The sequence below is a fragment of the Neobacillus paridis genome, assembly GCF_016765675.1.
GTDB lineage: Bacteria > Bacillota > Bacilli > Bacillales > Cytobacillaceae > Neobacillus > Neobacillus paridis.
This window is the reverse complement of the sequence record NZ_JAESWB010000211.1, coordinates 1-57,671: the sequence shown is the minus strand read 5'-3', so window position 1 is coordinate 57,671 and position 57,671 is coordinate 1. Positions and strand designations below refer to the sequence as shown.

The window sequence follows — 57,671 nt, the reverse complement described above, 5'->3', positions numbered from 1 at the left end:
GCACGGGTTAAATCCTTGGTGCCGTGAATAAGCGCACGGCCGTCTTTGAAAATAACAATCCGCTCCCGACCCTCTAGCTCTACTGATAGTAAATAAGGATTTCCTTTTGTTTTATACCCAAGACTTGAAAGCTGCCGTGCAAGTTGTTCAAGTGAGATCTCACCTGAAGCGGACGGGCGGATTTGCACTGTATCACGACCGCAAAGCACCGCTGTTTTAGTTCTATTTTCATGTTCCAGATATGGATAGGTGGGATTACTACCGCATGACAAGCAGTCTTTATTAATGGCTTTTGACATTTTCAAACTTGTATATTGGTTACGCCATAAATCAAAACTAACGAATGTCTTCCTTAAGGTATCCCAGTCCTCGGCAAGAATTTTTAAGGCCTCCGCTGTTTGGTGGGCAATCACCATCTGAACGGCCGGAGAAATAATCCCGCCCGTGTCACAAGTCAGTCCCTGCAACGGGATTGTTCGTAATAAGCAGTTAAGGCATGGAGTTTTTCCCGGAACAATGGTAAAGCTCATGCCAAAACTTCCGACACAAGCCCCATAAATCCAAGGAATCTGGAGTTTTTGGGAAACATCGTTGATGACCATCCTTGTTTCAAAATTATCAGTAGCATCCATGATGAGGTCAACGCCACGGGTTAAGTCTTCGAGCACCTCAGGTGTGGCATCACCAATATGCGCCTGAACCTTAACTGCAGAATTAATCATCGCAAGGTGCTTCTTCGCTGCCACAGCCTTTGGCAGCTTTTCGGCCACATCCTCTTCCGTATAAAGCTGCTGACGCTGCAGGTTGCTCTCCTCTACATAATCCCGATCAATGATCGTCACTTTTCCTATACCTGAGCGGACGAGAACTTCAGCATTTCCTGCACCAAGCGCCCCTGCACCTATAATAAGAACGTGTTTGCCGCTTATTTTTTCCTGACCTTCTTTTCCGATTCCCGGAAAAAGAATCTGCCGTGAATATCGTTCATTCATCTGAAAGATCCCTTCTATATACGTCATCAACCGCCACTAACTGGTGGAATGAAGGCAATTGTGTCACCTTCCTGGATCATTTCGTCATTTTGTGCAAATTCCTCATTGATCGCAGTCATGACCACGTCCATTTTTGGCAGTTTATAGACTTTTGTTAATTTGGCTTTTAGCTCCGCAACCGTATTCCCAGCGGCATCAATCATCACCGACTCTTTGCCAACAGCATCACGCAAATGGGCAAAAAACAACACTTTATTCATACATTTCACCTTTCTCTGGCTTACCAGCTGGGTAACTGACTGTCTCGAGCTGGTTGCCAATCCACGCTTCACCATTTTCCCAATGCTCTTTTTTCCAGATTGGAACAATTTCTTTAATCCTTTCAATCGCATAACGATTGGCTTCATAAGCATCGGCGCGGTGCGGAGTAGAAACAGCAATTATCACGGCAATATCAGTGATTTCCAATCTACCGATGCGATGGGTGATAGCAACCTTTGCACCATGCCAGCGTTCTTCAATTTCGCGCCCGATTTGTTCAAGCTTTTTCACGGCCATTTCTTCATAGGCTTCATAGATTAAAAACAATGTCTTTTTCCCATTTGTAAATTCGCGGACCGTCCCGATAAATGTCGTAATCGCACCGGCCTCCCGTTGAATAACTTTATTAATAACCGTTTGGATATCAATTGGCTCTTTTAAAATTTCAAAGTTCATAAGTTTCCACTTTCCTTTATATTTTTCCACTTTTTCATATTCATAGAGGAAATTCAAGTAAAAAAGTCTGTTTAAGAAGTTATATACTTTTTTTATTATATCCAAAAGGTACTCAAACTTTCGTTAAACTTTTGTGACTTTTTCTCAAGTTGATAAACTTTCAGAAAACATAATTAATAGCCATAATTTCTTCAAATTTTGGTTTCGGAACTGTCACTATTAATGTGTTGAATATAGTAATTTTCAGGTTAGAATAAGTGGGGAATGTTATTGTTACTGACTTGGATGTACATTGTAGTTTTCTCTATGTAAGGTTGTTTTTTAAATGATGGAGTTGATGGTATTGAAAACGATGATTACTGATAAGTGGAATCGACCATTGCACGATTTACGGATTTCCGTTACAGACCGCTGCAATTTTCGCTGCCAATACTGTATGCCAACAGACCAATTTGGGCCTAATTTTGTGTTCCTTCCGAGAGAGGCCTTGCTAACTTTTGAAGAAATAGAACGATTAGCTACTATTTTTGTTGGACTTGGGGTTACCAAAATCAGGTTGACCGGGGGAGAACCTTTACTGCGCAAGGATTTGCCTGGTCTCGTTGAAAAGCTTTCTAGCATTGAGGGGTTGGAGGATATTGGCCTGACTACCAATGGGGTTCTTCTGGCAAAACTGGCAGCTGATTTGAAAAAAGCGGGATTAAAACGCGTCAATATTAGCCTTGATAGCTTAAATGATGAATTGTTCGGAAAAATAAACGGACGAAATATTGGGACGAAACCAGTTCTCGATGGGATTGCCGCGGCAAAAGCAGTGGATTTGGGAATAAAAATCAATATGGTAGTAAAAAAAGGCGTCAACGATTCGGAAATTATACCGATGGCTGAGTTTTGCAAAAAAGAAGGCATCCAACTTCGGTTTATTGAATTTATGGATGTCGGATCAACAAACGGCTGGAAAATGGATGATGTTGTCACCAAAAAAGAAATCTATGAAATTTTAAAAAGGCATTTTAAACTCCAAGCTCTCGAACCGACATATTTCGGAGAAGTTGCAAAACTCTATCAATATACAGATTCAAACATGTCTGTTGGTTTTATCACTTCCGTCTCCGAAGCCTTCTGCGGCAGCTGCACACGTGCCCGATTATCTGCAAGCGGGCAGATCTACACCTGCTTGTTTAACGGAAACGGTCACAATCTTCGAGATTTTATGCGAAACGGAGCAACCGATGAGCAGCTACGGCATAGAATTATGGATATTTGGTCACAAAGGACAGATAGATATTCTGAAGAAAGAAAAACCGTAACAACTCATAGCCTTCCAAAAATTGAAATGTCTTTTATCGGTGGTTAAACTAGTCTTTCAACTTTATGAAAATATTTACAGATAGAGGGATTGAAATTGGTAGAAAAAGAATTGAATCTAGTTGAACATATGGAGGAATTACGTTTAAGAATCATCATTACCGGAGTCGCTTTTGTGATCTTTTTCGCAATTGGGCTGATGTATACGAAAGATATCTATTTATTCCTAATGAAGGATTATCATGGCAAACTTCTAGTATTAGGGCCAAGTGATGTGGTCAAAGTATATTTTCAGCTGGCTTCAATTATTGCATTTGCCGGTACAGTCCCTATTGCCGCCTGGCAAATCTGGTTATTTGTTAAACCGGCGTTGCACCCGAATGAAAGGAAACTGGCATTAAGTTATATTCCTGCCTTATTCCTGCTCTTTATTGCCGGAATTGCATTTGGATACTTTTTTATTTTCCCAAACATTTTACGTTTTCTCACCAACTTGGGCAAAGAAATGATGATCACCAATTTTACTGCCGATAGATACTTTAGCTTTTTAATAAACATTACGCTGCCATTCGGGATTGCTTTTGAACTGCCGCTGGTCATGATGTTCCTGACATCCTTAGGGATTGTCAATCCCTATACGGTGGCAAAGTTACGGAAATATGCTTATTTTATTTTGGTAATCATTGCAACGCTTATCTCACCGCCAGAATTTATCTCCCATCTTTCCGTTGCCGTACCGCTGATTCTTATTTATGAAATAAGCGTTTCTCTCTCAAAAATCGTATTTAAACAAAAACAAAAATTGGTTATGACTGAACAAGCTACCTGAAAGCCCGCCAAATGGCGGGCTTTTTTCACTGTCTGTCCAATTTTTAGAGGATTTCTCTTTCCCAGCTAAAGTATCACTTCGTGTATAGTATTCCAGTAAAATTTTCCTATTATATAGATTTTGTTTCTTTTTCTGATTGCTCCGATACGGAATGATCTTCTTCTTTTCCTTCTTCAATCAGTCCTGCAGTAGAATTTTTAAATTCACGTAATGTTTGCCCGGCGGCACGGCCCAATTCCGGCAATTTTTTCGGCCCAAAGATAATGAGAGCCAAAATGATAATCATGATTAAACCTGGTACTCCGATATTTGATAACATACGTAATCACTCCTCTAAAATTTTAAATGTAAACAGGGGAAAGGAAGCCTTCCTGTTTTGTACAAGCAACACATTTTTGATCATCTTCACGCAATGTTGCATATGGCTGCCCGCAAACAGGACATATTTTTTGATATATAGGATAATGAACATCAAAAACCTGAGAAACTTTTTCTTCTATTATAATTGCCTGTTCCGGACAACTATCCACACAGAGCTGACATGCCGAACAAGATTGAGCATTGATTGTGAACCCTGTTTCCGAAATCGTCAGGCAGTTCTTTTCGCACAAAAACTCGCAGGTTTTGCACAGTGTGCACTTCTTTGTATCAACTGATAAAGTTGCAAACTGAAAATCAGGATAATATTTTGCCAAATCCAACTGGGTATGGTTAAACCGCCATTTTGCCGGGACTGCTTGTTTCATAAGTGATTGGCTCTCCTGATGCCAAACGGAAAACAGCTCTCTTCGCGAATAAACCTTTTCAGCTTTCTCGAACGGATCAGTCGATACGGTAAAAGGCTCTTCTCCAAGTTGCTCCAGCATCGAATTCGCGAGATCAATCACTTCTTTACCGTCCTCAAGCCTCTCTGGATTTTCACTAATAATTCCTCTAACCCCATTTTTATAAAGCAGCAGTAGCTCCTTTACGGTAGGAAAATCAGCACTCGTCATCACGAGAGTGTTATTAACTACCGTTCTTTTAGGAAAAATTCCCGCAATCGCCTGAACAGGACAAGCAGCCATGCACTTCCCGCATTCGATACACTTTTTGGGTGAAATAATAGGTATATTATGATCGATTGAAATGGCTGCTTCCTTACAAACATCAAAACATCGTTGACAAGTAGAACGGGGACTCTTATGGCGAGTACAGGTTGGCAATATTTCAAATTGATAATCAAGACTCTCAATCCATTTTCCTAATAGTCCCATTGGTTCCACCTCATTTTATTATTTATGTTTAAAGTCATCCTTTTTCCAAACAGAAAGCAAGTATTTCACTTTCTGTTTGAAAATAGATTTAACTTATGCCCCCAAAACATAGAAAACATAACGACTCATAGCTTCACCAATAAGTAAAACTACTAATGCCAGATAAACAATCGTAAATGCACTTTTTTTCGAAGACATTGACACAAAGCCGAGGACAGCAAGCCCGATTATTTCCAATATCCAACGGCTGGTGATCATACTGCTATAGCCTGTCAGATGCTCCGTTGCTGTAGTTCCATTGATTAATTGAACGTCAGTTGGCGAGACAGAGAAAATGACTGTGCCAATGATTTGAATGGAAATCCCAAAAACAGCTAAGGCAAAAGCCCATTTTAGGATTTTTGTAACAGGTTCACTTTCAACAGTAGCGCCTAGGAGACTGGCAGCCAGTACCGGTCCGAGTGTAAATACCGTTCCATAGAACACAAGATAAGTGTTGATGTTTCCCCAGCCATTCACACGGGTCACCGCATAAATGCTCGCCATGCAATAAACATCAATTAAGCCAACTACCGCAGTTAACAATATCAGTGTTGGATTTATTCGCTTTTGAACCATTGCTAAGCCAGCAGTGATACAAGCCAGTGCAATAAATGCCCCTGTAAAGACAATTTCATTACTCATCCAAGAGCGGCCAAATCCTAAAATTGTATAGAAAGCATGGCTTGGTGTCCCTAGGTGGAAGAAAGCGGCAAATAAACCGACAATCGATACAGCTGCAAGTACAATTAAAGATAATTTCATTACTTTAAATCCATCATTACCAGCCAGCTGCTTATGGAATAATCCTAAAAACAGGAAGCCCCCGACTGCTGCTGGCACACAAACAGTCATGATTAATAACGCCCATTCATTCATCAGGTTTCCCCTCCTTAATTGATATTGCTTCTTGCATGAATAACTAAATTAGGTTTCGTAATCGAGGCGCTTGGTAAGCCTTTAATGTCAGCATTGGCTCCATATTTTTTCCGCAATTCATCGATAGGTCCAAACTCAATGGCCCTCATAATACAAGAAGACACACAAGCCGGCTCTTCTCCCTTCTCGCGTAAATCAAGGCAGGTATCGCATTTGCTCATCTTGCCAATTTTGGCATTATATTGAGGCGCTCCATACGGACAGTTCCACTGGCAATAGCGGCAGCCAGCACACTTATCTTGGTCAACGACCACGACACCATCTTCTGTGCGCTTGTGCATAGCTCCTGTTGGACAACCTTTTACACATGCCGGATGGTCGCAGTGGTTACAAGAAATGGAAACATGCCAGATCGATGGCTTTGGAAAGCTTCCTTCTTCAAAATCATAAACTCTACGAAAATTTCTTCCTACTTCTAAATCGTTTTTATCTTTACAGGCAATTGTACATGTTTTACAGCCTACACATTCGGCGACATTTATATAAAAACCCATTTGTACCATGGTTTACGCCCTCCTTCGTTTACAATTTAATAATCCTTTGCTCCCACTTGACATCCTCTTGGAGAGGCTCACCAGTCCATTTTTCCACATTGCAGTGGGCGGTATTATAACCGGATGTTCCCAGACCCGTTGGAGTGAAACTAACTAGCATATTGTCAGCACCGGCCCGGTCAACGCCAGTCGCTTCATCAATATCAACCCATGCTCCATGCGGAAGAGCAACTGTTCCCGGCATAATCGTTTCAACCACTTTAGCAGGACGCAGTGTTTTTCCATGCTCATTGGAAAGCATTACAGTGTCCCCATCTTTAATTCCTAAATCCTTTGCATCCTTCTTGCTAATATAAACTGGATTCGGCCATGCTTCACGCAACTGAGGCACATTATCCAAAGTACTGTGTGAACGTCTTAAATAATGTGGATTAAAAACTTGGAAAGGATATTTTCCCTTTTTCTTCGTTTTAAAATCTGCAAAAGTAGATTCATAGCCATCTACTTTCGGCACATATTTCGGAATTGGTGAAATTTCCGAAAAGGCCTTTTTCGATGCTTCATGCAGTGCTTTGCAATAAATTTCAAATTTTCCACTTTCACTGGATACCGGATGTCCAACCGGATCATCAATAAAGTCTTTATAAGCAATAAAACCAAAGTTATCGCCAGGTTTTCTCGGCACTTGATAGATTCCTTGATTAACAAACTCCTGAAGTGGAATCCTTCCTTTCTGCGGTGTTCCTACTACACCCCAATCTTTGATATCTTTTTCAGTAATTGTACATAAAGGTTCAAAATCAACCCCGTTATCCTTTACTACCTTACTGCCAGCTAATTGGTTGAAATATTGTTGTTTTTCGGAAATCGGATAAACAGCATTTGGATCTTGACCCAACTTCTTCAATAATGCTTTAGCAATTTCTTGGTCTGTTTTCGATTCGTATAATGGTTCGATGATCTTGGACCAGTTAATCAGAATTTCCCGGTTGCCGCCGCGAACAGCGCCTTCGGTTTCCCATTGCGTTGCCACAGGAAGCACGATATCCGCATACTTGGCAACCGTCGTTAACGCATAACCATTGGCAACAACAAACTCAACTTTGCGGTGTGCTTCAATGCCTTTCGGGATATTACTTCTTGTTTGCAAATGATTATTGTAGTTATGGTAAATCATTTGAATATTAACTTTCTTTTCCCCTTCACCTTTTTGCAAAAATTTCCCGTTGAGGACCGCATCCCAAATTTGATTTTCATTGATGACATTTGTCACAGGGTTCGGAACTGGTACTAAGCCGCTATCTCCACCAGTAATCAACATTGGACCATTATTTCCGGCATACTCCCAACAGCTGACACCCGTCATGTTGCCGGTACTGCCCATATGTCCAGTCATCATTCCTAAAGTTGAGAAAGTCTGTACCCATCCTTCTCCATTATTGATCCGTGCTGGTGCCCAGCCTGTTAATAACGCAACCCGTTCGGTGCCGCCGATATCACGGGCAAGAGAACGAATTCTATTTGGATCGACACCACAGATGTCAGCTGCCCATTCAGGCGTTTTTGGCACACCATCATACGTACCTAACAAATAATCTTTATAATTATCTTTTGGATCAGCCCCTGCAGGCATATGGTCCTTATCAAAACCAATCGTATATTTGTTTAAGAAATCCCATTTTACCAATGGGTTAGTATGTGGATTATCTTCTTTTAGCAATGTATACATAATACCCATTGCCAGAGCATCGTCTGTACCAGGACGGATTGGAACCCACTCTGCATCAAAGACGTTAGCCGAATCAGTATACAGCGGGTTAATCGAAATAAACCGGGCTCCTGCCTTTTTAGCTTGCAAATAATTATAAGTCACGCTCCCCATCGTGCTCCATGCAGGATTGACTCCCCATAGCACAATTAATTGTGAGTTGCGTAAATCTAGGCGGTCATTAATGGCATTTACGTAAAGACCTTCACCGACACCCAACATTTCATAAGTGTACAGCCATGCACCCCAAGAAATCGTACCGGTGCTTGCCGTGTAGCCGCCGACTGTTGACAACACGTTTCCAATATCAGCACCACCAGATACATAAATGGATTCATTGCCATATTTGTTTTTAATCCGCTTGATTTCTGATGCGATATGATCAAGGGCTTCATCCCAGGAGATCCGAACCCATTCATCTTTTCCGCGAAGTTCTTTTTTGCCTCCGCCGGGTGCCCAGTTCTTACGCTTCATTGGATATTTCAAGCGGTCTGCGTTAAATACTTGGCGGCGTTGCGAACGTCCGCGCAAACATCCGCGCTGCTGTGGATAATCAGGACTGTCCGTATGAGTATCGTCCGTTTTTTGGCGAATGACGACACCGTCTTTTACCAACACCTTATTTAAGCAGCGGCTGCCGCAGTTATGCCAACAAGCAGCCGTCTTCCAAACGCCTTCGCCGCCGCTTTCCTTTGTTCCAATCGTGGTTTGGGCATTGGCAACTAATCCGCGGCCGAGCGGAATCGCAGCTGTTGCTGCAAGCGCTGAACTCCAGCCGATGAATGATCTTCTTGTCATTTTGAAATCTTTAATTTTGCTAACTAAATCAATCATTTTTCGTCTAGCCTCCCTTTAGTGAATTTCAGTATTTAAAAGTTCATGAAGAACCTCTAAATCAAATTTTAAATAGTTCGGTAAAATCTTGGCCATCCCTACGAAAAAGCTCGTATTAGCCGCGGAAATCATTTTTTCACAAAGCTGCGGAACAAAAAGTAAAAGATGGTTTCGTAAAAATTTGCTTTGTTCCTCTATTAATTCTTTTATTTTTTCAAAGTCACTTTCCTGGCAAAGGGATAAACATAGCTCATTTAAGTGATACATAAAATCAAGCTCAAGACCAACATGATCATCCGCCTCAATGTTAAAATCGCGAACTGCAACTCCGTATTTATCATAAAGCTTGCGGACTTCCATCGTTGTTCCTTGAAATAACAGGCCATCCTTTCTCACATAAGAAGACTCCCATGGCGATGCTGGCAGTGCAAACGGGCCAATGAACATTCTCGTATAATCCCAATGCAATTGTTGATAATGGCTCTCAATATTCACCACGTCATGAGTGGCAAGATAATCCTTGACAGCCGCTACCCCCTCCCGGATCTCCGGTGAATCTTCTTTAAACGGAAATAAATCAATCATATTTTTTTGAACAAATTGCCTTATATACTCCCTCGATGGTTCTTCGACAAAAAAACGTCTCAAAATATCATAAGCAAATTGCCTTGCATACAAAACATTTTCAATCTCTTCAAGTGGCAGGGATTTTGTTATCAGTTCCATATGATCACTCCTCTTTTGCAAAAATGAATTAAATCTCCGTAATGTTAAACTTCTTAGGCGTTGTCCACTCAAGCTTCACCTCGCGAATTAGCTGCTGATGTTTCTCCATTAATTTCCTAACAGTGTTACGCTCCTTGCCAAATACCTTAGCCGTAAAGGAATGATGTTATCTGAACAGTATATCTTTTTAAAAAGATCTATTCTGGATGAACAAAGTTTTTTGTGAAATACTTCACATTTTCTGCTATGCATTCTTATTATAATTTTTTTGATTGGATTAGGGTACGGCCCGACCACACGAATAATCGTCATCATTTTTGTGCTTCTGTCCAAAAATATTGGCAGATTTGTGACGCATAAACCTGAGGAAATTACAATTCTGTGACATTCACTGTTCTGGCTTGAAAACCGATATATGATTAGTGGATAAAGTAGTTTTTAGGGTAGCGAAAGGAGAAAATATCATGATCAAGCTACTTGAAAGGGTGCAGTTCATTTCTTATCTTTTAAAAAAACAAACTCATAAACTTCACTTTGTTTATGAGTTTGTTTTCCCTTTTTCCTATTATATAGATTTTGTTTCTTTTTCTGATTGCTCCGATACGGAATGATCTTCTTCTTTTCCTTCTTCAATCAGTCCTGCAGTAGAATTTTTAAATTCACGTAATGTTTGCCCGGCGGCACGGCCCAATTCCGGCAATTTTTTCGGCCCAAAGATAATGAGAGCCAAAATGATAATCATGATTAAACCTGGTACTCCGATATTTGATAACATACGTAATCACTCCTAATTATTTTACGAACAATCCAAAATATTATTTAGGAATAGTCCATTGTACTTTCACTTCACGTAAAATCTCTTCTTTTCCCTGCACTTCAGATACAAATGAACAAATCGCGATATCCACTGGTGTTCCTTTCAAGTATTTAATAGCAGATAAAGGAAATTGTAAGCAATCATACATTTCGTTTTGTTCAAAATAGGATATTCCATGCTTTTGCAGCCGTTTTCGCACAATTTCTTTGTCTTTTCCAAATACTTTTGCAGATTTAATAAAGTAATCAGTGTTTGAAAAAGAATAAAGCTTAGATAAACGGACATTTTTATTTTGTTGATATAATTGGCCAGTATGCTTATTTTCCAACGAACAATAATGAACCCCCAGATTGAATGACTGTTCGGATGCATACTGCAGTAATTGCAGGCATTCCTCTTCACTCTTATGAACACCTAAACCTCCAGCATACCAATAATTATAATAAGTTTCGTATGGCGGAAATTTGAGTTCAAAGCCGCGCTTGTTAAATTCCTCAGCATTATGCATCGGAAAGCAAAATTCCAGTAGGTTAATGCCGTTCACACCAATTTCGTCTAAGCGGTGCAAAATAGATTTCATTTGTTCCAATGTCCCTGGGATCACTGGCATTTCGACCACGACCGTTGGAATATATTCTTTTGCCATCTTCATGATCCGATACAAGTTTTCGATTTGATCCTCTGTTTCTTCTTGTTTGATGCTAAAGCGAATCTCGTTTAGATGGGCTTCTTTTAAGGAACGTAAGATGTCAGGAGTCAGCAAATTTCCTGCAGTATAAAGACGCGTATAGGAGCCTTTTGATTTTTCATGAACGAATTGAAAAAATTCTACTGTTTTTGTCGGATGAAGAAGCGGCTCTCCTCCTGTTAAAGCAATATGATCAAATCTTTCACCGTGCTCAAGATGTTGATTCAGTTCAAAAACTGGATCATGTTCCTTCACACGAAAAGCTGTAAAATTTTCTTGGTTTGGATTAAAGCAAAAATAACAATTTTTCGGACATTTAAAGGAAATAAATGTTGTCAGGCTTTTTTCAGCTTTTTTACATGCCCGGCATGCTGGTGAAACCCAATTTAAATAAAGACTCTTTTTTTCATTTCTGGATTTTACTTTATCCTTAATAATTTCTTCTTTCGTAATCGAGCTCAATGCTTTCGTAAATGGGAGACCAAAGCTTTCAATGAGTCGATTGGTCTGATCCTCAATATCTAAATATCTTGAAGCATAGTTGCGAAAACTTGGATTACGGATTTCATTAATATTTTCTCTGGTAATGGTTGTATACATGAGGACACCTTCTTTTGATGTTAAATAGACAGAATCTCTAAAGGCCAGATTCTGTACACATCAAACATTATCATATCTTTTTATGAAATGAACTTATCATTTTTATCAGATTTAGTAACTTTTATAGTATTTTTAACCTCATCATCTACTAAACTTTTTGTAGATTTTTTAAACTCATGCAATGTTTGACCAGCGGCTTTACCGATCTCCGGAAGTTTATTAGGTCCAAAAATGATCAATGCTAAAACTAAAATTAGAATGAGTCCGGGAACTCCAATATTAGATAGCATGTTCATCCCAACTTTCTATTTTTTACATACATTTCACGCTTTACACAAGCTACACACTTTTCATCATCTTCCCGTAATGTGGTAAAAGGCTGATGGCAAGCGGTGCAAACGTTTTGAAAGACTGGCAGCCTCGTCTCTTGTTTTTTGGAAATCCTATCTTCTACAAGAATCGCTTGTTCGGGGCATGCATCCGCACAAAGTTGACAACCTGAGCAGCCCTGTGGAGAAATCATAAAGCTGTCATCCTGAATTTCCAAACATTTTTTCTGACAAAGACTTTGACAGGCCCCACATAGTATACATTTTTCTTGATCGATAGTAACTCTTGTAAACTGATAATCTTGATAATATTTTTGCCAATCCAAAGCATTTTGGTTAAAACGCATCCTTGCCGGGACAACCTGTTTCAAGACAGATTTTGCTTCTGTTTTCCAAAGTGTAAAAATTTCTCTCCTTGAATAATACACTTCATCTTCAACTGATTTTAGCGAAATAGAAATTGGCCTTTCACCCAATTGATTTAAGATGGAATTGGCTTCTTCCACAGGCTGCCTCCATAACTTTACCTGGGACGGTGATTCACCAATAACCTCTTTAATTCCTTGTTTATATAGAATAAGCAATTCTATTACTGTAGGAATGTTTTGTCCTTTCATTACCAACTGGTTTTGAATAATCGTTCTCTCGGGATAAATACCTGCCACGGCCTGAACAGGACACGCGGACATGCACTTTCCGCATTCCACACATTTTCGATGATTAATAGCGGGTTTTCCGTTTATGATTGAAACCGCCTGATGATGGCAACTCTCCACACATTTTTCACAGTGTGAACGAGGGCTTACCAATCGTGTGCAGGAAGGTAATATTTCATATTCATATGCTAGACTTTCCACCCATTTACTGAATAAGCCCATCACATTCACCCCATTGTTTTGTAGATTAAGCGGCAACCCAAGGGGGATGAAAATCCCCCCTCAAATTTATTTAAGAACCAATACCAATCGATATTCCAGTTCCATAGAAAATGTATCTGCCTAAAAATTCACCGACTAACACAAGAGTTAAGGCAGCATACCAGATGGTCGATTGTGTTTTCGGGCTAACTTTCCGATAAAACGCGGATCCAATAATTGCTAATCCGGCAATCGATAAAATCCATCTAAAAAGAATCGTAACAGCATAGTTTCCAGTTAATAAGCTTGCAGATTCAACACCTGCTGTTCCTCCATGAACGGATAATCCGGCAACATATACAGGCAGATAAATTAACTGAAGGACGATGGCTGCCAGTCCAACCAAGCCAATCCTCTTGGCTATGCTCATGAGCCCTTCTGTCTTTTCGACTTTGCTTAACAGGATGGCTGCCATGGAAGCTGCAGCTCCAAAGACAATGGTTGTCCCATAAAAGGCGATATAAGTATTTACATCTGTCCAAGCCGGCCGAATAGAGTTGGCATAAATACTTGCCATACTATATATATCCCCGATCCCGACAAGAGAAGTGATCCAACCAATCGTTTGATTCCAGGCACCTTTACGATCCAAATAATAAGAGAAAATCCAAAGAATCAGAAATGCTCCCGAAAAAAGAATTTCCCTGCTCAACCAGGACGAACCCAGATGTAAAAGCGAACGAGGTGCTCCCAGTGGCGTACCTAAGTGAAAAACGGCACAGATGAAAGCTAACACCATCACCGGACCAACAAAAAAGATTCCACGTTTCGTAACATTAATACCCAGGTTCATTCCCAGCTTCTTGTTTAAAGAACGAATAATGACAAAAAAGATATATGAGCCAACAGCCAACTGTGCCAAGAGTGTAAATGTCAGCAACGGCCATTCTTCAGAGAACATATAGGAAACCTCCTTTTTAATATGATTTTGTTCCTACTACGTTTTTATTTTTAGCCTCTTCCTTGGCATTAATGGTAATGGAAGGATGCGTGATACTGGAATCCGGCAATACATTCAAGTCACAAAGATTACCATGTTTTTTCCTAAGTTCATCGATGTCTCCAAATTCAATTGCTCTCATTGGACAAGCATCGACACATGCAGGATTTTGCCCTTTATCCACAAGATCGGCACAGCCGTTGCATTTCCCTACTTTACCTTCTTTTTCAATGTATTGCGGCCGTTCGTACGGACAAGACCATACACACATTTTACAGCCGATGCACTTTTCATGATCTTGAACGACTAAACCATCTTTTTCACGTTTGTAAATAGCCCCGGTAGGACAGTTTTTTACACATTTAGGATCTTTACAGTGATTGCATCCTAAGGAAAGGTAATACCCCCATACATCCGGGAACGTTCCACCTTCAAAAGCATATACCTTTCTAAACAGAACTCCTACGTCCAGATCATTTTTATCTTTACAAGCAATTTGGCATGCTTTACATCCCGTACAAACCTGCGAATTGTAATAAAAACCTTTTTGTCCCATAAGATGTCACCTCCTAAAATATGATTCTCTGTTTCCACTGATCATCTGGCAATAATGCTTCGCCTTTATATTTCTCAACATGGACAATCGTTGTATTCCAAGGTTCTTCCCCTTGTCCACTTAAGCGCGCTCCGCAAAGAACGTTCACGGCACCAGCTTTATCAATGCCGGTCTTCTCGTCAATCTCTACCCATGCACCTTCCCCAAGAGCTACTACCCCTGGCATAATCGCTTCTGAAAGAGTCAGCGGGCGGATTACTTTTCCATAAGCACTTTCGATCAGTACCGTATCTCCCGTCTTCAGGCCCAGCTTTTCTCCGTCTTTTGGATTCATCCAGAAATCTTGAGGATACGCTTCCCGAAGCTGCGGGATGTTGTCAAATACGGAGTGAGACCGTCTTCCGTATTTCATCGTAATCAGCTGGAATGGGTATTTTCCTTTTACTTTATTTTTCCAATCTTTAAAAGTAGCCTCGTAACCGTCCAACGGCGGTTGATACTTAGCAATTGGCGGTATCGTTGTTAAACCGTAGGCCGCAATTTTATCAGACAGAGCTTGACAGTGAATTTCCAACTTGCCGCTCTTCGTCGTAATCGGATTTGCTTTCGGATCTTTTACAAAATCTTCTCCTTGGATCACCGTGAGATTGTCATGAGGCGATCTCGGCACTTGGTAAACACCTTTTTCCACTATTTCCTTCAGGGAAATTTTCCCTATTTGCGGTTTACCCTTCACGCCCCACTCGTCAATATCTTTTTGCGTGATCGTTACCAGCGGCTCGTAATTAACCCCATCTGCTTTAATAACTTGAGCACCGACAATGCTGTTGAAGAATTGCTGTTTCTCCGAAATTGGATAAACTTTCTTCGGATCTAACCCAATCCGTTTGGCAAGCTGCTCATCCATCCATTGTTCAGTTTTCGCTTCAAAAAGCGGTTCCACTACTTTTTTGAAAACGAAGATCGCTTCCGGGTTACCTTGTAAAATGGTTCCTTCTTTTTCCCATGGGGTTGTTGTCGGCAAGACAATATCCGCATATTTCGAAATCGTTGACAGAACAATGTCATTGGTAAAGACCGCATCGACTTTACGGAAAGCTTTAATTCCTTTGTTAATATCGGAGGATTGGTTTAAGAAATTATAGCCGCTTCCGTCACGAACCAGCCAAATCATCCGAATATCACACTTCACTTTGCCTCCGCCGACGCCTTTTGTTCCTGTGTACTCACCATTTAAAATGGCATCATAGGTTTCACAATAAGCCATTCCGTGGGCTTTAGGATTGGTCGGATTCGCCCAACGATATCCGTCATAAGCACCGTAAGTGGCATCCGGGAATAACGGATTTACTGCAGGAGGAAGTCCCGTATCTCCGCCCATAACGAGCGTTTTTCCACCGTAACTTTGGTTTGACGCATAATTCATCGTCCATACGCCGGCACCCGGTTTTCCGACATTTCCTGTCATCCAGCCGACGGTCAGGAAGGCCTGGCAGTATTGCTGTCCTCTGTACGTACGGGCAGGCGCAAAGGATGAAGTGAAAATCATTGGTTTCGTTGTTGCAATTTCCTGGGCAAAACTTCTGATCACCTTAGGATCTGTACCGCAGATTTCCGATGCCCATTCTGGAGTCTTCGGAACACCATCATACGTTCCTAAAACATAATCTTTGAAGTTTTCCTTAGGATCGGCACCTTTAGGCATATGATCCTTATCAAAGCCAACCGTGCAGCGATCAAGGAAATCCTGATCCTGAAGATTGTTTTCAATCATATGGTACGCCATTGCCAGCAAGAGTGCCGTATCGGTACCCGGGCGGCAAGGAATAAATTCGTCTGCCAATGTTTTGACAGATGGTGTGACGTTAGAATCAACAAAAATAAATTTTGCGCCGGCTTTTTTTGCCTGTAACAGATTGTAGGTTGGATTTCCCAAATTCGACCGGGCCGGATTGGATCCCCACATAACGATCAATTTTGCATTTCGCCAATCTAATCTGTCGTTACCTGCCCATGAGAAGAATCCCGTCATAGTCTCCTGAGGAATTCCCCATGCACCTGATGAAGAGGACCCCCATCTTACAAGGGCACCACCGTAAAAGTTAAGCAGCCTGCTTGTTCCAAGAATTGATTCATTTCCATACTTTTCTTTGATGCGCTTTAATTCAGTTGCGACATGATCTAACGCTTCATCCCAGGAAATACGAACCCATTCGTCTCTTCCGCGCAATTCTTTGTTGCCGCCGCCAGGGGCCCAGTGTTTCCGCTTCATTGGATACTTCAGACGGTCTGGCCCAAATACTTGGTGTCTTTGAGAGCGTCCGCGATGGCAGCCCCTTTGCTGTGGATAATCCGGGCTGTCTGAATGGGTGTCATCTGTTTTCTGTCTGACCACAACTCCGTCAACAACTAACGCCTTATTCAAGCAGCGTCCTCCACAGTTATGCCAACAAGCTACTGGTACCCATTCGCCTTCATCCTTCAACTTCTCAGCTGCGGCCTCTGGAGTAATCTTTTTTAGTCCATAACTCGGGACAAACGCTGCAGCAGTTAATGCTGCAGACCAACCTAAAAAGGCTTTACGGCTGAATTTATAATCCATGGCCTTTTTTAGAAGATTTGACATAAAAACACCTCCATTTATTGTTTATAACTGGTAAAAAGCTCCTCCAAACAAATTTTATCTATTGTTAAAAATCCATTGAGGATTTTCACCATGCCTTTGTAAAAATCAGTTTCAGCATGCTTGATTACCTTTTTACCAAAAGCTGGGATCCATTTTAAAAGATGTTCCTTTAAAAATTCATATTGATCAGCCAATACCTTTTGTAATAGCTGACTATTCTCATCTTGAGCATGGTTGTTTGCCAATGTACTTAACTGATACATAAAATCAAGCTCTAATCCTAAATGGTCATCCGCTTCTTTGCCATACTGTAAAGACAGCAGGTTGTATTGCAGATATAGTCTTCTAACCGCTAATGTCTCCTCTGCAAAAAGAAGGCCTTCCCGATTTAGATAGGCAGATTCCCAGATTGGAGCAGGGAGCTTGTATGGGCCAATAAACATTCTTGTATAATCCCAATGCAAACCATCAAAATTCTTATCCATATCAAAGGTTTGAAAAAAATGGCTGACTTGGCCAATCCCTTCTTTGATTTGTGGATCTTCTTCATTAAATGGAAAAAAATTAATAATTCCATTTTGAAATTGAACAACCAATTCTTTTGTGGGCTCAGCCAGAAAAACTTTTCGTAAAATATCGTACGCAAAAATACGTAATTCTAATAGATTTTCAATTTCGTATAATTCCTCAGTTTTTTGTAGATTCATTTTTATTTCACCTCTTTCTACTTTGAAACAAGAGCGAACTATCTTTGTGAAAACATTCACATCTTATTATGCTCTTTATTATAATTTTTTTGATTGGATTAGGGTACGGCCCGAGCACACGAATAATCGTCATCATTTTTGTGCTTCTGTCCAAAAATATTGGCAGATTTGTGACGCACAACCTGAGGAAATTACAATTCTGTGACATTCATTGTTCTGGCTTGAAAACCGATATATGATTAGTGTATAAAGTAGTTTTAGGGTAGTGAAAGGAGAAAATATCATGATCAAGCAGCAGGTTATCCCAGATTTTGTTCAGGAATTACTAACAGAGTCAAGCAAGGGTGTTGAACCATTGATTCAGAAACTCTCCACGCTTTTGTCCTGCCCTATACTCGTTACCGATCCTTTTTATCAACTCTATTGTTCTACTGCTCACTTAGATATGAACGAAATCGTAATCATTCCGAACAAAGAATTTGAACGAGATTCCCTATCTTCGTGCGAGATTTCAACACGTGACACCATTTCTGCTGGATTTGTCGCCCCCATTTCGCTTCATCAGAAACACCTGGGTTTTCTAGTCATGATTTGTGAAGACAACATGCCTGATGCCGCTTTATATGAACAAGCCATTTTGTTTACTGCTTCCCTCTGCGCTCTGCAAATGCAAAAAAAGCTGGAAATCAAGCAGGAAAAAGGAAAATTTAAAGATGCCTTTTTGTTTGATTTGCTTTACGGAAATATCAAGAAAAAGCAGGATATCATTGAATACGGTGCTCTTTGGGGCTGGAATTTTACCGTACCGCATCAGATCATCGTATTTTCTTTTGTTCAATACGATCAATTTTTTACCGACCAGGAGAAGATCAACATCTTACTGCAGCTGGTGGAAAAAGAACTGATTTGCCAGCAGCTGAACCCGATTATAATGATAAAACAAGCACAGGTTATTGCTGTAGTTCCACAGCACAACCCTGACATGGAGCAGTTTACATTGCAAATCCAAGCTTTTGCGAACAACGTTCTTTCGCAAGCAGAAAAAATCAAACTCCAGCCGCAAATTGCCTGCGGCCTGGGAAAAGTCTACGCGAATCCGGCTGAGTTGTTTCGCAGCTATCAGGAAGCAAAAGTAGCCTTTGAACTGGGAGTCCTTCTGAAAACGCGAACGCCGTTTTTTGTAGAACTGGGTTTGGAACGAATTTTATTCAACCATGACCTTCAAGACTTAAAAGAGTACTATGACCATTGCTTAGGTGCGTTGATCCGTTATGACCGTGACCATGAAGGAAATTTGCTTGAAACACTGGAAACATTGGCCGCCCATCAATTTGATATGGGAAAAACAGCAGCCGCAATTTTTCTCCATCGAAATACATTGCGTTACCGTATCAAAAAAATTGAAGAAATCCTCAATGTAAAGTTGGACGATCTCAATGTCCGCTTAAATATTATTGCTGCTTTCAAAATTAAACTTTTGCGGAAATTATCATGACGGATGTGGTTTCTATGAAAGATGGCATTTATCGGAATACGTGTCCCCGCAATTGCTTCGGCAGCTGCGGGATTTTATCCTATGTCAAAAATGGACGCCTGATGAAAGTGACCGGTGACCCGAAGCATGGTTTTACACAAGGCAAGCTGTGTGCAAAAGGCTATGCCTATACCCAATTTGTCTACAATCCCAAGCGGCTGAAATATCCAATGCTGCAAACGCCTAGAGGTTCAGGCAATTGGAAACGGATTTCCTGGGATGAAGCCTACTCGATCATTGCAGATAAAATCATCGAACTCAATCACCGGTATGGCTCGAATCTCGCCTGCGGCTATAACAAATTTTCAGGGAATCTTGGCATTCTTCATTATGCGGTGGAAGGAATGTTCAACAGTATCGGCCCGCATACCAAACCAGTTGGCAATCCGTGTGCGTTAACCGGAAAGCTAGCGGTTAATCAGTCCTTTGGTCATAGCTTTAGCTCCCCCCCGGAAGAGATGGCACATGCAAAATTGATCGTCATTTGGGGTGCCAATCCGGCGGTTACCAACGTCCATCAAATGAAATATCTGTATGAAGCAAAAAGAAATGGGGCCAAACTGATTGTCATTGACCCTATTTTTACAAGAACAGCAGAAAAGGCGGATCTTTATATTCAAATTAAACCAGGGACAGACTTATGGCTTGCCTATGGTGTTGCCAAGCTGCTGATCAAGAGGGGGAACTACGCAGAATCGTTTATTCGGAAGCAAACCTTTGGCTGGGAGGAGTACAAGCATTTTATTGAAACAAAAATAGAGTTAGAGGATGTCAGCAAACGCACAGGAGCACCGCTTGAGGCAATTGAGCTGCTTGCGGATGCTTATGAAACTACTAAGCCTGCCGTAACTTGGAGTGGATTGGGCATTCAGCGCAATAAACATGGCAGCGGCAGCATAGGTGCGATCACTAGCATTGCTATAATTACCGGTAACCTCGGTATTCCCAGCGGCGGACTGTACTTTATGCATTTTGACGTCGAGCATTTTCCGCTTCATCTGTACAATCACAAGGGACCAGCCCATCCCTCGATTCACACTTCAAGGGAAATTGATATGAGCAATTATCCAAAAAGCGCCCTGGCCTTAAAAGATCCACCATTGAAGTTTCTTTGGATCGCTTCGAGAAATATTATTACCCAGGACCAGGATCTAAAAGGGTGGAAGCAGCTTTTTGACAGATTGGAACTAATCGTAACCGTCGATCTGTATTTAACCAAAACAGCCGAAGAATCCGATCTTGTGCTCCCGGCAGCAACCCATTTTGAGGAAGATGATTTGCATGTCAGCTACTGGCATTATTGGCTGTCCATCAACCAAAAAGCGATTCCTCCCTATTGGGAAGCGAAAAGTGATTTGCAAATCGCCAGGGAGTTGACAAGGAAACTAAATGAGCTGTCGCCGGGATTTTCAAATTTTCCTTATGAAAAAGAACCGCTGGATTGGATTAAAGCCGAGTTGACACCTGACATTATGCGGCAATATTCATTAACGTCCTATGAAGATTTATTGGCAGGTCCACACGTAAAGGAAATTGATTCTGCTCAGCAGTTTCAAACGAAATTTTGGCTGAATCCCTTTGAAGAAAGCGGCGGGCTAACAGAATTAGAGGAGTATGCCCCGGAAAAGCAGCAGCCAGGTGTGTACACATTATTAACACCGCAATCCTTGTTAAAAATTCATTCACAATACGAAATGCTCCCATGGCTCAATCAAGAGGAAAGTGATAATATGATAGAGATTTCAACAAAGGCCGCCGAGGAGTTGGAAATTGCCAACTACACGAAGATGGAGGTATTTAACGAGACTGGCTCGATCGTAGGCACCGCAAAAATCAATCCATCATTACCAAATAATGTTGTTGTGGCTGCTCAGGCCGGGAGTAATCCCATTAACAAACTTATTACCCATTGCCATTCACAAGAATCCAGCACTTTCTTTTATGACAGTACCGTAAAAATCAGGAAATGGAGGGATGGCCGTGTTTAAGCGAGTTGGCTTTCGTTTCAATGCGGATGAATGCATCGGCTGTAGGGCATGTGAAATTGCCTGTAAAAATGAAAATCAAACGCCAACCGGAATTCAGTGGCGAAAGGTAACCAAACTAGCACCTGAAATATACCTCTCCCATTCCTGTTTTCACTGTGACAGTCCTGAATGCTTCCGAGTTTGTCCCGAACGGGCTTTCTCAAAGCGTCAGGATGGGATTGTTCAAATTGACGAAAATATATGCACCGGATGCCAGTTATGCGTCACAGCCTGCCCGTATGGCGCCCCCCAATTTAATCCAGAAACAAAAAAGGTCAGCAAGTGCCAAATGTGTTACCAGCGGCAAGACATGGATTTGGTTCCCGCTTGTGTTGAAGCCTGTACTACCGGGGCATTGAAGCAAGTGGACTTAAATACATTTTCTGACGAAAACGCTGTTCGCTCGCTGCAAGGTTTTGCCGATGTGACGATCACCTGCCCCTCAGTGGTTTTTTATCCGGTAAAACCAAAAAAACGTTATTTTTTAGCAACTTAATACGATGAAACAGCCATTAAATTAACTTTCTTGATAAAATCACGGAGAATGTTAATCTGCTCGTAACGGAGGAAGTAAAAAAGAAGCTCCTCACAAGTTTGATTACTTATGAGGAGCTTCTATCACTATTTTTGCCTTTTCAGATTTACACCCTTTAGGAAGCCAGCCTATTATGAGGTAAAAGCGCTGGGATGATCAAAAATCTATATACCTATTCCATTTTCCCAACCACTTTCACTCTTAATCTAGTTGCATTTTCTGGATGATAAGCAAGTGGTGTTTCTTCTACCTCTACCAATTCAATCGTATCTGGGACTGCCCCGGCTAAGACAGCTTGTTTTACTGCTTTTTCTTCCGCATCTTTCAGAGACTTTTCTCGCGGCTCTTTGGCATAAATATAAATCTGTTCATATTGCCCGCTAATTTGCGAAATGGATGCACCAATCGCATTTGCAACGCCACCATTTTCCGTTTTCACTATATTGGATATCCCGCTGATTGCATTTGGAACAATAATACTGCCTCCCCCTACTAGAACAAGTGAAACATCTTCCGAGGAAGTTTTCATTTTTTCAATCGCCTGCTCGATAATGGAGCAAATTTCCACTTGAACCTTTTGGGCGAATTCTTCATCAATATGTGCTACTAAGCTCTTATCACCAATGTCAGCCATGCCTAAACGAACGGCGATGTCTGTTGCTGTAAGGGTATTTCCGCCAAAGACCAATGCCTCCTGGCCGATTTTGTAGCCAACACTATCTGGTCCTACTGTAATCTTGCCATGATCCGTGCGAACAATACTTCCTCCCCCCAGCCCAATAGAGATAATATCTGGCATTCTGAAATTTGTCCGAATTCCCCCTACTTCGACTGCGACTGAAGACTCTCTTGGAAATCCATCTTGAAGAACCCCAATATCAGAAGTCGTACCACCAACATCTAGAACAATCGTATTTTTGATCTGGGCTAAATATGAAGCGCCACGTATACTATTCGTTGGCCCACAGGCAATCGTTAAGATGGGAAATTGCTTCGCATAATCGATCGACATCAATGTTCCGTCATTCTGGCATAGAAACACTTCCGCATTGGTAATCCCTTCTTCCTCCAATGCACGAATAAACCCTTCTGTTGTCGTTTCAATTACTTTACACAATGCCGCGTTTAAAATGGTGGCATTTTCACGTTCAATTAAGCCAACAGAACCAATCAGAAAAGAGCATGAAACAGGGAATTCTTCTCCATATACTTCATGGATGAGATCGCGAACTCTTAGCTCTTGATCATTTTTGATGGAGGAAAATACACCCACAATCGCAATCGATTCTACTTTATCCTGCCATTCCGTCAAAAGAGTTTTAAGTTCTGCTTCATCCAGTTCTCCCAATAATTGACCGTCGTATTCATACCCCCCATGAACAAGTGCATAATTACCCGAGAGTTTTTCAACCATATCTTCCGGCCATGCAGTATAAGGCAGGACGGAGGCAGTGGCCGGATAGCCCAAGCGAATAACACCAACTCGTGCTAATTTTTTTCGTTCGACAATTGCATTTGTACACTGGGTTGTCCCTAACATCGCATGAGTAATTTTCGTCCGATCAATGTTACTCTCATTTAATACTGCCTTTAAAGACGTTTCAATACCTGTTTTAATATCTAAACTGGTTGGAGATTTTACACTATGAACCAGGTTTCGATTTTCATCCAAAATAATGGCATCGGTATTTGTACCACCCACGTCAATTCCGATTTTATACATGTTCGACTACCACCTTTTTAACCAATTCCTCAATCGGGACATAATCATAATCATAGCCAAAATATTTAGGACCTACTGTCTCGATTCCTTTTTCATTCCTCCATTTCTCATTTGCAGGCAGCCCGACCACCCGTACTCGTTTTCCATATTTTAGAGCTTCTGTTGTCACAGGCAGCAGCGTTTCATAATCCACTAAACAAATTAAATCCGGAGTCATGGCCACAACGCTATCATTCTTCTCTGCGACAAGATTTTCATTTTGAAAATAAACCTTCATATGTTCGGTTTTATTGGCTTCAATTCCTTCAAGATTCATTTTCCCAAAGTTAAATCCGCCCTTCGTTTCGCGAATCACATCGACAATCTTCCCTTGGAACAATTCATAGCCGGAAACTATTTTTAACAATTCTTGCAGTTTATCTTTTGCGTCTTTGGCTTTTGAAGAAATAATTTCACCAATTTTTTCAGAAAGTGTAATGATGTGATGGACACCACTTTGTTTAAGCTGCGCCCCCGTTGTTGGATATAAACTAACCAAAGCACTTGCCCCCATCTCCACAGTGGCCGTGCGGGCTAAACGTTCTGTCCATTTATTATCAATGGTTTCAAATATTCCGATATTCCCTTTTTCATCGGTAATAGCCATCGGTGTTGCCGAAATTCCATCGAGGTGAAATGTCACCATTTGCAATTCCGGAAAGGCTCGACCCATACCATCACAATCGATGAGAGGTAAATTCAGTTGGGCCGCAACAACAATTGGGATCATGGAATTTACGCCGCCTGCTTCCATCGGATACGTTCCGGCGATTGTTTCCTTTCCTAAATACTTTGCTAGCTTTTGGAAAACCTTAACAAACTCGTCCCCCTTCGGAAATTTCTCTACTAACACAGAAGGTGCTCCCATCATGGCAGCTGGAATGAAGAAGTCTTCATCTTCAATTTCGTCTACTGAATATAATCTGACTGGCCCATTTTGCTTAATGGAGGAAAGTGCCATTAGTTTTCCAATATAAGGATCCCCGCCGCCGCCTGTTCCCAAAAATGCCGCTCCTATTGCAATATTTTCAATCGCCTTTTCATCTAAATATCTCATCTATTTCCCTCCAAGATGACCGTTTTTTGAGCAGTAAAATGATATCCAATAAAATAAACAACAAATGAAATGATAATTCCAATTAATGGCTGATTAGCTACTTGAGGCAAACTTGGGAAAAAAGATAATACAACCGGTAGACAGGCAATAACAGCTCCAACCAGCCAGGAAAGGACACCTAAACGATTGATCCCTTCAACTTCTTTCCAAGAATTTTTATTCCCCTTGTTCATGATCCAATAAGAAGCAATCATCACACCTGCTACTGGCGGAATCATCGCGGAAAGGATCGACATAATCGGTGTAAAGTAATTTAATATACCCACTACCGCCAACACAGTTCCAATCGTTCCAGCAACACCGACTGCCAATTTTTCTTTTTCTTTGGTAATGTTAAACACGTTAACCAAGGCAAAGCCACCTGAAATAGCATTTACCAGATTTGTTTTCCATGTAGCTAAAATTAAAGCGACACCACCAATAAATGGAGTGGCAATTTTTAAGAATACGGCTGTAATATCACTTGTTTGATAGGCAATCGTTAAAACAGCTCCGACACCAATCATCAGAACTCCTGCTGGAATAATGCCAAAGACTGCTGCTTTTATTACATCTGAACGTTTTTTGGAGAATTGAGAATAATCACCTGCAATAACGGCACCTAAGGCAAAGGAACCAATCGTTACCGATAGTCCATCCATAAAACTCATATTCCCTTTAGGCTTGTAATTCTGAATGAACTGTAGTTGATCTCCTGTTAATGTTTGGAATAAACCATAAACACAAATAACAACTAATAAAGGAACAGCTATATAGCTTAATACTCTTAGTACTTTTACCCCATAAATGGCTGAGACCACCATTACCATCCCGCTAAGGAAAGACGCAAATGGTACTGGTATAGTTATATGAAAGGTAGCTAGTAAACTAGCTAACGCAGCTCCACAAACATTGGCTTGAATTCCAAACCAGCCTAAGCAGGCGATTGCCAAAATAATAGATATGATCGTTCGTGACCCTTTCTTACCAAACACTTGTCCTGCGACTTGAACGGTTGATCTGCCTAAATCAGTGCTTTGAATCCCTTGCAAAATCATGATTATCACAATAATTGAATATCCTACAAAAGTTACTAATAATGCTTTTGGTAAGCTCATACCGCTTATCAGTGCATTTCCTACTAAAAGACTTGGTATGCAAACCAACGCCCCTGCCCAGATGATCCCTAGACTAAACCAAGATTGATATCTTCGATTATTTCCCATATAGTCCTCCTGTTTTCCGAATAAATTGATTTTTCTTAGTATAGAGGAAAAATTGAAGATGAGTCTTTTTCAAAAATAAAAAAAAAATCCAAATTTTTGTCGTTTCCAACAAACATTTGGATTTTCTTAGTTATTTAGTAAACGATAAATCATGCAGGCTATATAAGCATCATAAGACTCCGAGTTAACTGTCACATCATAGCCAATCAGCTCACTAATCTTTCTAATTCGATATTTTACTGTATTTTTGTGAACAAATAGAAGTTTGGCGCAGTCATCAAAATTCCCCTTTGCATCCAGAAGAAAAGTCAGCAATGTTTTTAAAGAATCCTGGTCTTTTAGAACAGGGGAAATGATGGACAACCATTCCTCAATCTTTTCTTCTCCTTGTTTACTGAAATCAATAGCCCGCTCCATCGAGCGTATTTCCGCTGCCGTAAACAGTTTGCGCACGGGAAAAATGGTATGGACTTTGTCGCCTACATTATTGACCAATTGATACATACGGCGAACATCTAAGGTATTTCGCATCTTTGGACAATAAACGATTTTTGATATTTGCGAGAAGTAGTTAGTCGTTTCGATAAATTCGGATGCAATTTCTAACTCAGGATATTTATATAAGTAATTCCCTAAAAGGACGATCATACAATGATCAATTGTTTGAATGACGGCTGTTTTATAATATTTTGTCACTTGCTCTGCTAATTCTTCTCCAATTTTCTTTTCTTCCGACAAATCCTTAATATAAACTAGCCACATCATTTCGATTGCGGAAACATCAATATGAAGCAGATTGGCTAATCTCCGCATTTTATCACTTTCATCATTCACAATCGCTTTTACTAAAGCATATTCACTCACTTCAGCATGCTTATCGCCCCATAAATTCATAGCCACTTGTACCACTTCGCTAATTTTTTCTATGGTCTTAACCGGCAATTTCGTATTTTCTTTAATGACAAATAAATAAAGACGCTCTCCATTTTTCTGATGTATAATCTTATATTCAACAAAACAGGATAGAGCATTCTTATTTATCTCTTGTTGTACCGTTTTTCCATTCAAACTATTTTGTGAGTGTGCTTGGATTATTTTTAATACGTCTAAAGATGAGTTTCGCGGCCACATCACCTGGTTCATAATATCAAAATTTGCATTTGTTATCAGGATATTAGCTTTCAATCGATCTGACAAAAATTTAAGTGTAATTTCCACGCTTCGTAAATGTTCTGGTAGCAAGGATACCTTTTCCAATGCCTCATTCACAAAATTATCATTAATCGTCTGATTACTCACAATGGCTTCCATCACTTCATAGATGACTTCATTGTAGCGGAGAGAATAATCATTTTTGGGCATACAAATGATAATAAAATCTAGAGAGTCTGCTAGGTTCAGTACCTCCTCGGGAATTTCTGGCACGATAATGCCAACATAATATAAAATTAAACCCAGTTCGCCCAAATCATGTAAATGCTGAATGGCTTTGCATTGTTTTTCCACACTATCTTTGATGGAATAAAATGAGCTGATGACAAGTTCTTCAGAATACCACTCTTCTTGAACAGTTTGGATCCTCCGTGAGAAAAACTCGACATCAGAAACTTCTAACACAGATAAAGACGAGACAGTTCGTTCTAGATTCTTTTTCCCCGTTAACACCTCTGCGCCCCTTAATGATGGCATTTGCAATATATCTTGTACAGTTATCCCCATTTCACCACTTCTTCTTCCTTTTCATACAGATATCTCTCATTATAGTATATCTCCCCATAATAGACACCAGAGAAATCTACACGCCAGGTACCGATAAAATGAAAAAGTTTGTCTAGAGGAATCTAGGTGGGGGATGAAGAACCCCCCACTGATGGAAGTTTTACTTTTTAGTGGGAAGTTTACTTTTCCTTAGAAAAGGCATTGTACTCTTTGAATAGTGAAGAACGCTTTTTCTTTTTTAAGTACTTTTCGTTAAGTATAAGAACTTTCCCGTTTTCAACAGTATTGTATTTTCGATAAACTGATTTATATTTTTCAAATGCCAGGTTCCCAAAATAATAAATCGGTAAAATCATCGCCATCAGAATGACTAATTGAGGAATCAGTTTGAATTCATTCCTGATGATATATATGGTCATAACAGCATTTGCTGCAAAGGAAACCATTAAAGTAATCACTACATTACATATGTGAAAAGGGGCAACGGCATTTTTATCACGAAACAGCCGCTCCAGCTCAGACTTTACCAAAAGGGTCACAAATACTGAGATCACAATCACAAAAAGGGAAACTATATATGGAACAATGTACATTTTCCGATCCCCCGCTCTATTAATAAAAATTGTACACCCATTATAATCCATTATAGAGAATAGGGAAGTATTAGCCCACTTCCCTTGCAAAGGTCATTTTTTCGCTAATTCCTCGCGCAACTTTTTTATTTCCTCTGTTTGATCCAAGATATTATTATTTATTTTTCTTAAGGCATCATATATTCCAAAAATTCCTGCAAATAATAAGAAACCGATAAGTAAATCCAATTTCGCCCCTCCTCATTAAAATGTATCTCTAAAATTTATTGTATCAAGAGAAGGCAATAAATCCCAATAAAGTTTATTTTACTTAACACGAGAAAAATTAATCATACTCAAGGTATGGATTACTGCCCTGCCGCAGCTTAGATTTCAATACGGCCTGACACAAAAAAGAGACTTCTCAAAAGTTTGGGAAACTAATGAAAAGTCTCTTTAAATTTTTTATTATGTTAGGTTACCCTTTTTTGGCTTCATTAACGTATCGTTTGCAGAAGCTTTTCAACGCAGCCCTTACTACTCCCTAGTCATGTGTAAGATTACCTTGACAACATTATCTCAATTCTTTCCATACCCAGTTTTCAACTTCTGGTAAATCCACACCTTCCTCACGGATGTGTTGATTATGTTTCGTAATTATACTTTCCATTTCTTTAACAATGTGTGTGTGCTTGTCAGCATCAGGTAAGCTTAAAACAGCCTCTTTCACCAGATCAAAGCGGTCCATTTGGTTCAACACACGCATATCGAATGGTGTTGTAATATCACCGTTTTCACGGTACCCATGTACAGATAAGTTATGATTATGGCGGTCAAAGAATAAATCCTTGATTAGACCTTCATAACCATGAAAAGCAAAGACAACCGGTTTGTTTTTTGTGAAGTATCGATCAAACTCCTCATCAGATAAACCACGAGGATCAAGCTTTTGACTTCTAAGTTTCAGTAGGTCAACCACGTTGATATAGCGAATCTTTAATTCCGGCAATTTTTCATGCAGGATAGAGATAGCAGCCAAACTTTCGATGGTTGGTTCTGTTCCTGCAGATGCAAAGACAATGTCAGGTTCACCATCTTGTTCTGTACTTGCCCAGTCAATGACCTTCAATCCTTTATCAACTAATTCTTTTGCTTCATCTGCCGTAAACCATTGAGGACGCGGGTGCTTAGATGAAACAATTAAATTAATCTTTTGACGGTCGTTTAAGACTTTATCAAAGACAGCCAATAGAGTGTTTGCATCAGCTGGTAAATATTCACGAATAAACTCTGGTTTTTTGTCCGCTAAATGACCTAATAAACCAGGATCCTGGTGTGTATAACCATTATGATCTTGCTGGAAGACCGTGGAAGTCGCGATTACATTCAGTGATGGAATTTCTGTGCGCCACTCTTGCTCAGTTGCTTTACGTAACCATTTGAAATGTTGCGTGAGCATCGAATCAACAACACGTAAGAAGGCTTCGTAGCTGGCAAAAATGCCGTGACGTCCTGTTAAAACATAGCCCTCAAGCATTCCTTCTGCTTGATGTTCGGATAATTGGGAATCAATCACACGGCCATAAGATGCTAAGAATTCATCATTCGGCTCTACAATTTTTTCCAACCACTGACGTTTTGTTACTTCAAAAACAGGAGCTAAGCGGTTAGACATGGTTTCATCCGGTCCAAAGATTCTAAAATTGCTGTTTTCCTCATTTTCAACAATAACATCTCTAAAATAGTTGCCTAAAACGGACATATCCTGTGCGACAACTTTCCCATGTTCAGAGTTATCAAGTGCATATTTACGGAAATCTGGCAGGCGCAAATCTTTAATAAGATTTCCGGGGTTTGTTGCAGGATTCATCGCCATCCGTTTATTGCCTTTAGGGGCGACTTCAGCAATTTCAGGTTTTAAGCGGCCGGTTTCATCAAATAACTCTTCCGGCTTGTAACTTTTTAGCCAATCTACTAATGCATCAATATGCTCCATATGGTTTTGGTCAACAGGAACGGGAACTTGATGGGCACGGAATGAATTTTCAATCGGTACACCAGCCCATTCTTTAGGACCTGTCCAGCCTTTAGGGGCACGAAAAATAATCATTGGCCATTTTGGACGCATCGGATCGTTATATTTTCGAGCATAGTTTTGAATCGCTTGAATTTCCTCAATAACAATGTCCAAGACTCTAGCCATTTCTACATGCATGAATTCTGGATCATCACCCTCCACGATAAATGGTTTCCAGCCTAAGCTTTCAAAATAGGAAGTGATATCATCATTCGTAAATCGAGCAAAAATAGTTGGATTGCTAATCTTGAATCCATTTACATTCAGGATTGGCAATACGGCTCCATCTGTAATAGGGTTAATGAAACGATTGGAAAACCATGCGGTAGCTAATGGACCTGTTTCAGCTTCCCCATCACCAATAACAGTCGCGGCAATCAAATCTGGATTATCAAGAATGGCACCAACAGCATGCGAAAGAGAGTATCCTAATTCTCCGCCCTCATGGATGGATCCGGGTGTTTCAGGTGCAGCATGGGATGCAATACCACCCGGGAATGAAAATTGTTTGTACAATTTCTTTAGGCCCTCAATATCCTGACTAATTTCTGGATAAATCTCACTGTAGCTTCCATCAAGATAGGAGTTCGATACCATAACCTGACCGCCGTGACCAGGACCTTCTATATAGAACATATTCAAATCATATTTATTAATTACACGATTTAAATGAGTATATATAAAGTTTTGGCCAGAAATCGTACCCCAGTGTCCAATTGGCTTTACTTTAACATCTGATGCCTTGATCGGTTCTTTTAAAAGAGGATTATCCTTCAAATATAATTGCCCAACTGAGATAAAATTGGCTGCGCGCCAATAAGCATCAAGCTTCTCTAAATATGTTTTAGATGAGTAATCAACTTGCTCCAACGCTAATTTCATTTTAAATCAACTCCCTAGGTCACTTAAATTCTTTTATAGTTATATCCACAAATTAATCATACCAATTTATTTTAAAATATCAACCATTAATTTAATTGGTACGCACCATTTTTGAAAAAAATTCACATTTATATGAATGACACAGAGAGATATTTAATAACAGCTTATAAGATGGATTTAAGCGATAATGAAACCAATTATCTAAAAAACAGGACCGGGAAATATCCCAGTCCTGTTTTACGGAACCGATACAATTGTGTTGAATTTCATATATTTGTAGTGAAAACGCATTTGAGAAAACTCAAATGGTGTGCCGTTATCTAGAAAGAATATGCCTTCCATAATACTTATTGGCTCATTTTCCTTTAAGTTCAGCAGTTCTTGGTCAACCGAATTGGAGGGTTCTGCATAAATCGATAAAAAGGATTTTGTAACAGCCAAATTATGGGCATCCTCTAAATAGTGAAAAATAGATCCCTCAATAATAGTTTGATTTAAATTTTGCACAATCTTAATGGGAATATAGCCGGTTTCAATCATGAAGGGTTCATCCTCAAACAAACGTAAGCGAATAATTTTATATACAAAATCATGAGGCTGCAAGAACAAATCCCTTTGTAATTCATCTGTTGGCGGAATGACCTCAAACTCCAATACTTTAATTTTTGGCTTTTTTCCGTTCATTTGGAAATTATCAGACACTCCCAAATTTGAACCTTCATAATTAAAAATTGATTCATTTTTTATATATAATGGGTTGATAAATGTCCCTGAACCACGCTTCTTGAAAATAATGCCGTCATTGGCCATCTTCGTTAGCGCGCGTTTAATTGAGCTACGGCTTACCTGATACGTTTCACTAAGACTGCGTTCATCTGGTAATTTCAGATCAGCAAACTGACCAGAAAAAATTTTCTCTTTAAGGTCATCAATAATCTGCTTATAGACTAACTCTGCCATGTTGTACTTCCTTTCAACTCTTCTATAACTACCATAGTACCACAAATTTTTTGCAACCGTTTTAGTAATTTGGAAATTAGTCTCTCCTTCTTACATTTTCGTTATAGATGAGTCAAAATCAACAAATGAGCAAAATCAGAATTAAGATGTGTAAAGAAAATTGTACTGTTTAACAACGTAAAAAAGTGAAATTTTCCTAATGGTAATACGGTGTTTTATTATTCTTTTAATTTTCCTCCATTGCTATACAGCTAAAAATATATTTTGTATTTGGTTTGGGAAGTGTAATTTTCCCCTGAACGAAGAATAATATCTCCAAAACCGTCAAACTCGATAGCCCCTGGGGCAGCTTGGGTTTCAAATGTTATCCCACCGTGTTGAGTTAACTTTTCTCCATGCATAAGTGGCACACCTTCCACAAAATTTGCTGTATAAACAACTATCACAGGTTCCTCGGTGTATACCTCAACCTTTATTTTCCCATCAGGGCTAATTAATTTTGCCGCCATATGATTAATTCCTGTGCTTGTAAGGAAGAAAGGATGATCGATCCCTTGAACCTTTTTCACTTCGATATCATCAGATTCAAAGGTCGATTTAAGCTTCTTCGCGGTTCGAAAATCATAAGCTGTTCCAAAGACACCTCGCTTTTCGCCAGTTACCGTGGTATCTGCTGCATTTACGGGGGCAAATTCTTCTGAACCTATTTGTAAACAATGTTCATCGATTGGATTACTTGGATGTCCTGTTAAGTTAAAATAGACATGATTTGTCGGGTTGAAAATTGTATCTTTATCACTTTTTGCTTGATAACGCACTGACCAATTATTTAAATTGTCTAATGTATAAGTTACACTTACTTCCAAATTTCCTGGAAAGCCATTCTCACCATCAGGTGAATTTGTTGAAAAGATGATCGACACACTTTGATCAGTCTCATTTATGTCAAAATCCCATATTTTCTCATCAAACCCAGGTTTTCCACCGTGTAAAGTATTCCCGGATTGATTTACAGACGTTTTGTAGAGTACTTCATCAAGTGAAAATTCACCTTTTTTTATTCTCCCCGCGACTCTTCCTATTGTTGCTCCAAAGTATGTTTCCTTTTTGTAATCCTCAACAGAGTCAAATCCCAATACTATATTCTTACGGCCCAAATCCTTTGGGATAAAAAGATTAACGATTCTTGCACCATAATTTGTTGCTTCTAATGTCACCCCATTATCATTTTCCATAGAAAACAGTAAGGCTTCATCCCCAAAAGGTCTTTGTGTTAATTTCATTCTTCCGGCCCCTTTCTAAATCAACTTGCACAATTATTATTATAAAATAAAGGCTGAAACAAAATGACCTGATCATATCAAATGCCTATGTTGGACACTAAGAATCTAATAGTTGAAAAAATGGCCGAAGTACAGCTCCGGCCTTAAGAAATCTATTAAGAAAATAACGGTTGTTACAACGAAAATCACACTGCGGTCGATTTACGCATTTTTCTATTAGCCCGTCTACTTTCCCCAACTTTTTCAATTTCCTCTAAAGTATGACCTCGGGTTTCCGGAACGCGTGTCCGGATAAATAAAACTCCAAGTAAACAAATAGCGCCGAAGATTGCAAAAACAGCTTGTTGAGACATCGAAGCGGTCATGATTGGAAAAAGCAATCCAACCAAGAAAGAACCAATCCAGTTAAATGATGAAGCTAATCCTGATGCACGCCCACGAATTGCCAACGGGAAAATTTCCCCAACTATGACCCAGGTAAGAGGAGCCCAAGTGAATGAATAAAGTGCAACATAGATACTTAAAAATACAACGATCATCATCGGACTTGCATTAGGAATTAATATATTCAATATTGCTGGTAAAATAAAGGATAGTCCCATAATCGTCCCGCCAACTGTTAATAAAGTACGTCGATTAAATTTATCAGCAATCATTAGGAATACCAATGAACCTAGTACGAGAATAACCCCTTGAATAATTGGCCACATCAAAGCTGAGCTGGCTGCGTGCCCTGTTGCTTTTTCTACAATCAAAGGAATGTAATAGAAAATGGCGTTTGCGCCCTGGAATTGTTGAAAAGCAGCAACACCCACACCAGCAATTACTAAATAACGGTATTTATTACTTAAGAGTGTACCCCATGATGCTTTTTGAATTGCCTTTGCTTCCTCTTTGGCAGTATCTTGAATTTGTGTTACTTCAGCATCAATTTCTTCTTTGTTAGTGCGAATATAGCCCAACACCTTACGAGCTTCATCAATTTTATTATTCTTAATTAAAAAACGTGGTGATTCGGGTAATCTTAACATTCCTAGGAATAAGATCAGAGCAGGTACGGCAGCCAAACTAAGCATCAATCGCCATGCCATTGTTTCCGGTAAATCTTTCAATAAATAATCGACAATGTACGAAAGCAACATTCCGGAAACAATCATTGTTTGATTAATTCCTGACAGACGTCCGCGTAAACGTGCAGGCGCCATTTCCGACATATAGGCTGGGACCAACGCAGAGGCAGCACCAACAGCCAATCCTAATAATATCCGAGCAACAATTAAAAAAAGTATCCCATTATGAGGGGCCATTCCTGACAAAATTGACCCCACAACAAAAATTAAAGCAGATACTATAATCATTTTGCGCCGTCCTAAACGATCGGAAAGTTGTCCGGCCAAAGCACCTCCAAAAATAGCTCCAAACATCACTGAAGAGGTAATCCAGCCGATAGCCCCAGCACTGTTTTGAAGGCTCCAATCATGTTGCAGAAAAGGCAAAGCACCCGTCATAACGCCGATATCATAACCAAAAAGAATACCAGCAAAAGACCCAAAAAAATAAATGAAGCCACTTGAGATTTTCTTTTCATTACCCATTAAAGTTTCCTCCTCAAGTTTTTAAATTTATATTGTTTAAAAATCCCACGACAAAAAATATTATTGCGTTCATTTAAACGTTTTCATCTTTTCCTAAAAACTACGACCACACCACATTCACAAATAAAGGGATCATGATTTGATTATTTTACTAATGGCTTCCATTTCTATTCTTCAACTTCTGGAATAACTATTTTTTACCTCCAAGGAAGCAAAGCTCCTCGGAGGATAAAATCATTACCTAATTACCTAATATCTACGTATTCCAAGTCAACAAGTTTTGCATAGGTTATAATTTGATCTGTTGTTAAATTCAACGAAACAACTGTATGGTGACCGCCGCCATTCTCAATCCAAGCTTTCACCCCGTCTTGGAAGTTTGGCTTAATGTTCCAAAGTACCCGTGCCACTGGGAGTTTCGGAGCTGGAACAGTTGGCTCAAATGCTGATACTTCGTTGATTAATAGTTTGTAATGAGTACCAAAGTCAGCCATTGAAACAACCACACCATCTCCTGCTTTACCATCAAATACTAAACGTGCTGGATCTTCACGATCACCAATACCTAATGGCGATACGATTATTTTTGGCTTATTACTTGCTAAAGTCGGATCTACTTCAAGCATATGTGATTGAAGGGCAGATTCTTGACCAACGGCTAATTCATATGTGTAATCTTCCATAAAGCCAGTTGATTGGTTATGACTCATCACTTTGAGTAAGCGATCGAGTGCTGCCGTCTTCCAATCTCCTTCACCTGCAAAACCATACCCTTGTCCCATCAAACGCTGGACGGCAAGACCAGGAAGCTGTTTCATACCATATAAATCCTCGAAGTTCGTGGTGAAGGCATTGTACCCGCCATCATCAAGGAAACGTTTAAGGGCAATTTCATATCTTGCTTGTACTTTTACGCTCTTCTCCCAATCTTCCTTACTGTAAGTACCGTAATCAAATTCATAAAGGTTGGCATATTCTGCAAATAAATCATCCACTTCTTCGTCCTTAACAGCATTCACGTATTGAACAAGGTCTCCAATACCAAAATAGTCAACTGTCCAGCCAAATTGAATTTGTGCTTCAATCTTATCCCCATCGGTAACGGCAACGTTACGCATGTTGTCACCAAAGCGGGCGACTTTAATGTTGAAAGACTCGTTATAAGCAACCGCTACGTCCATCCATTTTGCAATTTCCTGTTGGACTTCAGGGCGCTCCCAATAACCTACAACCACTTTATTTTGTTTTTTTAAGCGGGCATTGATAAAACCATATTCACGGTCGCCATGAGCTGATTGATTTAGGTTCATGAAGTCCATATCAATCGTTGCCCAAGGGATACTTTCATTGAATTGGGTTGCTAAATGAAGCAATGGCTTTTGTAATAATTTTGTTCCGCGAATCCACATTTTCGCAGGCGAGAAAGTGTGCATCCAAGTGATGACACCGGCAACTTCGTCACGATAGTTGACCTCTTTCATGATGCTTGTGATTTTATCTGCGCTAACAGCTAAATCCTGCAATACAAGCGGATAAGGCAAAACACCGCTTTCATTTAAGGCATCGGTCATCGTTTGTGCGTGTGCTTTGACTTCTGCTAATGCTTCTTCACCATAAAGATGCTGCGAGCCTACGACAAACCAGAATTCTTTTTTACCTATTGTTGACATAATAATCCTCTTTTCTTAGTTTGATAGTTTATATTACTTTTGCCCGTAATAGGCATTTTTCCCATGCTTTCGTAAATAGTGCTTATCTAAAATACGTTGTGGCAAGTCTACAGCAAAGTGATTTAATTCTCGGGCAAACAAATTCATTTTTGAAACTTCTTCTAACACCACACTATTCATGACTGCTGATTTTACATCTTTACCCCAAGTAAATGGACCATGGCCATGAAGCAGGATACCGGGCACCGCTAAAATATCTAACCCGCGCTCTTTAAATGTTTCGATGATGACATGGCCAGTTTCCGCTTCATAACCACGATCAATCTCCTCTTGTGTCAAGAAGCGGGCACATGGTATGGAACCATAAAATGTGTCGGCATGAGTGGTCCCCATCGCTGGAACGTCAAGGCCTGCTTGCGCCCAAATGGTCGCCCAAGTTGAATGAGTGTGCACGATGCCGCCGATTTCTGGATAATGCTTATAAAGGACGGCGTGTGTCGGTGTATCTGATGAAGGCTTCAACTCTCCTTCCACAACATTGCCATTTAAATCAACAACCACCATATCACTAGCTTTCATCGTTTCATAATCAACACCACTTGGTTTGATCACGAATAAACCACTTTCCCGATCAATGCCACTCGCATTTCCCCATGTATATTTCACAAGTCCATGTTTTGGCAAGTCCAAATTGGCTTGAAATACTTCTTCTTTCAACTGTTCTAACACGTCAATTCCTCCCGTTTTTCACTCATAACATCAAAATTATCTACGGCGGCCTGCTCAATCACTAGACCTTTCTTGTATCGCTCAATGAATATTTCAAAGCCTTTAACGTCAAATCCATCGGGATACATTTCTTGCCCCTCAACCCCCTCAAATACTTTTTTGTCAAGAAAGTCTTCCAAGCTTTCCTCTTGGCCTTTGTTCATCATGTAAGAGGCAAGAATGGCCATTCCCCACGCCCCGCCTTCCCCAGCAGTTGCCATAACTGAAACTGGAGTATTCATGGCAGCGGCAACAATTTTTTGTCCGACAACAGGAGTTTTAAATAAACCACCATGAGCTAATATGCTATCAATTGCAACATTTTCTTTCTTCGTCAAAATGTCCATTCCGATTTTCAAAGCACCGAATGCTGCAAAAAGATGGGTTCGCATGAAATTTGCCAAATTAAAGCGACTTTCAGGCGAGCGTACAAACAATGGTCGTCCTTGTTCTAAGCCTGTAATATTTTCACCTGAAAAATAACCGTAACTAAGCAAACCGCCGCTGTCCGGATCGGCTTCCAGAGCTTTATTCAACATCACATCAAATAATTTATTTGTTTCAACCTTTAGTCCCATTGCCTCAGAAAATTCACGGAACAAACCGAGCCAAGCATTAAGATCACTAGAACAGTTGTTCGCGTGAACCATGGCAACCTGGCTGCCGTTAGGTGTCGTTACGATATCAATTTCCGGATATACTTTTGAAAGTTCCCTCTCCAATACAATCATGGCAAAAACGGAGGTTCCAACTGAGATGTTTCCTGTACGCTTTCTTACACTATTTGTCGCCACCATCCCGGTTCCAGCATCACCTTCCGGTGGGCAAACTGGAATTCCTGGTTGTAAATTTAGTGACTTGTCAAGAATTTTTGCTCCAATTTCAGTTAACTCTCCTGCTTGCTCGCCAGCAAGATAGACTTTAGGGAGAAGATCCCTTAATCTCCATGGATAACCTTTGAGCGCGATTAGCTCATCAAACTGCCTGATCATCGTCTCATTATAATCCTGTGTTGATTCATCAATTGGGAACATGCCCGAAGCATCCCCTATACCAATTGCCTTATTACCAGTCAGCAACCAGTGAATGTAACCAGCCAAAGTGGTGATAAATTCAACACGCGGCAAATGTTTCTCATCGTTTAACATTGCTTGGTAAAGGTGAGCAATACTCCAGCGTTCAGGGATATTGAATTGAAATTTCTCTGTTAATTCTTTCGCTGCAGCGCCGGTTGTTGCATTACGCCATGTCCGAAATGGAACAAGCAGCTCTCCCGTGTTGTCAAATGCCATATACCCATGCATCATGGCGGAAATTCCAATAGAACCAATTGTTCGAATGGTGATTCCATAATTCCGTTCAACTTCTTGCTTCATTTCACTATAAGCAGCTTGCAGGCCGGTAATTATATCCACTAAGTTGTACGTCCAAAAGCCATCTTCCAAACGGTTTTCCCACTCATAACTTCCAGATGCAATTGTTCCATAACTTTGATCAATCAACACTGCTTTAATACGAGTGGAGCCAAATTCGATTCCAAGAGAAGTTTCTCCCTTGGTGATCGCTTCCTTTATGTGCAATCGATTATCTTTCATACATATTCTCCTCTCAGACAGCGGTTTCAATGTAGCGTATAATTAAAAGGAGGCGCTTTCCTTTTCACTTAACTTTAACACCCTTAGTATATTTTCTGTACGTACATATGTCAATAATATTATTATATGTACATACAAATGTCACAGATATAATTTAACCCTTTACTCTCATAAGGTTGATTTTAAAAGGAATCATGTGACAAAAGAAAAAAGTGGGGTAAAAAAAGGAAATGGTCCCTGGGGTTGGAAATTTGTATGGAAATAAGGGTTATTATTTTAATTTATTTAAAGTCATGGTACAATATATCCATACAAATATTTTATGTGATGAAATTAGAACGCGAACAACTATGAAAGGAGTGAATTGCATGAAACCTAAGTATCAGATCATAATTGATGATATAAAAAGTAAAATTCTCTCAGGAGATTATAGCATAGGAGGACAAATACCTACCGAGTCTGCTCTTCAAGAAAAGTACAAGGTTAGCCGTCACACTGTTCGTAAGGCCATTTTGGAACTATCAAAAGAGGGATTCTTAAGAAGTGAAAAGGGATCCGGCACATATGTCAGCAACCAATATCAATTAAAAGCAGGAGGAAGTTCTAATAAAAAAACAATTGGTGTCATCACGACCTACATTTCTGATTACATTTTCCCTTCCATTATTAGGGGAATTGAAGGGAGATTGAATGAAGATAATTATTCGTTACTATTAGCCAGTACAAATAATAATGTTGAACAAGAAAAAAAAGCTTTGGAGATGATGCTGGCATTTGGTGTGGATGGTTTGATTGTGGAACCCACGAAAAGCAATTTATACAATCCCAATATTGCTTACTATCTATCGTTCAAAGAACAGGATGTGCCATTCATTATGATCAACGCTTATTATGAGGAATTAGATGTTCCTTTTCTTTGTCTCGATGACGTACAGTCCAGCTATATTGCAACAAAAGAATTAATTTCGAAAGGGCATTCTCAAATTGGACTCATTTCAAAAAAAGATGATTTGCAAGGAAAATATCGAATGAAGGGGTATATAAAAGCGCTTGGGGAAGCCAAATTACGATTTCAACCAGAGTATATACTTTCTTATGATACAGAGACGAAGCGAGACCTATCCACTAACTTGAAGGAGTTCCTAAATCAAAATAGAGCCGTGTTGACTGCCATTGTTTGCTACAACGACGAGGTTGCGTTGGAAGTGGCAAATGTATGCAGACAACTTAATATTTCCATTCCGGAACAATTGTCAATTATTGGTCAAGACAATTCCTATATTGCCAAAAATGCTCATATCAAACTTACGACATTGACGCATCCGCAAGAACAAATGGGACGTGATGCAGCTGATTGGATTATCAAGAAATTACAGGGGAGAAAGGATTTACCAAACGAATACTATTATCAACCAGCTTTAATTGAAGGCGAAACCGTAATAGAGTTAGAGGTACAACCATCTGGTGTGATCGATGAATAAAGAAAAAGGCTGGACCCTAAAAAATCGTTTTTAACGACCTTTTGGGTCAGCCTCTTTTAATCAAACTAATTTATTTAAAGAATCCTTCATAAGTGAGTATGATTCACTACTAATAGCTTCAGGGAAACGATGGACTAATTTTTCCAAATAATTTAAGACTTCTTTAACAAAAGCATGTTTAAATTCCATTAACCCTATTGATTCTTTCCAAGCTTGCTTTTCATCATATTCATCAAAGTTCGTAATAATCAATTCATCTTTCTCTCTCTCAAACCAATATGATTCGGCATTATCATATGCCTCTATATGACGTTTCGCATCTAACCTTGCTCAATGTGACTTAAAACGTGCTGCCAGACTTTTTAGCTCAGATATAGTTGTGTTTACCTATTCTTTTCTTTGATAAATGACTTGACCAACACTTTCAATATGTTCGCGTAATTTCGGATTCGAAATCTCGTCATAAATTAGAATATCAAAGAAATAAGGAAGCGGATATTCTTCATTTAAAAGATCATAGAGACCGTATAATGTTTTCCTAGTTACATCTTCACCAATAATGGCGATATCCACATCAGATCCCTTTTTATAATTTCCCATTGCCCTACTTCCAAAAAGCACTGCTTTCTCCACTTCTTTAAAACTAGAAAAAGCTTTAAGTAAAAATTCCAAATCCCGCTCTAATAAACCAAACATTTGCATCATCCCTCTAACAGTTTTTGATATATAGCTTTCAGAGCTGGGTAATAAAGCTTCCTGATATCTCCTATCAGCTTTTCCGCCACAGCTTCATCATATGTGTGAGAGGTTAAATTCCTGCTTGAAAGAGCATCAATCCAAACATGACCATCCTCTAATAATCCTATCTGAAAAGCCAGCTTAATCGTGTCTCTTGGGCTTTTCACTTCATATCCTTGTGCCTCTAAATAATCTTTAAGTACCTTCCAAGCTAATTCAAACGTCATTTCAAAAAATTGAATGATTCCTGCCCGTTCTAATTCCGTTTGAATCTCTTGCTGTGAATATTTTTCTAATAGCTTAAATGACTTTTCAAAGTTTTCAAATCGCTGTTTCCAGCGTATTTCCTTCAATGGGTCCATCGTTCACTACCTCCATTTCATTAACATCAAACTGTGTTTTAAAGACCATAAATTGTGAAAGATATTCTGCAATATTAACTTCATGTATAATATCCTTTTGTCCGTCCCACTAAGAAAATATTGACTTTTGGAACAAAACATCTTTGATTTTGCCTACATTTTTTTGGTCTGCCTCTTCTCAACTTTCCAAAAGCAAAAACTTTTAGCATTTTTTACGTCTAGATTTTCAATTCCCACAACATTTCTTAAATTTTTTCCCGCTCCCACATGGACAAGGGTCATTTCTGCCAACCTTTTGACCAGTTTGGAAACTAATGACCTCTCTTTTTTTATTGGGCAAGAGCCGTAATGCGTTCTTCTCCTGCTTGAATAGCTCTTCTGAAGTATATCCCTTTAAATACCATTGCCTCGTATTATTCATAAGAAGAACAAGAGCATCCATTAGTCTCTGGACAGCTTCTAAACTTTCGAATGTCAGTTGCGTCTGCAAATATTGAAGAAGCTGACTAGGCTGATGACCTAATTTCACGTGGATAACAAAATCCTCAACAAGCTCCGTCGCCTCTTGTTTTGGCATCCGATACTCCTGCGTAAATAGCGACACAAGTTGAGAATAACCCTTTGGATGCTCCACAAAGTCCGTTTCACCTGCTTCAAGCAGCTGTTTCTTCGTGAATGGATAGTAGTCCAGGTTCTTTCTAGATGCCTGCTCCTCTAAAACAACTAAAGGGTCTAGCACTTCCCAGTAAGAATAGCCGTACCTGTCAATGTAAATTTCCTGGTAGTATTCCATCGCATCAAAAATAGCATAATTGAAGGCAAGGTAATCTGGGCGAATGGGCATATATTTCTCAACCAAATCCACTAGCTTGTCATGCGGCACTGTTCCATAATAATAGAGTAATCCGCGGGTGATCTTAATCCATTCCGTATTCCGCAAAACATTCGCAAGTATCGTTTCGTCTTGAACGATCTCTCCTAGAGAAGGCAATAATTCCAAAGGAATCATAACGATCGGATCACCATTCCGAAACCCAGTAAACATAAAACCAGTTTTATGGAAATACTCCATCTCCTCGATTTCTACATTTTTTGCACTAATCACTCCATTATTAGCTATGATATTTTTTATTAAAAACAATCGTCGCTCATCGAATCCGCTGATAATAATTCTTAGAAGAAACGGGATTGCCTCCGCCAAATATTCAATTAACTCCGCCTTTTTCAAGGAGCTTATATTTTTAATTTGCTGTTTTTTTCGGATGTCTTGAAGATCTGCCATTTTTAATGTGGATAGTCCTTCCTTTAATGAAGCTATTCCTATGATTTTATTCGTTTGATTTTTGTTTTTATTTACTACCATTTTATACTCCCTTCACACAGAGTCCACCCCTGACAACATCAAAAGCCACAGTAACTCCTTACTGGTCATCTTTTTCATTTCATATTTATTTTTTCCATTGTATCACGCATACGCTTAAATTAAACACATGAAACTGGGTCAACTACTTTTTAAGGGGCTTTCTAATTAGTCCAATTAACTTAAAATAAGGGGTCAGTCCCCCTTTAATCTTTAACAATATGGCGCCTATGAAGGGCGTTCTTTTGAATTGGACATTTTGGTTGAGTAAGATTGCGGAATATATTGTCTAGAATATTGTACAATATTGGTAATGAATATTGAAAGGACTGATAAAATTAATGGATATTCGAAAACCTACCGATTCGGAACTTAAAAAGATTTTGACACTTTCTCCAGAAGCAATTTTTGATGGTACATTAGGTGAAGTAAGACCTACTAATGAAAAAGTCGAACAACTAGTTAAACCATTACTGAATAAGGGAAGCTATTACTTAATAGCAGCAGAAGGAGATAAATTAATGGGCTGGATTCTTTTAGGGGAAAGTAAAGACCAGTTCACCGATAAATTGAATGGGTTTATTTATGAACTATTTGTTATAGAAGAATTCAGAGGACATGGAATTTCTAGACGTTTAATGAAATCAGCGATTGACCATTTAAAGCAAGATGGATACTCTGAAGTACGTCTAAGTGCTTTTGCAGGAAACAAAGCTATTAAATTATACGAGAAACTGGGCTTTACTGTTAGAACAGTTTCTATGAGTTTGCCTTTATGATTAAAACTATTAACTTTTAGACAGGAGTTGGAAATATGAAAGAGAAGTTGGAGTTTGCATTGAAGCTCAGGTCTGAAGGAGAATTGGAGAAATCAAAATTGCTTTTCCTTGAACTAGTCCACGATCATCCAATGAACGCTGAAATTAATTTTCAATGCGGTCAAACTCATGATGCTATGGGGTTAGAAGAGAAGGCACTTGTTTTTTACGAAAGGGCTATACAGATAGGGTTACCAGATGAGCTTTTAAAAGATGCGTATGTATGTTTAGGCAGTACGTATAAAGTATTAGGTTATAATCAAAAATCCCTAGATGTACTTACTAAAGGACAGTATTTATTCCCAGATTATCATCCCTTAAAGATTTTTAAGTCTCTTACTTTATATAGTTTAAATATTAAAGACACTAATGAAATTTGTGCGAAATAGAATGGCTAGGTTATTAAAGCTTAGTGAGTTAAATCCAACACTTACTCCACACTCCTTTCGCCATACTCACACTTTTCTTCTTGCACAGGCAGGAATAGCTATAGATGAGATTATGGATCGGTTAGGCCAGGACGATTTAATAACTAGAAGAATTTATCTTCAGGGAACAGAGTATAGAAGAAAAAATGCCTCTGACCAATTTAGCGCTTTAATTCGCAGCTACAGAAAGTAATAAACTTGAAAGCAATAATTGTTTTCAAGTACATAGACCCACAAAATGTTACTGTTGTGTAAACGAAATCCTTAAATGGAATAAGGACAAAATAAAATGTCTCCTAACAAGAGGACCTACTTTATAGATATGGTAAGTCTTTGCAAGTCAATAATAAGGCCGACTTCCTTCATGAAATTGTATCCGATAATACCATCAATCTCAAGACCGTAATCCATTGAACCCAATTCAACATTGAAGTTTTGGATTGCTATTTCATCATGAATAGAGATTTGATCTATATTTTTTATATAAACAAACTCAAGTCCAACGACTCCTTGAATGGTTTGTGTTACATCATTCGCTTCTGGTTTTACCCCTATTTCTTCAAGTTTATTCACATTAAAGATGGTTCCAGCAGAGCCAGTATCAAGTAAAACATTTTCTAATTTCAAGCTTTGACCACGAAATGTTACAGTAGCCTCTATAAATGGTAACTCTGATAGTTCTTTTATCTTAATCATATTTTTCTAAGTCCTGTCCATTTTTTCTCGCGTATCTCGAGATCTTCTCTAGAAGTATGGAAAAAATAAAGTTCACGGTTGGGCTTTTGCTTGTGTAATTCATGATGCCGACGGAATGCGTCCATTGAGTCATCAAAAGAATCTATTACAGCTATATCATCTACTATCCGAAACTTACTCTCCGAGTGCGCTGCAATGGCTTCAATGACAACCCATTTATCCGGATATGCTTTTCGAACTTGTTCCCATAACATTTAATACTCCCCCTTTGCGAATAATAACTTCTTATTTCCATTTTATCAGAAATTCTACTCATATACCTCAGGCAGGTGTCTCTCTCGAACAAATCATGGATCGGCTGGGTCATACCGACGACCAAGTTACAAAGAATGTTTATCTCCACGTAACCCAAGAAATGAAAAAAGAAGCCTCTCAAAAGTTCGGTGAACTCATGAGAAGCCTCCGTTAATTTCCTCTATGTTAGCAAACCACTCTTATCTTACCAACAAATCCTTATTTTTCAAGGGTTCGAGGGGCAGATTACATCATGCCGCCCATGCCGCCCATGTCAGGCATTGCAGGGCCTGCAGCTGGTGGTTCTGGCTTGTCAGCAACTACTGCTTCAGTGGTTAAGAACATAGCAGCAACTGATGCAGCGTTTTGCAGTGCAGAACGGGTAACCTTAGTTGGGTCAACGATACCAGCATCGATCATGTTTACCCATTCGCCAGTAGCTGCGTTGAAGCCTACGCCAACTTCTTCATGCTTTAAGCGCTCAACGATGACGGAACCTTCAAGGCCAGCGTTTTGTGCAATTGTGCGGATTGGTTCTTCCATTGCACGAAGAACGATCTTGATACCAGTAGCTTCGTCACCATCTGCTTCGAGTTCAGCCACTTTGCTGTATACATTTAGAAGAGCAACGCCACCACCGGATACGATACCTTCTTCAACAGCAGCGCGAGTAGCGTTTAGAGCGTCTTCGATGCGAAGTTTGCGTTCTTTTAATTCTGTTTCAGTGGCAGCACCAACTTTGATAACGGCTACACCGCCAGCTAATTTAGCTAAGCGCTCTTGTAATTTTTCCTTGTCAAATTCAGAAGTAGTTTCTTCTAATTGAACGCGGATTTGGTTGACACGAGCTTGGATGTCTTCAGTAGAACCTGCACCTTCAACGATCGTTGTGTTTTCTTTTGTAACCACAACTTTAGAAGCACGACCTAGAGCATCAATTGTTGTTGATTTAAGGTCACGGCCAAGCTCTTCGGTAATCACTTGACCACCAGTTAATGCAGCAATATCTTCAAGCATTGCTTTACGACGATCGCCAAAGCCAGGAGCCTTAACAGCAACAGCATTGAATGTTCCACGAAGTTTGTTTACGACTAGCGTAGCAAGTGCTTCACCTTCTACATCCTCAGCAATCAACAATAATGGCTTGCCTTGTTGGACCACTTGCTCAAGTACAGGCAGGATTTCTTGAATGCTGGAAATCTTCTTATCTGTAATTAAGATGTATGGATTTTCTAATTCAGCTTCCATTTTGTCAGTATTTGTTACCATGTATGGGGAAGCGTAGCCACGGTCAAATTGCATACCTTCTACAACATCCAATTCAGTTGTGAAGCCTTTAGATTCTTCAATCGTGATAACACCGTCGTTACCAACGCGCTCCATGGCTTCCGCGATTAATTCACCAACTTCTTTGTCATCAGAAGAAATTGCAGCAACTTGGGCAATGGATTCTTTGCCTTCGATTTGTTTTGAAATAGCTTTTAATTCTGTAACCGCAGTGGCAACTGCTTTTTCGATCCCTTTACGGATGCCCATTGGGTTTGCACCGGCAGTTACGTTCTTTAAGCCTTCGCGAATCATTGCTTGTGCAAGAACGGTTGCAGTAGTTGTACCGTCACCGGCAACATCATTTGTTTTGCTGGCTACTTCGGCAACAAGCTTTGCACCCATGTTTTCGAATGCATCTTCAAGTTCAATTTCTTTCGCGATTGTTACACCGTCGTTAGTGATAAGCGGTGAACCGAATTTTTTCTCAAGAACCACGTTGCGTCCTTTAGGTCCAAGAGTTACTTTTACTGCATCTGCAAGTGTATCAACACCGCGTAGCATCGCGCGGCGAGCGTCTTCACTAAATTTAATCTCTTTAGCCATTGTTCAAAAACCTCCTCATATGTTTAAAAAGTTTACTGATTTTTTCTTATTAGTCGATGATAGCCAAGATGTCACTTTCACGTAAAATTAAGTATTCAGTACCTTCGTACTTGACTTCAGTACCGGCGTATTTTGAGAAGATAATCCGATCGCCCTCAGAAACTTCAAGTGCTACGCGTTCTCCATTGTCAAGAACACGGCCAGTACCTACAGCTACCACTTTTCCTTCCTGCGGCTTTTCTTTTGCTGAATCCGGTAATACGATACCGCTGGCAGTTTTTTCTTCAGTTTCGACTTGTTGGATGATAATGCGATCACCTAATGGTTTTAACACTTAAAACAACCTCCTCAAATATGTGTTTTCAGTCAATTATTAGCACTCGACATCAATGAGTGCTAACACAATTATTATAATAATGAATCTAAAAGTCTTTTGCAAGTCTGATGCACAAAATTTTAAAGAAAAATATGAGTGTTTTTTCGTGAACCGTATTTTAATTGATGAACTATACAGCCCCAAAAATCTAACCAATCAAATCCTTTTTTCCACCTTATAAAGTATGGTAAATTCCTCCTTTTCTATACATAAAAATTATCCAAGAGTTCTCAAAATTGAATGGGATGATTTTTAAAGGTAAAATAGTACAGAGTGATGCAAAAAACGTGATTTAGGAATAATAAAGGAGACTATATTTTTGAAGAAGGAATATTGGATTATCTTAATTGTATATATCGCGATGCAGTTTTCGGGCATCATTGGAATGCCTTTGCTTGTCAGGGGATTGAAGATCGACCGGGTTATGGCGCTGCCTATTTGGCTCATCATCAGCTTTACCCTTGCGCTGATCATTATTTTATTTATTTTAAGAAAAGACAGCCATGCTCGTGGTCCAAAGGGGACAGGCCAAGGCAGTTCTATTGGTCACTCGATAATATGGGCGGTTTCTGGCTTTTTCCTGGCACTGTTTTCGCAATATGCCGCTGCGATTATTGAGCAACTGCTGGGGATTCATATGGGGTCCGAAAATACGCAGCAAATCCTGAACATCATCGATATTTTTCCACTGGCAATGATTGTAACAAGCATCATTGGCCCGATTTTAGAGGAAATTGTCTTTCGCAAAATTATCTTTGGCAGTCTTTATCGGCGTTTTAATTTTATTATTTCAGCACTTATCAGCTCGGTTATCTTTGCTTTGGCGCATATGGAGCCTGAGCATATTATCCTTTATTCGGCAATGGGCCTGACGTTTGCGTTCCTATATGTTAAAACCAATCGGATTATCGTGCCAATCTTTGCACATGTAATGATGAACACTTTGGTTGTATTAGTCCAAACTGTTTATCGCGATGATATTGAAAGATTGCAGCGTGATCTTGAGTCCATTCAAAACTTTATCGGAGGATTTTTATGAGACGTTCACCTTTGTTTTCCGGCCTGATTTATTTTTTATTAGGCGCCCTTTTCACCTACTTTGCCATTACGGAAGTACAGACCAACGGCTGGGGCTTTTTCAGCTATCTATTAGTCATTTTGGCTACCTTCGATATTGGGTCAGGATTAAAAATGATCACCTTTCACTTCAAATTCAGGGATCAATTGAAAAAATAAGTATCATGTCAAGCACCAAGAAATGTGGAAGCAACCGTTAAGCAGCGTATCACCAAGGGCCGCTCCTTAACGCAGGTAGGAGCGGGTCGGCCATTTGTTGCTCGACGCTCGAGCTGGACATATGAAAAATTACTTGGTGCCTGACACCGTTTTGACTGTTGAGTCAGGGTCTTGTTGAAAGTCCGTCCTGTATTCAACCGTTCCAATGATACAGCCTGGGCCAATTTTTATTTTATTGCCTCTGACAATGTCCGCTGTTGTATTTTCCAGGTAAATGTCATCGCCTTCGATTACTTTGGTCTGTAGTGATCCAGTCTCTTTTCCGAACGGGAACAACGAGTTTTTCTTCCGTTTCACAGTAATTTTCCCGCCGCCGATTTCTTCAGCATTACTGCTTCCGAACCTTAAGGCAATATTAATAGTTTCAGCGGTTAATAGGCCTTTAATCTCAAAGCCGCCGCTTGAATGGAATGACTCATATTTGACCTTAATCGTTTGGTAGCCAATTTCCTTAGCTGTACACTCACCATAAATTTGAATCTCAATATGCTCTGCGTTTAACAAACCACCAATGATAAATTGTGATTCTGCTTTAAAAATTTCCGTTTCACAGTCCTTGGCCACCTTCAAGATGCCCTTGACCCTTACTTCTTCAGCTTTTACTCTGCCGCCAATCGCCGCATGACCCGATATTTCCAGTTTTTTCACGACATTTAAAATAATTTTGCCTTTAGTTCCTCTATGCAGGTTAACAGCGAGAGCTTGGCAACTACCTTTGTCCCAGACTCAAAATGAAAACTTTCAGCATTAATCAGCAGCAAACAGGAGGACACCCCCAGCTTTCTCGTGATGACGATTTCCCCATGTTTTTGTTCAATTAGCGGGCGGTTTAGCTTTAAAAGCTGAAGCAGCATTTTTCCTTCGTCTAAATTGATCTCCCCTGATTGCAGCAGTTTTTCCAATACATTTGCCTCAAGAATCCTCGAAAAATCAAACTGAAAATGGCCACTCTCACTTTCTTGGTAAATATTCATAACCGTCTCTGAAACAATGTTACGTTTTATAAGTTCATCCTTTGTTAAAATAATTTCCGTTACATTTGGTGATAACAGATCTGCCAATTCATCCAGCGACAAATTCTCCTTCATTGTTTGAATTTTTTCAATCCGTTCCAATATCCTTTCCTTGGGAAAAAAGGTTTCTTGACCTGTAAATGTTGATTTACGGATAAACCATTCCTCTGGTATAAGATCCTTCCGTTTCCAGCGGTATAACTGCCCATACGAAATTCCGGTTAAACTCAATAAGTCCTTTTTGGAAATTAACTCCTCGCTCATTTTCGATAACCCCTTTCTATTTTACAGTGTAACATAACATTGTTACGCTATAAAATTTTATTTTCTGTTTTTTGGAAAATAGGGCTGATTGCCAATTATCCCGCACAGCTATCACCAAATCATCGTCCCCTTCCGGACAGCTTCAAACTACGATCCTCCCTTTTTGTCTTTTCTGCTATCCCATCAATAAATAAACGCATGGCCTCATGTACCTGTTGCAGTGCCTGACACCATGCTTTCACTTAGACAATTAAAAAAAGCTTCCCTGATCATCATCAGAAAAGCTTTTTCTCCTATTCTTCGGTTTCGTCGACATTCGGATAATGCTTCAAAAAGTACACCAGTGATTGCAGTTCAACTGCGAGGTCAATGTGATGTACGCGAATCGATTTGGCGACATTTAATCTTGCCGGGGTAAAGTTCAGGATCCCCTTTACATTCGTGTTGCCAAGACGGTCCGTAATCAATTGGGCAACCTGAGCCGGTACTGTTAAAATAACCACCGAAATCTCTTCTTCGTTTAAATGTTTTTCTAAATCATCCATCGCAAAAACTGGAACATCACCAATTAATGTTCCAACCTTTCCAGGGTCAACATCGAAGGCGCAGGTGATTTTGGTATTATTATTTTTCATAAAATTATAATTTAAAAAGGCAGTTCCTAAATTACCCACACCAATTAGGGCTACTTTCGTTAATTCATCCTGGTCCAGAGTTTTCCGAAAAAAGGATAATAAATAATTTACATTATAGCCATATCCTTTTTTCCCGAGGGCACCAAAATAGGAAAAATCCCTGCGAATTGTAGCTGAATCAACCTTCACTGCTTCACTTAACTCTGCTGACGACACCCTTTGTTTACCAGAAGAATGCAGATTTTTTAAAAACCGATAATATAACGGTAGCCGCTTTGCTGTTGCCTGTGGAATCTTCGTCGTTTCATTCGACATTCTCTCCTTCACCCCGCTTCAAGTATTAGCTCCATTGCTGCATGTTCAAATCAGGTCGGTTCTTTTATAGTCACCACTTTTACCGCCGGTTTTTTCCACTAAATAAGTTGGTCCGATTACCATACCCTTATCCACTGCTTTACACATGTCATAGACCGTTAAAGCACACGCAGAGGCTGCTGTTAACGCTTCCATCTCAACTCCCGTGCTACCGATTGTTTTCACAGATACGGCAATATGTAACTGGTATTGTTTTAATTGAATTTGCTCCCAGGAAAAACTAATATTTATCCCTGTTAACGGAATAGGGTGGCACATCGGAATGATCTCCCAGGTTTTCTTGGCCGCCATTACCGCAGCAACTTGAGCAACTGCCAAGACATCGCCTTTTTTCATTTCATGATGCGTTATTTTTTGGTAAATTTCTTCACTTACGGTAATACTGGAATGAGCAAAAGCAGTGCGGACTGTTTTCGGCTTATTGCTGACGTCCACCATCTTTGCTCTTCCTTCTTCATTAAAATGAGTAAACTCAGCCATTATAAATACCTCCTCCCAAATGATACTATATTTTTTTGTCGATGTGTGTGAAACTTTGAACTAACGGTATATTTTTTTATCCAATTACGGCTTTTTTGCTCGTATTGCCGCCCTTTCGGGAATAAGGTACACTATTTGTAAGTATAGAGGTGAATGAACATGATTTTACTGCAAGTTAATCAATTACAAAAATATTATGGTGCTGACCTTATTTTATCGAATATAAAGCTAGAATTACAAACTCGGGACCGCGTCGCCCTCGTCGGCCGTAACGGGGCAGGTAAATCGACATTATTGAAAATTATTGCTGGACATCTGTCTTATGATGGCGGCGTGATCATCAAGCCGAAAGAGGTAACAATCGGCTATTTAGCCCAGAATACCGGTTTGGAATCCAATTTATCCATCTGGGAGGAAATGTTGAGTGTCTTCGAAGCACTTCGAAAGATGGAAAAATCTTTACGCAAGCTTGAGGAGCAAATGGCTGATCCTGATATTTTTAACCATCAGGCAAAGTACGAACGAATTATTCATGAATATGACCATTTACAGATCCAGTTTAAAGAACTTGGCGGCTATCAATTTGAAGCGGATATTCGCTCCGTGCTGCATGGACTCAATTTTCATGACCATTCATTGATGATCTCAAGCCTCAGTGGCGGTCAAAAAACACGGCTTGCGTTAGGTAAGTTACTGCTGACGAAACCGGACATTTTAATATTGGACGAGCCCACCAACCATCTGGATATCGAAACGCTCTCCTGGCTTGAACAATATTTACAAGGGTATGATGGGGCCATTTTAATTGTTTCGCACGACCGCTATTTCTTGGACAAAGTGGTCACTCAGGTGTACGAATTATCGCGCAACCGCATCCAACGGTTTAGCGGCAATTATAGTGCTTATTTAGAACAGAAGGCAGCCAATTTTGAACGTGACATGAAGCTATATGAAAAACAGCAGCAAGAAATCGCTGCCCTGCAAGATTTTATCCAGCGCAATATCGCCCGGGCGACAACGACGAAACGGGCGCAAAGCCGGAGGAAAAGGCTAGAGAAAATGGAAGTTATCGACCGTCCGTTAGGTGATGAAAAGTCTGCCAATTTTTCATTTGACATTGAAAAGCAAAGTGGCAACGATGTATTAGCGGTAAATTCCCTTGCAGTCGGTTATGATGGCGAGAAAGTATCGGAGAACATTTCTTTCCGCGTATTTAGGGGTGACAGCATTGCTTTGGTCGGCCCAAACGGCATCGGTAAGTCCACTCTGCTTAAGACGATTATTAAAAAGCTAAAACCGCTTGGCGGAGAAATTTTATATGGGTCCAATTTATTGATTGGTTATTATGACCAGGAGCAGGCAAACTTGACTTCCAACAAACGGGTCTTAAACGAACTTTGGGATGAATACCCACTTAAACCAGAAAAGGAAATCCGCACTGTGCTTGGAAATTTTCTTTTTTCCGGTGATGATGTATTAAAAAATGTCTCATCGCTGAGCGGTGGTGAAAAAGCACGGCTGGCCTTAGCAAAGCTGATGATGGAAAAAGCCAATCTGCTAATCTTGGATGAACCAACAAACCATCTTGATCTTGATAGCAAAGAAGTCCTTGAAAATGCCTTAATCGACTATCCAGGGACACTTTTATTTGTTTCCCATGACAGATATTTTATCAATCGGATTGCAACGAAGGTGATTGAGCTGAGCCACGAGGGGAGCACTGAGTTTCTTGGAGATTATGATTATTACGTCGAGAAGAAATTGGAACAGGAAGAACTCGCTGCTATTGAGCTTGCCTCTCTCGAGAAAAAGGCTGCCGCTGCTGACCGTTCAGAAAAAGTAAGTTATCAACAAGATAAGGAAAGTAAGAAGCTGGAACGTCAGCGGAAACGCAAGCTGGAAGAAATTGAACAGCGAATTGAAGAATTGGAAGCGCAAATTCAAGAGTATGAACAGCTTTTATGCGATCCTGAGATTTTTCAGGATCATCAAAAGGTAATGGAGATTACCCAAAGCAATAAAAAGACAAAGGCCCAGCTTGATCAGTTAATGGATGAATGGGCTGAGCTGGCGGAATAACTTATCTATTTGACGGCTGCCGAACCCGCCTTTTCTGGTATGGCAGCTTTTTTTAATGATAAAAAATTATGCTGTAACCTTCAAAATATCTTTTCCACAATTTTATCCACATGAAGAATAGCTAACTCATAAACATGATTTAACTTTTCCACATTATCCACAAAAATATCTGTTTTTATCCACATTATCCACAATTATTGAATGAATTACCCACAATTGGATTATTACATAAGCGACTTATCCACATTTTTTATGTTTTTCTCCAATTTAATCAATCGTTTAATTAAGGGCACATTAGCCAGTTTTAATTAAACGATTGGTTAAATGAAAACTCGTCGACTGGCGAGTCCTTAAGGACGAAGGCAGAGGCGTAGTTGAATTTATGCGACATAAGGAGGTATAAAATTTAGGAAAATTTTATACCTCCTTATTAGCTAAAAAAATAACCCTCCAAAAAAAGGAGGGCCCAGTTTTAATTAAATATCTCAATTTCAAGTCCAGGAATCGCATTAAGAGACAAATCCGCTCTGACTCCTTTTTCAAACATTACACTGCCGGCTGCCGCAATCATGGCAGCATTATCGGTGCAAAATGATAACGGCGGTATCACTAATTCCACATCCAAGCCGGAAAAGGCTTCCTCTAAAGCACTTCTAAGACCTTTGTTTGCGGCCACCCCACCGGCTACTAACACCTGTTTTACTCCATATTCCGCAACGGCATCGACGGTTTTTTTCACTAAGACATCGACTACACTTGCCTGAAAGCTCGCAGCTAAATCCTCTGGGGCAATCGCTTCACCGCGCTGCTCAGCATTGTGGACAGTGTTAATAACAGCTGATTTTAACCCGCTGAAGCTAAAGTCATAAGAGCCTTCAAGCCAGGGCCGTGGCAAATCAATCACCGGGCTGCCTTCGTGAGCCAAACGATCAATATGCGGACCCCCAGGATACGGCATATTTAATACCCTGGCTACCTTGTCATAGGCCTCGCCGGCAGCGTCATCGCGCGTTTCCCCAATCACCTCAAAATGACCATGTTCCTTCATATAGACCAGCTCTGTATGTCCCCCTGAGACGACCAGGGCTAAGAGTGGAAACTGCAGTTCTGTTACCAGCCGATTGGCATAAATATGCCCGGCAATATGATGGACTGGCACAAGCGGTTTTTGATGCGCAAAGGCCAGCGCTTTCGCCGCATTAACCCCTATTAAGAGAGCACCTACCAAACCCGGGCCTTCAGTAACAGCAATTGCATCAATTTCTGACATTGTGACATTTGCCTGCTTAAGCGCCGCTTCGATCACAATCGTTATTTGTTCAACATGATGTCTGGAGGCAATCTCCGGGACAACCCCTCCAAAGCGTTTATGGCTTTCAATTTGCGATGCTACAACGTTCGCGATAATTTCGCGGCCATTCTTTGTAATCGCCGCTGCCGTTTCATCGCAGCTTGTTTCAATTCCTAAAATTAACAAATCCTTTTTCATACGTTCACCCACATTACTAAGGCGTCTTCTTGATTATCCGAATAATAATTTTTCCGAATGCCGCCATTTTGGAATCCCATTTTTCGATACAGCGATTGAGCGATATGATTCGTCACCCTCACTTCCAGTGTCATTGTCCGGACTCCTTTAAGACGGGCAAGTTCCATTAAATAGCGCATCATCGCGTCACCAAGTTTTTTTCCGCGATATTCCGGGAGGATGGCAACATTCGTCACATGTGCTTCATCCACAATCATCCATGCTCCGCAGTAACCAACTACCCTTTTGTCATGTTCAATGACAATGTAAACCGCAAATTGGTTATTGTGTAATTCATTATAAAAAGCCTCCCTGCTCCACGGCAGCGTGAAAGAAGCATGTTCCACCTCTAAAACCTGGTCAATATCATCTTCTCGCATATAGCGAAATACATATGAATCGTCCATTTCTCATTTCCTATCCATTTAAAGTTTTTCCTTGTTTCTCCAGCCACTTTGCTTCGGCCTCCGCTAAGCGAATATAGTTAGGCACAAAAGTATGCACATCCTCACCCGGCTTATCTTTTCCTAACCATGCTAGCTCAGCAGGACGGGGATTTTGTTCAGTTGGATTTGCAAAAATCGCCTTTGACCCCAATCTTTCTTCAAATACCTTGCGATGAAGCGGCACATCATTACCGACAAACAAAACAGCTTGGCCTAGTTGCGCTAATTTGGGTGCCCAATCTACAGCCATTGCTAACTGATCTGGTTCAACGGTGGTAAGTCTACCATTTTCAAAACGGTACAACCCTGTATAGACTTGTCCCCTTCTAGCGTCAAATATAGGTGACACATAGCCTTCAAAGCGTCTTGCCGGCGCGGCTGCCAATACCTCCAGGCTGGAAATGCCGACAAGAGGAATATTTAACGACCACGCTAATGTTTTCGCAATGGTTACGCCAATTCTTACTCCAGTATAAGAGCCTGGACCCTTGGCGACCACAATTTTTGTCAAATCTGTCGGCTGCTTTTCACAATCCTCCATGAGTGTCTGAATCGCCGGCATGATCCGAATGGAGTGATTCTTTTTTAAATTGGTAATATATTCACCAATTACTTGATCTTCCTGTAAAAGCGCTACCCCCAACGGATTATTGGAAGTATCGATCGCTAAAATCGTCATTGAAAAATCTCCTTACATAATTGCTCATATCTTCGGCCTTTGGGAATGAGGACGATGGTTCGCTGTTCGCCTTCATGATGATATAAATAAACCGTTAACAGCTCATTAGGCAGCTGCTCTTTGATGACATGGGCCCATTCCACTACAGTGACACCATGACCTTCAAAGTATTCATCAAATCCCAAATCCTCCAATGAATCTTCTACCCGATAGACATCCATATGATATAAAGGGAGCCTCCCCTGATACTCTTTTATAATGGTAAAAGTGGGGCTGTTAACAGTCCTCTTAATATCCAAACCTTTAGCAATACCTTTTGTAAAAGTAGTTTTGCCTGCCCCTAAATCGCCTTCAAGGGCAATCACATCACCCGGCTGCAAATGGGCGGCAATTCTTTCTGCAAATTCACTGGTTTCCTCTGAATTATTTGTTTTTAGTTCATACTGGGCCATCTAATCACCTATTTTACTGTAAAAAATCTTTATCTTCATTTTACCTTATTTTTATACAAAAAAACCTTAGGATGTTTCCTAAGGGAACGTATTTGATATGTAGTCTTTTAGTTAGCGAACATAAAAAAAGCCGAAACATCGTTTCGTGCTGACTATTTTTTGAAGATGGCGGTCTGGACGGGACTCGAACCCGCGACCTCCTGCGTGACAGGCAGGCATTCTAACCAGCTGAACTACCAGACCAGATTGCGGGGGCAGGATTTGAACCTGCGACCTTCGGGTTATGAGCCCGACGAGCTACCGGACTGCTCCACCCCGCGATAATAATAAGATATAAAATTTTCCTATGCCCCATGCATAAGGACTGTCCCTTCCTCTACCAGCTTATTCAGAGGAGCTAATGCGTCGGGACAACTCGGAGTTTATTCATTGAAGCAACGCTCGTTGCTCCACCCCGCGATAATAGAAAAATATTGTTTTATTAAAACAGCCCGGCAGCGTCCTACTCTCACAGGGGCGCGTGCCCCAACTACCATCGGCGCTGAGAAGCTTAACTTCCGTGTTCGGTATGGGAACGGGTGTGACCTTCTCGCCATCACCGCCGGACTATTTAATT

Annotated in this window: 58 protein-coding genes, 2 tRNA genes and 1 rRNA gene (1 of these 61 running past the window's edge); 12 read left to right on the top strand and 49 right to left on the bottom strand. The window is 40.1% G+C overall.

Going from position 1 to position 57,671, the window contains the following annotated elements; all coding sequences use genetic code 11:
- The 3 genes in view from JK635_RS15030 to JK635_RS15020 are tightly spaced (at most 26 nt apart) and all read right to left on the bottom strand, a layout consistent with a single transcriptional unit that may run on beyond the window.
- On the bottom strand, positions 1–992 hold the 5' portion of the coding sequence (locus JK635_RS15030; RefSeq protein WP_202654779.1) for a MoeB/ThiF family adenylyltransferase. 31 nt of this gene lie to the left of the window's left edge; only the first 992 of its 1,023 coding nucleotides appear in the window; the start codon lies at positions 990–992; its stop codon lies beyond the left edge, outside the window.
- A gap of 26 nt (positions 993–1,018) precedes the next feature.
- Entirely contained in the window at positions 1,019–1,252 is a 234-nt protein-coding gene (moaD, locus tag JK635_RS15025; RefSeq protein ID WP_202654777.1) for a molybdopterin converting factor subunit 1, read from the bottom strand.
- On the bottom strand, positions 1,245–1,709 hold the full coding sequence (locus tag JK635_RS15020) for a molybdenum cofactor biosynthesis protein MoaE (protein ID WP_202654775.1): 465 nt from the start codon (positions 1,707–1,709) through the stop codon (positions 1,245–1,247). The genes moaD and JK635_RS15020 overlap by 8 nt, the downstream gene beginning before the upstream one ends.
- 325 nt (positions 1,710–2,034) lie before the next feature.
- On the opposite strand from JK635_RS15020, the gene moaA reads away from it, so the two are divergent.
- Positions 2,035–3,066 (top strand): GTP 3',8-cyclase MoaA, encoded by a 1,032-nt coding sequence (moaA, locus tag JK635_RS15015; RefSeq protein WP_306792951.1) that lies wholly within the window; start codon positions 2,035–2,037, stop codon positions 3,064–3,066.
- A 48-nt stretch (positions 3,067–3,114) separates the two neighbouring features.
- Positions 3,115–3,846: a twin-arginine translocase subunit TatC gene (gene tatC, locus JK635_RS15010; RefSeq protein WP_202654773.1), complete on the top strand. Its 732-nt coding sequence runs from the start codon at positions 3,115–3,117 to the stop codon at positions 3,844–3,846.
- Positions 3,847–3,955: 109 nt separating this feature from the next.
- Here the strand turns inward: tatC and tatA (JK635_RS15005) are convergent, their stop codons facing one another.
- The 14 genes from tatA (JK635_RS15005) to JK635_RS14940 all read right to left on the bottom strand — a co-directional run bounded on the left by tatA (JK635_RS15005) (position 3,956) and on the right by JK635_RS14940 (position 18,082).
- Complete coding sequence (gene tatA, locus JK635_RS15005) at positions 3,956–4,165, bottom strand: twin-arginine translocase TatA/TatE family subunit (protein ID WP_202654762.1); 210 nt, start codon at positions 4,163–4,165, stop codon at positions 3,956–3,958.
- Between the two features lie 22 nt (positions 4,166–4,187).
- Positions 4,188–5,102 (bottom strand): 4Fe-4S binding protein, encoded by a 915-nt coding sequence (locus JK635_RS15000; protein WP_202654771.1) that lies wholly within the window; start codon positions 5,100–5,102, stop codon positions 4,188–4,190.
- A 93-nt stretch (positions 5,103–5,195) separates the two neighbouring features.
- Positions 5,196–6,020, bottom strand: a complete 825-nt coding sequence (locus JK635_RS14995; RefSeq protein WP_202654770.1) for a dimethyl sulfoxide reductase anchor subunit family protein — start codon at positions 6,018–6,020, stop codon at positions 5,196–5,198.
- Positions 6,021–6,034: 14 nt separating this feature from the next.
- Positions 6,035–6,583 (bottom strand): DMSO/selenate family reductase complex B subunit, encoded by a 549-nt coding sequence (locus tag JK635_RS14990; protein ID WP_202654768.1) that lies wholly within the window; start codon positions 6,581–6,583, stop codon positions 6,035–6,037.
- A gap of 19 nt (positions 6,584–6,602) precedes the next feature.
- A complete protein-coding gene (locus JK635_RS14985; RefSeq protein WP_202654766.1) occupies positions 6,603–9,176 on the bottom strand; it encodes a molybdopterin-dependent oxidoreductase in 2,574 nt (857 codons plus the stop codon).
- A gap of 18 nt (positions 9,177–9,194) precedes the next feature.
- Positions 9,195–9,902 (bottom strand): TorD/DmsD family molecular chaperone, encoded by a 708-nt coding sequence (locus JK635_RS14980; RefSeq protein WP_202654764.1) that lies wholly within the window; start codon positions 9,900–9,902, stop codon positions 9,195–9,197.
- Positions 9,903–10,467: 565 nt separating this feature from the next.
- A complete protein-coding gene (gene tatA, locus JK635_RS14975) occupies positions 10,468–10,677 on the bottom strand; it encodes a twin-arginine translocase TatA/TatE family subunit (RefSeq protein WP_202654762.1) in 210 nt (69 codons plus the stop codon).
- A 40-nt stretch (positions 10,678–10,717) separates the two neighbouring features.
- On the bottom strand, positions 10,718–12,007 hold the full coding sequence (locus JK635_RS14970; protein WP_202654760.1) for a radical SAM protein: 1,290 nt from the start codon (positions 12,005–12,007) through the stop codon (positions 10,718–10,720).
- 80 nt (positions 12,008–12,087) lie between these two features.
- Positions 12,088–12,297 (bottom strand): twin-arginine translocase TatA/TatE family subunit, encoded by a 210-nt coding sequence (tatA, locus tag JK635_RS14965; RefSeq protein ID WP_202654759.1) that lies wholly within the window; start codon positions 12,295–12,297, stop codon positions 12,088–12,090.
- 2 nt (positions 12,298–12,299) lie between these two features.
- Positions 12,300–13,214 (bottom strand): 4Fe-4S dicluster domain-containing protein, encoded by a 915-nt coding sequence (locus JK635_RS14960; protein ID WP_202654757.1) that lies wholly within the window; start codon positions 13,212–13,214, stop codon positions 12,300–12,302.
- A gap of 70 nt (positions 13,215–13,284) precedes the next feature.
- The gene (locus JK635_RS14955) at positions 13,285–14,154 is read right to left on the bottom strand and encodes a dimethyl sulfoxide reductase anchor subunit family protein (RefSeq protein WP_202654755.1); all 870 of its coding nucleotides are present in this window, start codon (positions 14,152–14,154) and stop codon (positions 13,285–13,287) included.
- A gap of 16 nt (positions 14,155–14,170) precedes the next feature.
- Positions 14,171–14,749 (bottom strand): DMSO/selenate family reductase complex B subunit, encoded by a 579-nt coding sequence (locus JK635_RS14950; protein WP_202654754.1) that lies wholly within the window; start codon positions 14,747–14,749, stop codon positions 14,171–14,173.
- Between the two features lie 13 nt (positions 14,750–14,762).
- Positions 14,763–17,375 (bottom strand): molybdopterin-dependent oxidoreductase, encoded by a 2,613-nt coding sequence (locus JK635_RS14945; RefSeq protein WP_202654753.1) that lies wholly within the window; start codon positions 17,373–17,375, stop codon positions 14,763–14,765.
- 14 nt (positions 17,376–17,389) lie between these two features.
- Positions 17,390–18,082 carry a TorD/DmsD family molecular chaperone gene (locus JK635_RS14940; protein WP_202654752.1) on the bottom strand — a complete coding sequence of 231 codons (693 nt, stop codon included), beginning with the start codon at positions 18,080–18,082 and terminating at the stop codon, positions 17,390–17,392.
- A 283-nt stretch (positions 18,083–18,365) separates the two neighbouring features.
- Between JK635_RS14940 and JK635_RS14935 the strand changes: the two genes are divergently transcribed.
- The 3 genes from JK635_RS14935 to JK635_RS14925 are packed head-to-tail and all read left to right on the top strand — an operon-like array spanning position 18,366 to position 22,139.
- Positions 18,366–19,577, top strand: a complete 1,212-nt coding sequence (locus tag JK635_RS14935; protein WP_202654750.1) for a PucR family transcriptional regulator — start codon at positions 18,366–18,368, stop codon at positions 19,575–19,577.
- A gap of 14 nt (positions 19,578–19,591) precedes the next feature.
- On the top strand, positions 19,592–21,604 hold the full coding sequence (locus JK635_RS14930; RefSeq protein WP_202654749.1) for a molybdopterin-dependent oxidoreductase: 2,013 nt from the start codon (positions 19,592–19,594) through the stop codon (positions 21,602–21,604).
- A complete protein-coding gene (locus JK635_RS14925) occupies positions 21,597–22,139 on the top strand; it encodes a 4Fe-4S dicluster domain-containing protein (RefSeq protein WP_202654748.1) in 543 nt (180 codons plus the stop codon). The genes JK635_RS14930 and JK635_RS14925 overlap by 8 nt, the downstream gene beginning before the upstream one ends.
- A 211-nt stretch (positions 22,140–22,350) precedes the next feature.
- Here the strand turns inward: JK635_RS14925 and JK635_RS14920 are convergent, their stop codons facing one another.
- The 13 genes from JK635_RS14920 to JK635_RS14865 all read right to left on the bottom strand — a co-directional run bounded on the left by JK635_RS14920 (position 22,351) and on the right by JK635_RS14865 (position 39,383).
- The gene (locus tag JK635_RS14920) at positions 22,351–23,901 is read right to left on the bottom strand and encodes a hydantoinase/oxoprolinase family protein (RefSeq protein WP_202654746.1); all 1,551 of its coding nucleotides are present in this window, start codon (positions 23,899–23,901) and stop codon (positions 22,351–22,353) included.
- Positions 23,894–24,997 carry an S-methyl thiohydantoin desulfurase family protein gene (locus tag JK635_RS14915; protein WP_202654745.1) on the bottom strand — a complete coding sequence of 368 codons (1,104 nt, stop codon included), beginning with the start codon at positions 24,995–24,997 and terminating at the stop codon, positions 23,894–23,896. The genes JK635_RS14920 and JK635_RS14915 overlap by 8 nt, the downstream gene beginning before the upstream one ends.
- Positions 24,994–26,262 (bottom strand): cytosine permease, encoded by a 1,269-nt coding sequence (locus JK635_RS14910; protein ID WP_202654743.1) that lies wholly within the window; start codon positions 26,260–26,262, stop codon positions 24,994–24,996. The genes JK635_RS14915 and JK635_RS14910 overlap by 4 nt, the downstream gene beginning before the upstream one ends.
- A gap of 126 nt (positions 26,263–26,388) precedes the next feature.
- Positions 26,389–27,981, bottom strand: coding sequence for a PucR family transcriptional regulator (locus tag JK635_RS14905; RefSeq protein ID WP_202654742.1), 1,593 nt, complete (start codon positions 27,979–27,981; stop codon positions 26,389–26,391).
- A 179-nt stretch (positions 27,982–28,160) separates the two neighbouring features.
- Positions 28,161–28,574, bottom strand: coding sequence for a hypothetical protein (locus tag JK635_RS14900; RefSeq protein ID WP_202654741.1), 414 nt, complete (start codon positions 28,572–28,574; stop codon positions 28,161–28,163).
- Positions 28,575–28,667: 93 nt separating this feature from the next.
- Positions 28,668–28,802: a hypothetical protein gene (locus JK635_RS24760; RefSeq protein WP_306792950.1), complete on the bottom strand. Its 135-nt coding sequence runs from the start codon at positions 28,800–28,802 to the stop codon at positions 28,668–28,670.
- A 325-nt stretch (positions 28,803–29,127) separates the two neighbouring features.
- On the bottom strand, positions 29,128–31,512 hold the full coding sequence (locus JK635_RS14895) for a phosphoketolase family protein (protein WP_202654740.1): 2,385 nt from the start codon (positions 31,510–31,512) through the stop codon (positions 29,128–29,130).
- 237 nt (positions 31,513–31,749) lie between these two features.
- Positions 31,750–32,472 carry a GntR family transcriptional regulator gene (locus tag JK635_RS14890; protein WP_202654790.1) on the bottom strand — a complete coding sequence of 241 codons (723 nt, stop codon included), beginning with the start codon at positions 32,470–32,472 and terminating at the stop codon, positions 31,750–31,752.
- A gap of 251 nt (positions 32,473–32,723) precedes the next feature.
- Positions 32,724–33,755 carry an aldose epimerase family protein gene (locus JK635_RS14885; RefSeq protein WP_202654739.1) on the bottom strand — a complete coding sequence of 344 codons (1,032 nt, stop codon included), beginning with the start codon at positions 33,753–33,755 and terminating at the stop codon, positions 32,724–32,726.
- Positions 33,756–33,940: 185 nt separating this feature from the next.
- On the bottom strand, positions 33,941–35,350 hold the full coding sequence (locus JK635_RS14880; RefSeq protein ID WP_202654738.1) for a sugar porter family MFS transporter: 1,410 nt from the start codon (positions 35,348–35,350) through the stop codon (positions 33,941–33,943).
- Between the two features lie 245 nt (positions 35,351–35,595).
- Positions 35,596–37,020, bottom strand: a complete 1,425-nt coding sequence (araA, locus tag JK635_RS14875; RefSeq protein ID WP_202654737.1) for an L-arabinose isomerase — start codon at positions 37,018–37,020, stop codon at positions 35,596–35,598.
- A 33-nt stretch (positions 37,021–37,053) separates the two neighbouring features.
- Complete coding sequence (locus JK635_RS14870; RefSeq protein WP_202654736.1) at positions 37,054–37,749, bottom strand: L-ribulose-5-phosphate 4-epimerase; 696 nt, start codon at positions 37,747–37,749, stop codon at positions 37,054–37,056.
- The gene (locus tag JK635_RS14865; RefSeq protein ID WP_202654735.1) at positions 37,743–39,383 is read right to left on the bottom strand and encodes a xylulokinase; all 1,641 of its coding nucleotides are present in this window, start codon (positions 39,381–39,383) and stop codon (positions 37,743–37,745) included. The genes JK635_RS14870 and JK635_RS14865 overlap by 7 nt, the downstream gene beginning before the upstream one ends.
- Before the next feature lie 368 nt (positions 39,384–39,751).
- Here JK635_RS14865 and JK635_RS14860 point away from each other — a divergent pair, with 368 nt between their 5' ends.
- The gene (locus JK635_RS14860; RefSeq protein ID WP_202654789.1) at positions 39,752–40,864 is read left to right on the top strand and encodes a GntR family transcriptional regulator; all 1,113 of its coding nucleotides are present in this window, start codon (positions 39,752–39,754) and stop codon (positions 40,862–40,864) included.
- Positions 40,865–40,924: 60 nt separating this feature from the next.
- On the opposite strand, the gene JK635_RS14855 is transcribed toward JK635_RS14860, so the two are convergent.
- The 4 genes from JK635_RS14855 to JK635_RS14840 form a co-directional block, all read right to left on the bottom strand.
- Positions 40,925–41,116 carry a hypothetical protein gene (locus JK635_RS14855; RefSeq protein ID WP_202654734.1) on the bottom strand — a complete coding sequence of 64 codons (192 nt, stop codon included), beginning with the start codon at positions 41,114–41,116 and terminating at the stop codon, positions 40,925–40,927.
- 135 nt (positions 41,117–41,251) lie between these two features.
- Positions 41,252–41,560, bottom strand: coding sequence for a nucleotidyltransferase domain-containing protein (locus tag JK635_RS14850; protein ID WP_202654733.1), 309 nt, complete (start codon positions 41,558–41,560; stop codon positions 41,252–41,254).
- Between the two features lie 5 nt (positions 41,561–41,565).
- Positions 41,566–41,964, bottom strand: a complete 399-nt coding sequence (locus tag JK635_RS14845; protein ID WP_202654732.1) for a nucleotidyltransferase substrate binding protein — start codon at positions 41,962–41,964, stop codon at positions 41,566–41,568.
- 226 nt (positions 41,965–42,190) lie between these two features.
- Complete coding sequence (locus tag JK635_RS14840; protein WP_202654731.1) at positions 42,191–43,327, bottom strand: SEC-C metal-binding domain-containing protein; 1,137 nt, start codon at positions 43,325–43,327, stop codon at positions 42,191–42,193.
- A 338-nt stretch (positions 43,328–43,665) separates the two neighbouring features.
- Between JK635_RS14840 and JK635_RS14835 the strand changes: the two genes are divergently transcribed.
- Genes JK635_RS14835 through JK635_RS14825 form a run of 3 tightly spaced genes read left to right on the top strand, consistent with a single transcriptional unit; the run spans position 43,666 to position 44,763 of the window.
- Positions 43,666–44,103, top strand: a complete 438-nt coding sequence (locus JK635_RS14835; protein ID WP_202654730.1) for a GNAT family N-acetyltransferase — start codon at positions 43,666–43,668, stop codon at positions 44,101–44,103.
- Positions 44,104–44,138: 35 nt separating this feature from the next.
- The gene (locus JK635_RS14830; RefSeq protein WP_202654729.1) at positions 44,139–44,531 is read left to right on the top strand and encodes a tetratricopeptide repeat protein; all 393 of its coding nucleotides are present in this window, start codon (positions 44,139–44,141) and stop codon (positions 44,529–44,531) included.
- On the top strand, positions 44,512–44,763 hold the full coding sequence (locus JK635_RS14825) for a tyrosine-type recombinase/integrase (RefSeq protein ID WP_202654728.1): 252 nt from the start codon (positions 44,512–44,514) through the stop codon (positions 44,761–44,763). The genes JK635_RS14830 and JK635_RS14825 overlap by 20 nt, the downstream gene beginning before the upstream one ends.
- A 116-nt stretch (positions 44,764–44,879) precedes the next feature.
- Here the strand turns inward: JK635_RS14825 and JK635_RS14820 are convergent, their stop codons facing one another.
- From JK635_RS14820 to groES, 4 genes are all read right to left on the bottom strand, one after another.
- On the bottom strand, positions 44,880–45,266 hold the full coding sequence (locus JK635_RS14820; protein WP_202654727.1) for a retropepsin-like aspartic protease: 387 nt from the start codon (positions 45,264–45,266) through the stop codon (positions 44,880–44,882).
- Positions 45,263–45,520, bottom strand: coding sequence for a hypothetical protein (locus tag JK635_RS14815; RefSeq protein ID WP_202654726.1), 258 nt, complete (start codon positions 45,518–45,520; stop codon positions 45,263–45,265). Before JK635_RS14815 ends, JK635_RS14820 begins: the two co-directional genes overlap by 4 nt.
- Positions 45,521–45,806: 286 nt before the next feature.
- Complete coding sequence (gene groL, locus JK635_RS14810) at positions 45,807–47,432, bottom strand: chaperonin GroEL (RefSeq protein ID WP_202654725.1); 1,626 nt, start codon at positions 47,430–47,432, stop codon at positions 45,807–45,809.
- A 49-nt stretch (positions 47,433–47,481) separates the two neighbouring features.
- On the bottom strand, positions 47,482–47,766 hold the full coding sequence (gene groES, locus JK635_RS14805; RefSeq protein ID WP_202654724.1) for a co-chaperone GroES: 285 nt from the start codon (positions 47,764–47,766) through the stop codon (positions 47,482–47,484).
- Between the two features lie 361 nt (positions 47,767–48,127).
- Between groES and JK635_RS14800 the strand changes: the two genes are divergently transcribed.
- Positions 48,128–48,847, top strand: coding sequence for a CPBP family intramembrane glutamic endopeptidase (locus JK635_RS14800; protein WP_202654723.1), 720 nt, complete (start codon positions 48,128–48,130; stop codon positions 48,845–48,847).
- On the top strand, positions 48,844–49,044 hold the full coding sequence (locus JK635_RS14795) for a YdiK family protein (RefSeq protein WP_202654722.1): 201 nt from the start codon (positions 48,844–48,846) through the stop codon (positions 49,042–49,044). The genes JK635_RS14800 and JK635_RS14795 overlap by 4 nt, the downstream gene beginning before the upstream one ends.
- Before the next feature lie 129 nt (positions 49,045–49,173).
- On the opposite strand, the gene JK635_RS14790 is transcribed toward JK635_RS14795, so the two are convergent.
- The 4 genes from JK635_RS14790 to moaC form a co-directional block, all read right to left on the bottom strand.
- Positions 49,174–49,752: a cytoplasmic protein gene (locus JK635_RS14790; protein ID WP_202654721.1), complete on the bottom strand. Its 579-nt coding sequence runs from the start codon at positions 49,750–49,752 to the stop codon at positions 49,174–49,176.
- A gap of 5 nt (positions 49,753–49,757) precedes the next feature.
- On the bottom strand, positions 49,758–50,381 hold the full coding sequence (locus tag JK635_RS14785) for a YhbD family protein (protein ID WP_202654720.1): 624 nt from the start codon (positions 50,379–50,381) through the stop codon (positions 49,758–49,760).
- Positions 50,382–50,674: 293 nt separating this feature from the next.
- Entirely contained in the window at positions 50,675–51,331 is a 657-nt protein-coding gene (locus JK635_RS14780) for a redox-sensing transcriptional repressor Rex (protein WP_202654719.1), read from the bottom strand.
- A gap of 45 nt (positions 51,332–51,376) precedes the next feature.
- A complete protein-coding gene (moaC, locus tag JK635_RS14775; protein ID WP_202654718.1) occupies positions 51,377–51,871 on the bottom strand; it encodes a cyclic pyranopterin monophosphate synthase MoaC in 495 nt (164 codons plus the stop codon).
- 159 nt (positions 51,872–52,030) lie between these two features.
- On the opposite strand from moaC, the gene JK635_RS14770 reads away from it, so the two are divergent.
- Complete coding sequence (locus tag JK635_RS14770) at positions 52,031–53,950, top strand: ABC-F family ATP-binding cassette domain-containing protein (protein WP_202654717.1); 1,920 nt, start codon at positions 52,031–52,033, stop codon at positions 53,948–53,950.
- 472 nt (positions 53,951–54,422) lie between these two features.
- Here JK635_RS14770 and tsaD read toward each other — a convergent pair whose 3' ends face one another.
- From tsaD to rrf, 7 genes are all read right to left on the bottom strand, one after another.
- Positions 54,423–55,439, bottom strand: a complete 1,017-nt coding sequence (tsaD, locus tag JK635_RS14765) for a tRNA (adenosine(37)-N6)-threonylcarbamoyltransferase complex transferase subunit TsaD (RefSeq protein ID WP_202654716.1) — start codon at positions 55,437–55,439, stop codon at positions 54,423–54,425.
- Entirely contained in the window at positions 55,436–55,885 is a 450-nt protein-coding gene (gene rimI, locus JK635_RS14760; RefSeq protein ID WP_202654715.1) for a ribosomal protein S18-alanine N-acetyltransferase, read from the bottom strand. Before rimI ends, tsaD begins: the two co-directional genes overlap by 4 nt.
- A 10-nt stretch (positions 55,886–55,895) precedes the next feature.
- A complete protein-coding gene (gene tsaB, locus JK635_RS14755; RefSeq protein WP_202654714.1) occupies positions 55,896–56,603 on the bottom strand; it encodes a tRNA (adenosine(37)-N6)-threonylcarbamoyltransferase complex dimerization subunit type 1 TsaB in 708 nt (235 codons plus the stop codon).
- Positions 56,600–57,055: a tRNA (adenosine(37)-N6)-threonylcarbamoyltransferase complex ATPase subunit type 1 TsaE gene (gene tsaE, locus JK635_RS14750; protein WP_202654713.1), complete on the bottom strand. Its 456-nt coding sequence runs from the start codon at positions 57,053–57,055 to the stop codon at positions 56,600–56,602. The genes tsaB and tsaE overlap by 4 nt, the downstream gene beginning before the upstream one ends.
- 166 nt (positions 57,056–57,221) lie before the next feature.
- Positions 57,222–57,298 (bottom strand) — tRNA-Asp (locus JK635_RS14745).
- Positions 57,299–57,301: 3 nt separating this feature from the next.
- Positions 57,302–57,375, bottom strand: a tRNA-Met gene (locus JK635_RS14740).
- A gap of 169 nt (positions 57,376–57,544) precedes the next feature.
- Positions 57,545–57,661, bottom strand: a 5S ribosomal RNA gene (gene rrf / locus JK635_RS14735).
- Between the last annotated feature and the right edge of the window lie 10 nt (positions 57,662–57,671).

Bases quoted from the DNA above. Each gene is read 5' to 3' on its own strand.
- moaD (WP_202654777.1), bottom strand. From the start codon at position 1,252: ATGAATAAAGTGTTGTTTTTTGCCCATTTGCGTGATGCTGTTGGCAAA.
- JK635_RS15020 (WP_202654775.1), bottom strand. From the start codon at position 1,709: ATGAACTTTGAAATTTTAAAAGAGCCAATTGATATCCAAACGGTTATT.
- moaA (WP_306792951.1), top strand. From the start codon at position 2,035: ATGATGGAGTTGATGGTATTGAAAACGATGATTACTGATAAGTGGAAT.
- tatA (WP_202654762.1), bottom strand. From the start codon at position 4,165: ATGTTATCAAATATCGGAGTACCAGGTTTAATCATGATTATCATTTTG.
- JK635_RS15000 (WP_202654771.1), bottom strand. From the start codon at position 5,102: ATGGGACTATTAGGAAAATGGATTGAGAGTCTTGATTATCAATTTGAA.
- JK635_RS14995 (WP_202654770.1), bottom strand. From the start codon at position 6,020: ATGAATGAATGGGCGTTATTAATCATGACTGTTTGTGTGCCAGCAGCA.
- JK635_RS14990 (WP_202654768.1), bottom strand. From the start codon at position 6,583: ATGGTACAAATGGGTTTTTATATAAATGTCGCCGAATGTGTAGGCTGT.
- JK635_RS14985 (WP_202654766.1), bottom strand. From the start codon at position 9,176: ATGATTGATTTAGTTAGCAAAATTAAAGATTTCAAAATGACAAGAAGA.
- JK635_RS14980 (WP_202654764.1), bottom strand. From the start codon at position 9,902: ATGGAACTGATAACAAAATCCCTGCCACTTGAAGAGATTGAAAATGTT.
- tatA (WP_202654762.1), bottom strand. From the start codon at position 10,677: ATGTTATCAAATATCGGAGTACCAGGTTTAATCATGATTATCATTTTG.
- JK635_RS14970 (WP_202654760.1), bottom strand. From the start codon at position 12,007: ATGTATACAACCATTACCAGAGAAAATATTAATGAAATCCGTAATCCA.
- tatA (WP_202654759.1), bottom strand. From the start codon at position 12,297: ATGCTATCTAATATTGGAGTTCCCGGACTCATTCTAATTTTAGTTTTA.
- JK635_RS14960 (WP_202654757.1), bottom strand. From the start codon at position 13,214: ATGGGCTTATTCAGTAAATGGGTGGAAAGTCTAGCATATGAATATGAA.
- JK635_RS14955 (WP_202654755.1), bottom strand. From the start codon at position 14,154: ATGTTCTCTGAAGAATGGCCGTTGCTGACATTTACACTCTTGGCACAG.
- JK635_RS14950 (WP_202654754.1), bottom strand. From the start codon at position 14,749: ATGGGACAAAAAGGTTTTTATTACAATTCGCAGGTTTGTACGGGATGT.
- JK635_RS14945 (WP_202654753.1), bottom strand. From the start codon at position 17,375: ATGTCAAATCTTCTAAAAAAGGCCATGGATTATAAATTCAGCCGTAAA.
- JK635_RS14940 (WP_202654752.1), bottom strand. From the start codon at position 18,082: ATGAATCTACAAAAAACTGAGGAATTATACGAAATTGAAAATCTATTA.
- JK635_RS14935 (WP_202654750.1), top strand. From the start codon at position 18,366: ATGATCAAGCAGCAGGTTATCCCAGATTTTGTTCAGGAATTACTAACA.
- JK635_RS14930 (WP_202654749.1), top strand. From the start codon at position 19,592: ATGAAAGATGGCATTTATCGGAATACGTGTCCCCGCAATTGCTTCGGC.
- JK635_RS14920 (WP_202654746.1), bottom strand. From the start codon at position 23,901: ATGTATAAAATCGGAATTGACGTGGGTGGTACAAATACCGATGCCATT.
- JK635_RS14915 (WP_202654745.1), bottom strand. From the start codon at position 24,997: ATGAGATATTTAGATGAAAAGGCGATTGAAAATATTGCAATAGGAGCG.
- JK635_RS14910 (WP_202654743.1), bottom strand. From the start codon at position 26,262: ATGGGAAATAATCGAAGATATCAATCTTGGTTTAGTCTAGGGATCATC.
- JK635_RS14905 (WP_202654742.1), bottom strand. From the start codon at position 27,981: ATGGGGATAACTGTACAAGATATATTGCAAATGCCATCATTAAGGGGC.
- JK635_RS14900 (WP_202654741.1), bottom strand. From the start codon at position 28,574: ATGTACATTGTTCCATATATAGTTTCCCTTTTTGTGATTGTGATCTCA.
- JK635_RS14895 (WP_202654740.1), bottom strand. From the start codon at position 31,512: ATGAAATTAGCGTTGGAGCAAGTTGATTACTCATCTAAAACATATTTA.
- JK635_RS14890 (WP_202654790.1), bottom strand. From the start codon at position 32,472: ATGGCAGAGTTAGTCTATAAGCAGATTATTGATGACCTTAAAGAGAAA.
- JK635_RS14885 (WP_202654739.1), bottom strand. From the start codon at position 33,755: ATGAAATTAACACAAAGACCTTTTGGGGATGAAGCCTTACTGTTTTCT.
- JK635_RS14880 (WP_202654738.1), bottom strand. From the start codon at position 35,350: ATGGGTAATGAAAAGAAAATCTCAAGTGGCTTCATTTATTTTTTTGGG.
- araA (WP_202654737.1), bottom strand. From the start codon at position 37,020: ATGTCAACAATAGGTAAAAAAGAATTCTGGTTTGTCGTAGGCTCGCAG.
- JK635_RS14865 (WP_202654735.1), bottom strand. From the start codon at position 39,383: ATGAAAGATAATCGATTGCACATAAAGGAAGCGATCACCAAGGGAGAA.
- JK635_RS14860 (WP_202654789.1), top strand. From the start codon at position 39,752: ATGAAACCTAAGTATCAGATCATAATTGATGATATAAAAAGTAAAATT.
- JK635_RS14850 (WP_202654733.1), bottom strand. From the start codon at position 41,560: ATGTTTGGTTTATTAGAGCGGGATTTGGAATTTTTACTTAAAGCTTTT.
- JK635_RS14845 (WP_202654732.1), bottom strand. From the start codon at position 41,964: ATGGACCCATTGAAGGAAATACGCTGGAAACAGCGATTTGAAAACTTT.
- JK635_RS14840 (WP_202654731.1), bottom strand. From the start codon at position 43,327: ATGGTAGTAAATAAAAACAAAAATCAAACGAATAAAATCATAGGAATA.
- JK635_RS14835 (WP_202654730.1), top strand. From the start codon at position 43,666: ATGGATATTCGAAAACCTACCGATTCGGAACTTAAAAAGATTTTGACA.
- JK635_RS14830 (WP_202654729.1), top strand. From the start codon at position 44,139: ATGAAAGAGAAGTTGGAGTTTGCATTGAAGCTCAGGTCTGAAGGAGAA.
- JK635_RS14825 (WP_202654728.1), top strand. From the start codon at position 44,512: ATGAAATTTGTGCGAAATAGAATGGCTAGGTTATTAAAGCTTAGTGAG.
- JK635_RS14820 (WP_202654727.1), bottom strand. From the start codon at position 45,266: ATGATTAAGATAAAAGAACTATCAGAGTTACCATTTATAGAGGCTACT.
- JK635_RS14815 (WP_202654726.1), bottom strand. From the start codon at position 45,520: ATGTTATGGGAACAAGTTCGAAAAGCATATCCGGATAAATGGGTTGTC.
- groL (WP_202654725.1), bottom strand. From the start codon at position 47,432: ATGGCTAAAGAGATTAAATTTAGTGAAGACGCTCGCCGCGCGATGCTA.
- JK635_RS14795 (WP_202654722.1), top strand. From the start codon at position 48,844: ATGAGACGTTCACCTTTGTTTTCCGGCCTGATTTATTTTTTATTAGGC.
- JK635_RS14785 (WP_202654720.1), bottom strand. From the start codon at position 50,381: ATGAGCGAGGAGTTAATTTCCAAAAAGGACTTATTGAGTTTAACCGGA.
- JK635_RS14780 (WP_202654719.1), bottom strand. From the start codon at position 51,331: ATGTCGAATGAAACGACGAAGATTCCACAGGCAACAGCAAAGCGGCTA.
- moaC (WP_202654718.1), bottom strand. From the start codon at position 51,871: ATGGCTGAGTTTACTCATTTTAATGAAGAAGGAAGAGCAAAGATGGTG.
- JK635_RS14770 (WP_202654717.1), top strand. From the start codon at position 52,031: ATGATTTTACTGCAAGTTAATCAATTACAAAAATATTATGGTGCTGAC.
- tsaD (WP_202654716.1), bottom strand. From the start codon at position 55,439: ATGAAAAAGGATTTGTTAATTTTAGGAATTGAAACAAGCTGCGATGAA.
- rimI (WP_202654715.1), bottom strand. From the start codon at position 55,885: ATGGACGATTCATATGTATTTCGCTATATGCGAGAAGATGATATTGAC.
- tsaB (WP_202654714.1), bottom strand. From the start codon at position 56,603: ATGACGATTTTAGCGATCGATACTTCCAATAATCCGTTGGGGGTAGCG.
- tsaE (WP_202654713.1), bottom strand. From the start codon at position 57,055: ATGGCCCAGTATGAACTAAAAACAAATAATTCAGAGGAAACCAGTGAA.